Here is a 55,765-nt window from a genome sequence, read left to right as displayed (position 1 = left end):
CAGCGGCGCACCGGCCACGATGATCGGTCCGAACAGTTCGGGCCAGACGGCGGCTGCCATCAGGATCTGCCAGCCTGCCTGGCAATTGCCGATGACCGCAGGCTTGCCGCGGCTGTCGGGGTGCAGCTCGCCGACCTTGCGCACGAAGGCCGCTTCGGCGCGCATGACGTCTTCGACGGTCTGGCCGGGAACGGGATCGGGCAGAAAGCCTACGAAGTAGCAGGGATGGCCAGCCTTGAGGGCCGCGCCGACCTCGCTATCGGGTTTGAAGCCGCCGATGCCTGGGCCGTGGCCCGCGCGTGGATCGACCACCACGAACGGTCGCTTGTGGGGATCGCTCGGCGTGTCGGCTGGCGGCAGGATACGTACGAGGCCATAGTTGACCGGCTGCGGAAGGTCCAGCCCGGACATGATGACCTCAGAGGCGAAGTCGAGTACGTTCGGCGTCTGCTCCTGCAAATGCTCCTGGTACTGGTTGCCGCGTTGGCGGCGAACGTCGGCATACAGAATGGACCGCTGCCAGGCATCCACTGCATACTCGCTTGCCATCGCCGATAGTCGCAACGGGTCCCACAGCAACTGCCCCCAATCGGCCGTTGGTGATGTCGTGGTGTCTCGATTCATGGCGATGGGCACTCCCTCTATGATGAAACTGAAAAATTGAATGGAAAGGGGCCGCAGGCACATCGTCTTGCCGGCCCTTCCTCACTCAGTACATGTGCTGGCCACCATTCATCGACACGTTGCTGCCGGTCATGAACCCCGCAGACTCGCTGGCGATGAATGCAACCAGTGCGGCGATTTCCTCAGGCCGTCCCAGACGACCCACGGGAATACCGGCAATCACCTGCTTGACCACTTCCTCCGACATGCTCGTCACCATCTTCGTATCCAGATACCCCGGCGAGACGGTGTTGACCGTCACACCCTTGCGCGCCACCTCCTGCGCAAGGGCTTTGGTGAAGCCATGCATGCCGGCTTTTGCGGCGGAGTAATTGGTCTGGCCGAACTGCCCCTTGGAGCCGTTGATGGAGGAGATGTTGACGATCCTGCCCCAGCCCTTTTCGAGCATGCCGTCGATGAATGGCCGGGTGACGTTGAAAACGGAGTCGAGATTGACGCGCAGGACCGCATCCCAATCGGCGTAGCTCAGCTTGCGGAACGTAGCATCACGCGTGATGCCCGCGTTGTTGACCAGAATGTCGATGTGGTGACCGTCTGCTTGAATGAGGCCGGCCAGCTCCTGGCAGGAGGCATGGTCGGCCACATCCGCGCCGTAGGCGATGAAGCTGTAACCTTCGCCCGCCTGGGCTTCCAACCACGCGCCGATGCTGGAATTGCCTGGCGAGTGGATGACGAGCACGGTATGCCCAGCATCGTGCAAGGCTCGGGCGATGGCCGCGCCCAGGCCACCGTTGCCGCCCGTGACCAGGGCGGTGCGTTGTTCAGCCGGCATCGCGGCCACCGGTCTTGCCCGGTGCCTCCTTGTCCTGGGCCGAGGCCCACACGGCCCCCCACTGTTTGAACATATCCTGGAACGGGAGTACCGCATCGCCCTGGCCTACGGCCTGCGTGACCGATTTCTGCCAGTCTTGAATGGCTTTTTGCAGGCCTTGGGTGAAGCTTGTCTGGTTTTTGATCGCGACTTGTGTCAGCGCCTGCGCGCCGCCCACGTGGTGCTGAAACTGGCGCCAGAACGCTTGTGCGGGCAGCGTGGCCAGTTCCTGCCAGTTCTGGGCCTTGAGCAGGCTTTCGATTTCCGCGCCGGACTCGGCAATGCCGTCTTTGCCCGCGCGCGTGGCGTTCTCCAACCATTGCTGGCCGTTTTCCTGCACCAGGCGCTGGAGGCGCAACTGCAGTTCCAGGTTCGCCTTGAACAGGTTGAGAGGGATGGTTTCATTGCTCATGGTCAAACTCCTTACTGGGTTGAGTGCCCACTCGGGCGGTCAAACGATCAGGCCATCTGGCCGATCGTTTTGCGAAAGCGTGCTAACGACAGGAAAAACAGCACCGTGCCGATCAGGGCCAGCGCCAGGAAGGGCTGCCATACCGTCTCCAGGCCAGCGCCCCGGTAGAGGATGGCCTGGCTCAGCTCCACGAAATGGGTGGTGGGTGCGATCAGCATGATGTTCTGCACGATCTCGGGCATGCTCTCGCGCGGGGTAGACCCACCCGAAAGCATCTGCAGCGGCATGATGGTGAGCATCATCAACATGCCGAATTGGGGCATGTTGCGCGCCAGGGTGGCGATGAAGATGCCCATCGAGGTGGTGGCGAACAGACTGAGCGCCGCGCCAGCGAAGAACAGCGCAATGGAACCCTCGACGGGAACGCCCAGGACGCCGCGCACCATGAGATTGAGGGACAGGAAGGAGGCGATCAGCACGACCAGGGCCATCGACCAGACCTTGGAGAGCATGATCTGCGCGGGCGTGACCGGCATCACCAGCAGGTGCTCGATGGTGCCGTGCTCGCGCTCCCGGATCAGCGCCGCGCCGGTCAGGATGATGGACAACAGCGTGATGTGGTTGATGATCTGCACCACCGAGCCGAACCAGGCCTTGTCGAGCGCGGGGTTGAAGCGGGCGCGCAATGCCAGATCCACGGGTGGCGCGTCGGTGCCGCGGTAACGCTTGACGAACTCATTGACTTCACCGGTGAAGATCTGCTGGATATAGCCACTGCCGGTGAAGGCCTGGCTCATGCGGGTGGCGTCGACATTGAGCTGCGCGGCGGGCGATCGCCCCGCCAGCACGTCACGCTGGAAGTTGGGCGGAATGACCAGGGCGAAGGTGTACAGCCCCGCATCCATGCCCGGGTCCACGTCCCCATAGTCGATCATGGCCGGTGGCGTGAACTGCGGCGGGTAGAAGGCCGAGGCAATCCGCTGGGACAGCGCCGAATTATCCTCGTCGACGATGGCGATGGGCGCGTTGTGCAGCGTCTCCGGCATGGACGTGGCCGAGGTGTAGACCGACGCGGTGAACACATAGACGATGAGTACGAGCATCATCGGATCACGCCAAAGGCTCCACAGCTCCTTGACACCGAGGTCGTAGATGTTGGCAACGTTTCTTCCGCTCATCTCAGCGCTCCTGCTTCTTGAGTAGCAAAACGGCCGCACCGAGAATCACCGGAACCGACAGCAGCATCGACCACAACGGCCCCGCCAGATCGGCCAGGCCGAGCGCTTTGCTGAACACGCCACGGCTGATGGAGATCATGTGCGTGGCGGGGTAGATCTCGCCGATGAACTTGCTGGAGCCTTCAAGCGAGGACACGGGATCGATCAGGCCGGCGAACTGGGTGGCCGGAATGATGGTGCCGATCATGGCAAAGAACATGGCGGCGATCTGGCTGCGCGTGACGGCCGAGGCCAGCAGCCCCATGCCTGTCGCGGCGAAGGAGAAGATCAGCGCGGCCAGCGACAGGGTGAAGAAGCTGCCCGTGACCGGCACACCGAAGACGGTGACCGCGAGCAGGCTCATCAGCAGGAAGTTCACCATGGCCAGACCGACATAGGGCAGTTGCTTGCCAAGCAGGAACTCGATGCGCGTGACCGGCGTCACGTAGAGATTGGTGATCGAGCCCGTCTCCTTCTCGCGCACCACCGCGAGCGCGGTCAGCATCGCAGGCAGCATGAGCAGCAACAGCGGAATCACCGCCGGCACCATGGCCGGCAGGCTCTTGACATCGGGGTTGTAGCGAAAGCGCGTCTCGACGCTGGCATTGCCGGCTGCGCTGGCGCCGCCACGCTCGCTGGCCTGTACGAGTAGCCAGTGCTGGTGCATGCCTTGAACGTAGCCCTGCACGGTTTCCGCGCGTTGCGGCATGGCGCCGTCGAGCCAGGCGCCGATCTGCACGTTCTGGCCCCGCAACACGTCGCGGCTGAAGCCAGGGGGGATCTCAATGGCCAGCGACAGTTCGCCGCTACGCATCCGCCGGTCGAGATCGTCGTAGTCTATGATCGGCGCGTGCTCGGTGAAGTAGCGCGAGCCGGCCAGGTTCAGCGTGTAGCTCTGGCTGAGCGTGGTCTGGTCGCGATCGAGTACCGCATAGCTCAGGTCCTCGACGTCCATGGTGATGCCGAAGCCGATCACGAACATCAGCAGCAGCGAACCGCCCAGCGCCAGCGTGGCGCGTACCGGGTCCCGCTGCAATTCCAGCGTCTCGCGCCACAGATAGCTGAACATTCGCTGCAGACTGAAACCGCCAGAGCCGTGCCCGCCGTGTTCAGCGGGCGCCGCCGATGGTTGCTCCTCGTGATCGGCGGCCCCGGGCTGGCTGGCCGGCGCCGCCGTGCCGCCCTCGGCTTCGACGAGGTAGCCGATGAAGGCCTCTTCAAGGGTTTTGGCGCCGCGCTTCTCGACCAGTCTGGCGGGCACGTCGCTGTCGAGCACCTTGCCCGCATGCATCATCGACATGCGGTCGCAGCGCTCTGCCTCGTTCATGAAGTGGGTGGAAATGAAGACCGTCACCCGGTCACGCCGCGACAGCTCGATGAGCAGTCGCCAGAACGCATCGCGCGCCACCGGGTCGACGCCCGAAGTCGGTTCGTCCAGAATCAGCAGCTCGGGCTTGTGCACCATGGCAACGGCCAGCGACAGGCGCTGGCGTATGCCCAGCGGCAGACTGGCCGGCAGGCTGTCGATGACGTCCGCCAGCCCAAAGCGCTCCACCATCTCGTCCACGCGGCCCGGAATATCGTTCGGGGACACACTGAACAGCTTGGCGTGCAACTCCAGATTCTGGCGTACCGTGAGTTCACTGTAGAGCGAGAACGCCTGCGACATGTAGCCGACACGGCGGCGGGTGTCCAGGTCATGCGGATCGACTTCGTGGCCGAACAGCCAGGCCCGGCCCTCGCTCGCCGGCAGCAGGCCGGTGAGCATCTTCATGGTCGTGGACTTGCCGCAACCATTGGAGCCGAGGAAGCCGAAGATTTCACCGCGCCGGATACGGAAGGACACGCTATCGACGGCAACGAAGTCGCCAAAGCGCATGGTCAGCCCCTCGGCCTCGATGGCGATATCGTCCGCGCCGCCATCCGACAAGGGGGGAATGACTACCGCTTGGTGTCCGCGCTTTTTCTCTTCCGGGAGCAGGCGGATGAATGCCTCTTCCAGGTTCGGGCTGCCTGTTCTTGCCAGCAATTCCTTCGGCGTGCCGGTGGCGAGGACCTTGCCGTCGTCGATGGCGGCCAGCCAGTCGAAGCGCTGGGCCTCATCCATGTAGGCCGTGGCCACAATCACGCTCATGCCGGGGCGATCGGCGCGGATACGGTCAATCAGATCCCAGAACTGCGCGCGCGCCAGCGGGTCCACGCCAGTCGTCGGCTCATCGAGAATCAGAAAATCCGGGTCATGAATCAGCGCGCAGCACAGGCCGAGTTTTTGCTTCATGCCCCCGGACAGCTTGCCTGCCGGGCGCTCCAGGAATTTGAACAGGCCAGTGGCCTGGGTGAGCTCATCGATCCGCTGGCGGCGCTCTGCGGCGCCATGACCGAACAGGCGCGCGAAGAATTGCAGATTCTCCTCGACCGAGAGCGTCGGATACAGGTTTTTGCCCAGTCCCTGCGGCATGTAGGCGATGCGCGGGCACACTTTATTGCGATGGGCCTTGCTGGCCATGTCGCCACCCAGCACCTCGACCGTGCCCTCCTGGATGATGCGCACACCCGCCAGCAATGAGAGCAGACTGGATTTGCCCACGCCGTCGGGGCCGATCAGGCCGACCATCCGCCCGGCGGGAATGTCCAGGTCGATGCCATCCAGGGCAATGACGTCGCCGTAGCGCAAGCGCACCTGACGGACGCTTGCAACGGTCGTGGGCTGCACACTCGCACTGTGGCTCATACCTTACTCCGGCACGCGAAGGGACAGGTTTTGAGGCCACTCGGCATTGGCGTCGAGCTTGACCCAGGCCACGCCGGGCAAACCGGTCTTGACCTGCTGCAGGTGTTCACGCAGCAGCTCCTGCGAAATCTGCGCGCGCACGCGGAACATCAGCTTCTGCCGCTCGCTGGCGGTTTCGACCGTTTTGGGGGTGAACTGCGCCGCGCTGGCGACGAAGGAAACAGTGGCTGGTATCACATACTCCGGCGCGGCATCCAGAATGATGCGGACCTCGGAACCCAGCGCGACGCGGCCGGCCACGGTCTCGGGCAGGAAGAAGGTGATGTAGACGTCCGACAGGTCGATCAGGTTCAGGACGCGTCCGCCCGATCCCAGCACCTCGCCGGGTTGCGCCACCCGCACCTGCACCCGACCGTCACGCGGCGAGCGCAGTTCGCTGTCGCGTATGTCGGCTTCGATGCGGTTGATGCTGGCCGTGGCAGCGGACACGCTGGACCTCGCGCCTACGAGCTGCGCCTTGGCGGCCTCGACCGCGGCGCGGGCAGCGGCGGTCTGTGCTTTGCTGGCCGCGAGCGTCGCCTGTGCGCCCCGCACGCGCGCCCGGTCATCGTCCAACTCTTGTATCGAGGCGGCGCCTTCTTGGGATAATGTCTGCGAACGTTTCAGTCGCCGTTGCGCGGCATCGAGCTCCGACTCGCGCTGGCCGACGAGTGCCTGCGCCGCAACCACGTCGGCTTCACGCAGCGCCACCTGGGCCTGTGCTGCGGTCACCGAGTGCTCGGCCTGTTCACGCATGGCGAAAGCTTCGTCGCGCTGCGCCTCAAGCGTTTCCAGTTGCATCCTGGCCAGTGGCTGGCCCGCTGAGACGAAATCGCCTTCACGGACCAGAATGTCTTCGATACGTCCGGGCAGCTTGGTGGCGATGTCGATCTCCGTGGCTTCGATGCGGCCATTGCCGTTGACGAATCCTTCGCCGGGGCCGGTATCGGCAAACTTCGTCCAGCCCCACCAGGCCAGCGCGACAACAACCGCTGCAGCGGCAGCGACCAGGAGTTTTTTCTTGAGAGAGGGGGAGACAGTCATGGGTTCGGCGTGCCTTAACGGGTTGATGGGGTGGAAGCGGGCGTCGAGGTCGCACTCTGCGCCTGGCCGGTTGCGGTGAGGGTGCCGCCGCCGAGCGCGGCATACAGTGCCACCTGGCTAGACAGCAGCGCACGGCGCGCCTGCACCAGTTGTTGTCCGGCATCCAGCAGATCGCGTTGGGCGTCCAGCACCTCCAGGAAAGCGGCCGAGCCGTTGTCGTAGCGCAACTGGGCCAGCCGCGCGCGTTCGCTTTGCGCTTCCAGATTGGCCCGCTGGATCGTCAATTGCTCAGCCAGCCAGTACTTGGCGCTCAGTGCATCGGCCACCTCGCGAAAGGCCGTTTGAATGGTCTTCTCGTAGCCGGCAACGGCGATGTCACGACGCACTTCGCTCAGTTCCAGGTTGGCGCGCCGCCGCCCGCCATCGAAGATGGGCAGCGACAGGGTGGGCATGAAGGTCCAGGCGCGGCTGCCGGAATCGAACAGGCCGTCCAGATCGGAACTGGCCGTGCCGAAGCTGCCGGTCAGCGCAATGCGCGGCAAGAACGCCGCGCGGGCGGCCCCGATGTTGGCATCGCCAGCGCGCAATTGGTGTTCGGCGGCAATGATGTCCGGACGACTGACCAGCAGTTCCGAAGGCAGACCGGTCCGAAGTTCGGCCAGCACCGTTGTTTCATCGAAGGGTGCCTTGGTGGGCAGCGGGCCAGGATCGGCACCTACCAGCAGTGCCAGCGCGTGCAGTTGCGTGGCGCGTGCTTGCTCAAGCTGGGTTAGCAGCGCCTGAGCCTGGTTCAGCAAAGTTTGGACTTGAGTGAGGTCCAGCTTCGAGGTCGAGCCGACTTCAACGCGGCGCCGGAAAATGCGATAGGACTCCTCGCGGGTCGCGACGGTTTGACGGGCGATAGCCACGCGTTCGTCTATCTCGCGCAAGCCAAGATAACCGTCGGCCACCTGGGCGATTAGCGCCAGGTGGACGGCCTGGCGGGCCGCGTCGGAAGCCAGCCAGCGTTGCAGAGCGGCGTCTTCCAGGTTGCGGACCCGGCCCCACAGATCCAGCTCCCAGGTGCTCAAACCCACCTCGGCCCGATATTCGCCGCCCACCTGCGACCGGCCCGACATGTTCAGATCGCCAGGGACGCGGGCGCGTCCACCCTGGGCACCCACGCCCACGGCAGGAAATCGATCCGAGCGCTGAATGCGGAATGCGGCGCTGGCTTCCTCGACACGCAGCGCGGCCAGGCGCAGATCGCGGTTGTTCTCCAGCGCGGTCTCGATGAGGCGTTGCAGCAAAGGGTCCGTGAAGTAGGCCTGCCAGGCAAGTTCTCCCGCGTGGGCACCCTCGGTGCTCGATTCAAGATGACCAGGCCAAACCTCGGGTACCGGCAGCGGCGGGGTATCAGGAGCAGGAGCGAGCGACATGCAGCCGGTCAGTACGACGGCGCTCAGTGCCAGCGAGGCAGTGCGCAATTTGAACTCAGACAATAAAGGAAAAGCTGGAGGCATGATCACGTTCCGTACGGGGTTCGGGCTGATAGGGCCTGGTTGTAGAGGAGTAGCCGCCCACGTACAGCGACGCGCAGGCATGTCGGTCACCAACGAACGCTGCAATCGAGCGCGACTTTGATGGCTGTTCACGCCACCTCCCTATTAATGTCTGCACTCTCGCCTCTAGCGACCGGTCGATGGGGCTCTCCTGCTTCATTTTCCGGCGTTCCGGGTTCGTATGCGTCCCTGCGAATAGTGCACGTTATCGCACACTATAAAGAAAACGACTGGACGGTTGTTTGTGATTATACGTTACAATCCCGAAAACGCAATTAGCCGTTCACTAGGCACTGCACACCCGCCAGTTGGAAGTGCTCAGCCTGGGCTGACCATGCGCCCATGGTGGAACCGGTGACCAGCCCATGGGACAATCCAGTCAATTTTTGAACAGGGACCTTTGTATGCCAACCAACAAAGACGACGTACCAGGCAAGCGCCGCTATCTGTCTTCTGTGGCCAGGAGAGAGGAAATATTGGATGCGGCGTTGATCGAGTTTGCGGATCGGACATACAACGCCGTGTCAATGGAGCGCCTGGCGGAATGCGCAGGCTTGTCCAAGGCTGGTATCTACGCCCACTTCAAAAGCAAGGAAGAAATTTTTCATGCCTTGCTCGAACGCACGACAAAGCAGATTTGCGATTTCCAGGGCTGGCTCCCGGATGAAGATCTGACGTTGCCAGAGCTGGTAGATGTCTACCTGGATCGCCTATACGCGACCTTTAGCTCCCCTGCCACGATGTCGATTTACCGGCTGCTTCTGGCCGAAAGCGCCAGAACACCAGAGCTGGTGCAGCGTTGGCACAACGAAGTTGCTCACGGACTGAAAGAGCGGGCGCAGCTCATCATCCAACGCAACATAGAACGGGGCATCATTCGTCCGGGTGTCTTGACCGAGCACTTTTTCCCGCTGGCGCTCGCTCCCGCACTGCTATGGCTGAACTCGTCAATGCTATCCAGGGGAAACCCTTCCATAGAGCTCGTGCAGGTACGAGATGCGCATCGGCAGCTGCTGCTTGAGCTCTTGCAGCCTTGATGAGCAAGGTAAGGCAAAAAGCCAGACACCTCCCTGTGCGACTGGTGACCGGGGTTGCGGTGCTACTGCTGACTGCATGGGGTGCACTGGCTCTATGGCATCAGGTGCCGCAGCCGGCTGTTCGCTGGTTCACCCTCGCGCTGTGGGCGGCCGCGGGACTGTCGATGGTGGCGGCGCTGACAGGTCTGCTCAGCCGCAAGTCATGTAATTTCACGGCAGTGGTATTCGTAAGCGCCGTCGCTATTCTGGCGGCGTGGTGGAGCACCCTGCAGCCCTCGCACCACCGCCTATGGGCTGACGATGTCGCCCAGTTGCTGGAGGCCAGGATCGACGGCGATCATGTTCAACTGAAAAATGTACGCAACTTCGAATGGCGCAGTGAAACCGATTACACGCCGCGTTGGGAGAACCGTACCTACGACCTTACCCGCCTGCGTAGCGCCGATCTGGTACTTTCCTACTGGATGGGGCCGCACATTGCGCACACACTGGTGTCGTTCGGCTTCGACGGTGGCGAGCGGGTGGTGTTCTCACTGGAAATACGCAAGGAGCGCCACGAGTCCTTCTCGGCGATCGGCGGATTCTTCCGTCAGTTCGAGCAGATCCTGGTAGCCGCCGATGAGCGCGACATTGTGCGTACGCGCAGCAATGCGCGAGGCGAGGCCGTTTATCTCTATCGGTTGCAGATGAGTCAGGCGAATGTCCGCGCGTTGTTTCTGGAGTATCTGCACGCGGCCAATGAACTGCGGCGCACACCGCGCTTTTACAACACCTTGACCAGTAACTGCACGACCATCGTATTCGAGCTGGCTCGGCTCATTGCGCCAGCGTTGCCGGCGGACTATCGCCTGCTGCTGTCCGGACACTTTGCGGAATACATCCATGACCTGCACGGATTGACGCCCGGCCATCGCTACGCAGAACTGCAGGCACTGGGGCACATCAACGAACGCGCACTGGCCTCTGACGCATCAGGAGACGACTTCTCGATGTCGATTCGACAAGGTGTGCCCGGCGTGCCGGCCGACGAGGTATCTCCATGAGGTTCCAGCAGTCTTGCCGCATGGCAGTGTGGCTCGTCATTGCCCCGCTGTTGCTGGGGGGCTGCTCGATCCTGCGTGAGTTCGGCCCAGTGGTTGAGGTTCATACACTGGATGCGGGCGAGGCCATCGAACTCAAGCGCGGCGATATCCTGACACGCGGCAAACTCAGCGATGCGACGACCCAGACCATCAGGGTGGCGGCATTGGATGCGCAGGCTTGCGCAAAACCGATCTCAGCGGATTGCGTCGAGGCCCTGGCCGCCGTGACCGGCGTTGCCGCGGATCGACGCCTGGCTGCACTGTCCGAACTGTGGCTGGCGCAGGCTCAGGCCATGAAGCCCGGATCAGAGCAGCAAGCCGCCTGGCTTGAGACCATTCGTTATGCCTATGCCTACCTGTTCTTCGGTGACCATACGCCTGGGGAGCGAGCCTTCGAGGATCGCCAGACGCAAGTGCGGGATTGGTATAACTATGCGGTCGAACGTGCCGCCACCGGGATGTTCGAGGTTCGGCAACAAATGTCTACGCAGTTGTCAGCGCAGACCCGCTGGAACATTGCAGGCTGGGAGCTGCAGCTGGATATGCGCAGCGCGCGCTTGCCGGGCAGTACGGCGGTGCCAGCCGAACTCCTGCCAGCCTCGTCCCTGTCTTTCCGCGGACTGCGCAGCCTCTACCGGCGCGACGGTTTCGGCGCCGAGTTGGTGGCGGTCATGCCGGACGAACCCCTGACTTCCGCCCCCACCCGGGATGGCCATCCAGCGGCCAAACGCAATCAGCAGCCTCTACCCTGGAGCGAGATGCCCGCGCCGTCCATGACGATTCTGCTGCACCCGGACGGAGACGACCTGGACAGCGTGCTGCATACCCGCACTGTCCGTTTGACGGTGCATGACCCCTATGTGGAGTCGGCCATCATGCTGCGCGGGCAGCGCGTACCGCTGGCGGCCAATTTCACCGCCGGCTACGGACTGTGGCTGGCCCGCGCCAACTTCAACCGGCAGTCGCTGCGCAGCCTGCTTGGGCGCGAGGGTGGAATCGACCGTCCGCACGTCTACCTGATGCAGCCCTACGATCCGAACCGACGGATCATCGTCATGCTGCACGGACTGGCCAGTAGCCCGGAAGCCTGGGTGGAACTCGCCAACGAAATCCTGGGCGATGAGGCGCTGCGCCAGCATTACCAAATCTGGCAGGTCTACTACCCGACCAATATGCCGATCGCATTGAACCACGCGATGATTCGCAGAGCGCTCGGGGATACGCTGGCGCATTTCGATCCTTCCGGCCAGGCGCCGGCATCGTCCGACCTTGTACTGGTGGGGCATAGCATGGGCGGGGTCATCGCGCGGTTGATGGTGTCGTCAACCGACCAGTCGCTGGTGCAGCTGGCTGCGGATCGCAGTCGGCTGACGCCGCAGCAGATCAAACGCATAGATCCGATGTTGCGTTTCGAGCCCTTCCCGCATGTCAGCCGCGCCATCTTCATCGCAGCACCGCACCGGGGCACGTCGGTCGCAGGTGGACGCCTGGGGCGCTGGATGGCGGGATTCATTCGCTTCCCCGTTACGGTGCTCGAAGAACTCGCCCACACACTAGCACCCAATGCGGCGGCCAGCAGCCACGAAAGCCTGGGGCATATCCCCAATAGCGTCGACAACCTCGACGAGAACGATCCTTTCGTGCGCGCGGCGGCGGACTTTCCCATCTCTGCCCAGGTGAACTATCACTCGATCGTGGCCCAGGCTAATGCCGAAGAGGCCCTCGTTGATTCTGATGATGGTCTTGTGCCTTACCGCAGCTCCCACCTGCCCGGCGCGCAGTCCGAGAAAGTCATCATTTCGGGGCACAGCGTGCAACAGAGCGCGGTCGCAATATTAGAGATCCAGCGTATTCTGAAAGAGGATATGACGCAGCGGGAAGAGCAGCTCACCCCGCGCTAGGCAGCTGCCGCTGGCTCAGACAAGGCAGTGGACGCACACAAGGATACGGCCGTGTCCGTCGAATTGGTGTGCGTCTGACGCGAATATTCATGTCGCTATGGTCGGCACCAGCGTGGTGCGCTAGACGGCGCCCGCATGGGTGTTTGCCGGACCCTAGCAGGGAATGACGCGCGAGTTGTCGGCGATGATGGCACGCGCAGCTTACCTGAGACAGTCTCACTCTCCTCCATACCTTTGATCCGTATATGACTTTGGCCTGTCCCGGCCGACGACAACTTCTATGGCTGCTCCGGGCATAGCAGAAGGCATCACAGAGCTATTTCTGTGCGTTTTTTTGGCCATTGATGGATCTATGTCAACTCAATGCCATTTAATCCTCTTTCTACAAAAAAAACGACTGGACGGTTGTTTTATGGTCATCTATCTTCAATTGGCAATAATCAGTACCCACTTATCGACTGAACGTCATAACACTCGCTGCGCAATCGCAGCCCTCAATGGGCTCACGGAGAGGAAATCCACAATGGCTGAAGAAAGCGCTTCCGCGCAAAACCTAGAGCAGGATCTGACAAGTCGCTTTCCAACGGCTTACACCATTCTGCTTTTGTTGATCGTCTTGATTGCTGCGCTGACTTGGATCATTCCCGCCGGAAAGTATGAGCGGGTCATGAATGAAGAGGTCGGCCGCGAAGTGGCTGTGCCTGGCACTTACCAAGTGGTCGAGTCCAGCCCCCAGGGGTTTATGGACGTTCTGCTGGCGCCCACTGCGGGTTTTTATGATCCAGACAGCTATGTCGCCAACGCCGTGGATGTAGCGCTGTTCATACTATTTCTCGGTGGTTTTTTGGGCGTAGTGAATGCCACCGGCTCGATCGACACCGGTATTCGCAGCGCAATGCAGCGGTTGGAGGGCCGAGAGATCTGGATGATCCCGATCCTGATGACTTTGTTCGCCCTTGGCGGCACAACCTATGGCATGGCTGAAGAGACCCTGGCGTTCTATGTCATTTTGATCCCGATCATCATCGCCGCCGGCTACGATGCCGTGACGGGGGTGGCTGTGATCCTGATCGGCTCAGGCATCGGTGTATTGGGCTCGACCATCAATCCCTTTGCCACTGTGATCGCCTCCAATGCAGCCCACATTCCTTTTACCGATGGCCTGCTGCTGCGCCTAGTGCTGCTGATTGGCGGTTTGGTGATCTGTGCCGTCTATGTGATGCGCTATGCAAAACGGGTCAAGGCCGACCCTTCGCGTTCCGTCGTGGCCAAACAACGCAATGCCCACCGCACGTTGTTTCTACAGGGGCATGATGATCTGGGTGACGTCAAACTGAGCCTGACCCAGAAACTGGTACTAGTGATCTTCGCCCTGACCTTCGTGGTCATGATCTGGGGTGTTTCCTCCCAGGACTGGTGGATGGACAAGATGGGCGCTCTGTTCCTGGCCGCTGCGATCGTCGTTGGTGTTGTCGCCCGCCTGGGCGAGAAGAGGCTGGCCGGCAGCTTTGTCGATGGCGCCCGTGATCTGCTTGGCGTAGCTCTGGTCGTTGGCCTAGCGCGAGGCATCGTGGTCATCATGGAACAGGGCATGATTGCTGATACGATTTTGCACAGTGCTGAAATGCGCTTGAGCAACATGTCGGAACTGGGTTTCATCAACCTGATGTTCTGGATCGAGACGGGCATGAGCTTCCTCGTGCCTTCGTCATCCGGCCTTGCGGTACTGTCGATGCCCATTCTTGCCCCCCTGGCGGACTTTGCTAATGTCAGCCGCGACTTAGTTGTAACTGCCTATCAATCAGCCAACGGCCTGGTGAATCTGATCAACCCAACCTTCGCAGTGGTGATCGGCGGCCTGGCCATAGGGCGAGTCTCCTATGACCGCTGGCTGGTATTCATCTGGCCCTTGATGGCGATTCTGACCCTGTTTATCACCTTAGTGATCAGCATCGGTGTCTTCCTGTAATTCTCTGATAAATGAGGTTTTCACATGTCTGAACATACTCTTGGCGTTCACTCCGAAACAGGTATTTTGCGGCAGGTCATCGTTTGTCGCCCCGGTCTTGCCCATCGCAGGCTAACGCCCAGTAATTGTGATGCTCTATTGTTTGATGATGTGTTCTGGGTCAAACAGGCGCAAAAGGATCACGATGTATTCGTAAGTCTGATGCGTGCCCGAGGAGTGGAGGTGTTGGATGTCAATCAACTGCTGGCCGAGACCCTGGACATCGCCGAAGCACGAAGCTGGATTCTCGATCATCGGATCAGCTGGAATCATATTGGCGTCGGCATGGTGTCTGATTTGCGGGCCTGGATGGACGAGCTGCCAGGGCACGTCCTGGCAGAGTTCCTGATCGGTGGCTTGCAGGTGAATGATCTGCCGTTCGATCCGAGCGGTCTGTTCGGCAACCACTTGGGGCCTTATGGCTTTATCTTACCGCCTCTGCCGAATTTTCTATTTACCCGAGACAACAGCTCCTGGATCTACGGTGGCGTCACGCTGAATCCCATGTACTGGGCCGCACGCAAGCCGGAAACGCTGCTGACGGCAGCAATCTACCAGTTTCATCCAAAATTTTCCGGCAAGGTCGAGGTGCTCTGGGGAGATCCGCTCAAGGATCACGCACTGGCAACCCTGGAAGGCGGCGACATCATGCCGATCGGCAATCGCACCGTGTTGGTCGGCATGGGCGAGCGTTCGTCCCCCCAAGCGATCGGGCAGCTGGCTAATGCCCTGTTCGAGCACGGCACGGTCGATCGCGTAGTGGCCTGCCAGATTCCCAAAAGCCGGGCGGCCATGCATCTGGATACAGTGTTCACGTTCTGTGGTGGGAATGTCGTTACTGCCTTCACAGAAGTGGCTGATCAGATGGTCTGTTATGACCTGCGGCCCGGCGCGGGCGGCAAGCACCTGACGTTCAACCAGGATCCGCGTCCGATGTTCGACGTGGTTGCGGAGGCGCTCGGTTATCAATCTCTGACCGTGATCCCTACCGGAGGGGACACGCCCGCCGAACGTGAGCGCGAGCAGTGGAATGATGGCAACAACGTACTGGCCCTGAGCCCGGGCGTCGTCATTGGCTATGACCGCAATGACGACACCAACGCTGCTCTGGAATCGGCCGGCATCGAAGTGCTGAAAGTACCAGGCGCAGAGCTAGGCCGGGGGCGCGGCGGTGGACGCTGCATGAGCTGCCCAACCATACGCGACGCAATCTGACACCTTAGGAGCATGGCAATGGCCTTCAATCTGAAAAGCCGACACTTTCTCACGCTGCGGGACTTCAGTCCGCGCGAAATCAGTTACCTGCTGAAACTGGCAGGCGACTTGAAAGCAGCTAAGTATACCGGCACCGAAGTGCCGCAGTTGTGCGGTAAGGAAATCGCTCTGATCTTTGAAAAGGACTCCACTCGCACCCGGGTAGGCTTCGAGGTTGCGGCCTTTGATCAGGGCGCCAAGGTTACCTATCTTGGGCCGACCGGCACCCATATTGGTCACAAAGAATCGGTCAAGGACACCGCCCGAGTGCTGGGGCGCGTCTATGATGCCATCGAATACCGGGGCTTCGGCCAGGCTGTGGTCGAGGAGTTGGCCGAGTATGCTGGCGTGCCCGTCTACAACGGCTTGACGGATGAATTTCATCCTACCCAGATCCTGGCTGACTTCCTGACCATGCAGGAGCACGTGGAAAAGCCACTGCGAGACATGTCCTATGTCTTCATCGGCGATGCCGCCAACAACATGGGTGACAGCCTGCTGATCGGCGGCGCCAAAATGGGCATGGACGTACGCCTATGCGCCCCGAGGGCCTGTTGGCCGCATGATGATATCCAACAGGAAGCCCAGCGAATCGCCAGCACCACTGGCGCCCGGATCACGATCACCGAGGATATCGACAGTGCGGTAGCCGGTGTGGATTTCGTCTATACCGATGTTTGGGTGTCCATGGGCGAGCCCGAGGAAAAATGGGCCGAGCGGATCAAGCTGCTGCTGCCCTATCAGGTCAATAGCGCACTCATGGAAAAAACCGGCAACCCGCGGGTGCACTTCATGCATTGCCTGCCGGCCTTCCACAATACCGAGACCACCGTTGGCAAGGAGATTCAGCAGAAGTTCGGTATCGATGCGATGGAAGTCACCGAGGAGGTCTTCGAAAGCCCCGCCTCGATCGTCTTCGATCAGGCGGAAAACCGTATGCACACCATCAAGGCGGTGCTGGTCGCCACCCTGGGAGCCTGACATGCTGGTAGTCGCAGCCTTGGGCGGCAACGCCCTTTTGAAGCGCGGTGAACCGCTGACCGCGCGTACCCAGCGTGCCAATGTGCGGGTCGCGGCCCAAGGCTTGGCGGCCATCGTGCGCGCTGGCCATGATCTGGTCATTACCCATGGCAATGGACCCCAGGTCGGTCTGCTGGCCTTGCAGGGCGCCGCCTTCAAGCCGGACGAGGTTTATCCCCTGGATGTACTGGGGGCGGAAACCGAAGGCATGATTGGCTACGTCATCGAACAGGAGTTGGAGAATGCGCTGAATCACGACCGGCCAGTAGCCACACTGCTGACCCAGGTCGTGGTGGATCAGCATGACCCGGCGTTCGATAACCCGACCAAGTTCATCGGGCCCGTGTATGAGCGGGCCGAAGCCGAATCCCGGGCCAAAACCGCCGGCTGGCATATTGCCCAAGATGGCAATAAATGGCGCAGGGTGGTGCCGTCACCCAGGCCGCTGGAAATCCCCGACATGCGGGTGATCAAGTTGCTACTGGACCAGGGCGTGGTGGTGATCTGCGCGGGTGGCGGCGGCATCCCGATATTGCGCCGCGAAGACGGTAGTACGGTGGGTATTGAGGCGGTCATCGACAAGGACGCAGCCAGCGCCCTGCTGGCGCAACAGCTCAAGGCCGATGCACTGTTGCTGCTGACCGATGTCGATGCGATCTATCGGGACTTCGGCAAGGACAACGCAGCGGCGATCAGCAGCCTGAGCGTGGAGGAGGGGCGTGCCCTCGATCTGCCGGCCGGTTCGATGGGACCCAAACTGGCCGCTGCCGCCGACTTTGCCCAATACGGAGGGTTCAGCGGCATTGGCAGACTGGAAGATGCACTGGGTATTCTGCAGGGAAGCGCTGGCACCAGAATATCGGCGCGGTGAACCGGAAGTGACGGGCCAGTGTATGCGAATCAATGCGTCGCTGGCGCGGCTTTCGGGGCGGAGGCTGCCAGGTCATGTTTTGCACAGTAAGCACGAGGCCTTATCGGGTGTCTTTTGTAACTCAGTGGCTGCGATAGTCTACAAGAAGAGGAGTGACTTCTGCGAGTCAAATTTGACTAGAACGTCCTGCTTGGATGTCATTCCTGAGCCATGTGTATGGCATAACAAGAGCCATGGCGGTGGATCCTGGCTGGGTCACAATGGAACTAAGCGAGACTTACCTGGACTCGCAGCCCTATCCGAGCGCTGCTCGAGAAGCCCTCAATCATCTGCACCCGCTTGGCCGAGTCGGTCAGTCGGAAGACGTCGGTGACCTTGCCGTTTACCGCGCAAGTGATCAATCAAGGTTCTTGACGGGACAGATCACCGCGCTGGACAGGGGGAGGACGGCAAAGCGTCCGCTGCCCTCATAAAGAAATGTTGGTGGTATCGTCCGATAGCGAGAGATAAGGGTTGTTCGGTGGCGTTTCCGAAAACAACAGGCCAGCATCATCCAGAAGGTACCCATGAAGGCGGCGGGATTTTCTCGGCCCAGTGACCTCGCAGGTCCAGATGTTCAGGCCGCTGGCCTGCTTGCGATGCAGTTGCAGTTTCTCGAAGCGCTTCTGTATCCATTGCCAGTCCTGCACCTTGTCCTGTTTGGCGAGCGCCGCGATGGAAGGGTGCTCCTGGGCGTAACGCTGGAACAAGCCAGGACTGACGAGGTAGGCGGTATCGGCCACGGTATGCACCAGCGCCTTGGCGTCGTTGATGATGAGCCGCCGAGCCTGGATGCCTTGCTGGAGCCAGGCGATGAAATGCTCGCCGGACGGCTCCGTGCTGCCAAGGGCTTCAGGCGCCCGCTTCGGCGGACTGGCGTCGGTGTCCGTGGGTTGTACGGTGGGAGGTATCGACGGGGCGCTGTTGTCTAGGATGGGCTGCTCCCGCTCGCCATCGCTCTCCTGCGCGGGTACCGCGAGCAGGGACAGCAGATCGTCCATCGCGGCGTCGGCAGGCGTAGCTTCGGGAGGCGGCTGTCTGGCGACAGGGTGAGCGCTGTCGGCCTCAGTTCTGATGCTGCTCGGGGCATCATCCGTGCCAGTCGCCGGTTGTTCGAGAGTGTCAGCCTCGGCAGCCGCCTCCACTATCACCGTCCCGGCGAAGGGTTCAGGCCGCTCAGCCGGCTGCCAGATCAGCGCCGGCGACAGCCGCAACAGCGTAAAGCTGTGTGACCAACCGGCCTCGCTGCTGACCGTGGCACGCCAGATGGCCTTGCCATCGGGCGTCGGCTGCAGCATGCCATGTTCCTGCAGGACGTTGAAAACGGCGCTGTTGTTGGAGGGAATGCCGTCGATACCCTGGGACAACAGATGGGCGCGCAGTTTGTCAGAGACTGTCTTGCTGACCAACCACAAGGCATCCTCAGTGAGCCAGCCATCCGAAGCCTGGGGCTGGTTCAGCTTCAACTCTTCCTTCAGCAGGTAACGCAAGCCATCGATCAACTTGCGCTGCAGGGCGTGTTTGGGTGCGGCCATGGCGCGGGCGGGATCTCCTCCCAGTTCCTGGGCCACCGAGGCGCGGTCGGCCTGGATGACGAGCTCTCCCAGGATGCCTGCATGTTCGTACTGACCGGCCAGCACATAGAGCAGTGATGCCCACAGTGCGGGGTAGCCACTGAGCCAGTCGAGAACGTCGCCATCGAGCAGTTGATGGTAGAGCAATCCTGTGGCGGCACCATGCAGGCGGTACTCGCGGTCATCCCGGTAGCGAAAGCGGTATGGGCGTGTCAGTGGCCCATGCCAGGGGTGCCAAACGCCGCCATCCTCATACTCGACGTGAAGGTCGACGGCAATCTTGCCGATATCGTGGAGCAACGCCGCGTAGGCGATAGCCGCCGTCCAAGCTTCTGACTGGGCTGCCTGGTCTTCGGGGGGAGCGCCAGCCGGCAGCAGGTGGGACTGTCGCAGTTTGAGCGCGTAGGCGATGATTTCCAGCCCGTGATCGAGCATGCCGCCGTGGTAAGCATGGTGATGGCTCTCCGAAGCGGGAAACTGCTGGACCAGCTCGGCGTAGTGCTCCAGCGGTGCGCGATACAAAGTGGCGAACTGTTTGCGCGATAGCGATGTGCGCTGCCAGATGTGTTCCAGCAGCTTCTGCCGGCGCGGCGTCGCCAGCAAGGACGCGGCCGGCTCGGGCTGCAGCAGCCCTTTGGGAAGATCGGCGGCGGGTGCCGGCGACGGAGCGGCAGTGACCGAGATCCGTTTTCGCTGGAACAGGGAGAGCATGCGAGTGTCCTGGTGATGGGCCGGCCGGGGGGCCTTTTCGCCTTTTCGAGGTAGGGCCTTTCCCCTTGCACCCCATTCCCTTCCCCTTTTGGCCCCTTGGCCCTTAAGCCTTTGGGTATAGGGCGACGGGCATCGATCGTCCACCGCCAATGCGGGGTGCGGCAAAGCCGGTTTGATGCGGGAAGGCTCGCTGTTCCCGTCCTACGATGGGCCGTATATTGGATTCGGAAGGACACCATGGGCCCCTACATTGACAAGGTAAGGATAATTCCTTACTATACAGGCATCGCTATCGGGAGAGTTGCCATGTCTGTCATTCATGAAGTCGCCACGCTGACCTCCAAAGGCCAGATCACGCTGCCCAAGTCCATCCGGCAAGCCCTGGGTGTGGATACCGGCGGCAAGGTTGCGTTCGACCTGCGTGACGGCGAAGTTGTCGTGACCCGTGCCGACGCCGAGCACGAAGACCCCGCCATAGCCGCGTTCCTGAACCTGCTGGCCCGCGATATTGAAGCTGGCCGGAATGTTCGTGGGCTCCCGGAGGATCTGGCTCGCACGATGCTGGAGCATTCGGGCCACAACGTGGTCCTGGGCGACGATTTTGATGAAGACGTGGCAATCTGATGCAACAGCATGGCTGGACGCTGCTGTTCCACGACAACCTGATCGAGCAGTTGATGAAGCTGCGTGCGGCCGTGCTGCGCGCACAAGAGAACGACCCGGAGGGCTTCGGGTCCAACACCAATGTCAAGTTCTTTCGGGCCCTGGTCCAGTCGATGCAAGACGTGGTGCCGGGCGATCCAGCGCGAGACGAGTACCGCCAGGGCAACACCATGGGGCCGGCTTATCGCCACTGGCGACGGGCCAAGCTCGGCAGGCGGTACCGGCTGTTCTTCCGCTACGACTCGAAGGCGAAGGTCATCGTGTACGCCTGGGTCAACGACGAACAGACCCTGCGGTCATCGGGGAGCAAGTCAGACCCCTATGCGGTGTTCGAGAAGATGCTCGGACGCGGAAACCCGCCCGACGAATGGAACGCATTGGTAAGGGCAAGCAAGCCGGATTGGAGCAAACGGGAATAGCCATCTCACATGTAGCAGGTGACGACCATGAACACGACAACCCGTAGCAGTACCGCAGAACGCCTTGGCCGCTGGCTTGGCCGTGGATGGCGGGGCTATGTGCGTCGTGAGCGGCGGGTGGCCGCGTGGCTGGTGTCGGCTGGTGCGCCGAACGGTGTCGCGACCGCTCTGGTGTGGATCGTCAAGCTCGCTGTGCTAGGGGTGCTGCTCTACGTGGCCTTCTGGCTGACGCTGCTCCTGGTGTTCGCTACCGTGGCTGCTTGGGCCTCGGCAGCGAACACCCCGGACGAAGATGTTTGGCCCTTCACCGACATAGACGAGCTTCGCAATACGCCGGGTTATGACCCCAATCTCTACAACGACAACACCCATGTCGACTACAAGGATGACTGAGGTTCGGGAGCTACTTGAGTTTTCCACCCGTCATGGCACCTGCGCCTTTGCCACCAGCCTGTGCGCCTCCCTTGGTGCCTTCGGCCATGCCTTGAATGGTATGCCCTGCGCGAAAACCGACCCATCCCAGCGCCGCGACCCAGAACCCGGGTAACACCAGGAACATGGCTCCCATCACGAAGTTCAGCAGCATGTCGCCAAACGTGTTGTTCAGCCCAATCAGAGGGTCAAAATTCGTGTGGGGGCGGTTCCATCCCCATCCCCAACCGTAAAGCGCATCGAGGATCGTGCTGTCGATCCAGCGCGCCAGTTGCAGCCAGAAATCGGTGAAGAACAACGCAAACTGGACGACGGTAAGAGTGACGACGGTTTTCAGGTCGTAGGTGCCGATCAGCAATACCATCGGAATACAGATCACCAAAGCCATTTTCAGGAACGCCAGCACCATGGGTAAGGCTTGGCGCACGACGTCCATTGCCGGGAAATAGGCGAGTCCACCAACCGCCATCCCGACGTCACTGGCGGCGCGATTGATGATGTTGGGCAGCGTCTTATCAATCTGCCCGCCATAATCGGTATAGACGCTGCCCTGGTTAAGCTTCTGCTGGCGCGGCGAGGCGATAGTGCGGATCACCGAGTCATCAACCTCGGCACGGCTGAGGAAACCGGCCCAGCCGGCCAGACGGTTGAGCAGGCTGGGATCGACCTGCTCCAGCAGGCGGGCGCGCAGGCCGTTGCCACTGTCGCTCCACCACTGGCGGCAGGTCGGATAGCCGGCACCGCTCGGCACCTGTGCCAGGCCGGCATCGCGGTTGCTGTCGTAGGCCCAGCCGTCGCGCGGCGTCCTGGCCCGGTAGGTGTCGTAGTAGCCCGCATTGTCGAGGAAGTACCGAGACCCGATCCAGGTGACGTCGTGCATCTGCGCCTCGTCGAGATCCGGGCGGCTCATGAACAGCTTGGCGCGTGCAGGGCCATAACAGTCGTGGGTGAAGTCGGCGACTTCCTGTGCCAATACGGGGTCGTCGATGCGTGTGGCATTGACCTCCATGCGGATCTGCCGCAGGTCGGTTCCGCACGGAATGGCGGCGACCGAGGCGCCGGTGATCGCGCGCGACAGCGCGTGCATGAAGGCCCACCACACCGGCACGCGCGCGCTCTGGTTGTTGAGCGTGCTGAACGACTGCGACCAGCCAGTATCGCTGGGCTGGGGAACGCTCACCTGGCACTGCGCCGAGCGTGCCTGGTCGTACTGGATGGTGTTGAGGTCGACGTCGATGAAGGGAATACCGGCGAACATCACCACGACGATCGCCACCCAGACGCGGTTCTCGATGCGTACCGATGACAGTGCGCCTTTATTGCCTTCGTCCGCACCCTCGGCACGCGCCTTGAGCCATTCCTGGATGATGATCGCCACGAAGGGAATGGCGAACACGCCGCTGGAAACGAGAACCGCCCAGATGCCGTTATGGATGATCCAGCCCAGCAGGGTCAGGTAATACTCCAGGTAATCCGTGGTGAACAACGTCATGTCCGGCCTCCCACTACGCCGCATGCATCAGCAGGCTGGCCTCAAGCGCGACGATTCCCGCCACGCCGGCGATTTCGGTGCGCCGGAGGCGGCGCTTCGCCTCTGCGCCGGTTTCGCGCGCCAGCAGGCGCCGGCGCATCCATACCCATCCGTAGCCCGTCGCGCCGTATAGGCACAGCCGCCACAGCAGGAAGTAGCCGGAGGCCTCGGCGAGCCAGCGTTCCCAGCCGCCGACACTGCCGAGGTAGTGGATACCCGCGATGTTGGCTGCCACGGCCGCCGCAAGCAGCAGCATCGTCCACAGCAGCGTCCTCGCCACGCGCCGGTTGAACAGCCAGCGCGGGCGCAGCCAGGTCGGACTCATGGCGTACCTCCCGGGTTGGGCCGCTGCAGCTGGTCGAGGCGGTCGGGTACGGGGTCGCCCTCGTAGATGCCCCGCGAACCGGCGGCCCGGGTGCTGTGGCGCTGGATGATCGCCATCGGCGAGTTGTTGGCGAGCGTGCGGCGCAGCTCCAGTTCAGTCTTGAGGTTCGAGATCTCCCGGTCGAGCGCGCCGCTCTCCTGATCGACGGCAGCCACCGCCAACTGGTTGGCAGCGACGTTGGGCTCCTTCCTGCCGGTCAGCAGGGTGCGCTGCAGCAGCAAGGCTTTCTCCAGCACCGATGCCAAGGCGACTTCCGAGGCAAGACGTTGCGCCAGGACGTGTTGGTCCGGTTCGTCGCGCAGTGCCTCGATGACGCCCCGGGTGATCGGCAGTGACACGCTGCCGGCGTCGCGCAGGTTCTCGAAGGTGGTGTTGCGTGTGCCGTCGATCAGCTCCTGCAGCGTCTGCAGCTTGGTGTCGTACTCTTCCTGGATGAGGGGTGTCAGGCCCACACCCGGAACGGTTTCGGTTTTGGTGCAGGCGTCGCAGGTGCGCTGCTCCTGTTCGCCGAGCACGCGGGTGGCCCAGTCGATCGCTTCTTGCGGGGAGGTCCAGGTCTGGCAGGCCAGGCTGTTGCAGCTCGCCGCATCGATGGCCGAGGCGTCGGTCACGCTGCGGCCATTGACGAGGTTGTAGCCGGCCCTGGTAACGTCGCTCACCACCCTGATCGCCGGCTGACCGGCGCCGCCGGCGTTGTTGCCCCCGACCCACGGCACGCCGTCGTTGCCCCGGCGCGTCTCAGCCTGCTCAATGGCCGACACCGCATCCGTGCTCGACACGGCATCGCGCAGCGCCATGCCTTCCGCCATCTGGCTCCAGCCAAGCTGGCCGCCGGCCATGTCGGCCATGCGTTCAGCCATCGACCTGCAGGTCAACTTGGAGCGATCGAAATCCAGCCTTGCCTGGAGGACGCCATTGGTCAGCAGGTTATACAAACCTGGGTCGGCCCTCTGGATGATCAGAGCCGGAAGCGACGCAACGGCGCTGGTAGCGCTCTGGATCACGTTGCTCATGATGTTTTGAAATCCGTTGGTCAGCCCGTTGAGCTGGTTCTGGATCGTGGTGCTGATGCTCATGTCGCCGCAGATCAGGTTGCTGTTCCAGCCGGCCCCGACCCCGATCGAGCGCATGCCCGCAGCGCCGCTCATGGAAACCGCGTTACCGCCACCGATCGAGTACATGACTTCGTCGCCGATCACGCTGCCGCTGGTCTGGAAGCCGCCGCTCTGAGCCCATGCCCAGCCACTGGCCAACGCGAGCGCGCCGGCCAGTATGGCCGGCCGCCACAAGTGATCTGCAAGCATGGAATGACGGCGACGGTCAGGGCGCTTCATCGTGGTGTCCTCAGTTGAAATCCACACTGCCAAGGAAGGTCTGCCCGCGGCGCTGGCAGCAGCTGTACGGGCGCCACAGCGCCCAGGCGTAGTCGCCCCGTTGTGCCTGGGGCAGCGACCCGGCATGGGGAAACACGGTGCAGCTGTTGGAAAGGCGTGGGGTCAGTTGCTGCCACTTGCCCGTGCTGGCGTCGCTTTCGATCAACGCGCCGGCCGGCCAGTAGCCGTCGCGCGCGTTCGCCAGCAGCGGCTGGTACACATGCAGTTGGCCGCGGCGGGTCACGATGTCGCCAGCACGCTGGGCGACGACCGCCCCGGCCTTGTAGTCGTCGGTCTGGTGCAAGAACCCGCCACGCGGGTACACGGCGCCCCAAAGATTCAGTCCGCTGCGTGTGCCGATCTCGCGCATACCGGGGATCAGCGCCTCGGGGTACACCGCCTCCGGGACGTTGTAGCGCCAGGCCAGGGTGTCGAGCGTGCTGAGCAGGTACGGCATGAAGGCAGTACCGGCGCCTGCGCAGATGTAGCCGGACGCCGAAGCGAACTGGCTGAATACCTCGCCGCCCGGGTGGCCGATGACGTCGGCGTTCTTGAACTTTGCAAGATTGTTTTCGTGATCCTCGTTGGTGGTTCCGTCACCACCGGCCTGCGCCGTGGCATTGGGCTGGCTCATTGCCCGCGCCTCGACCCAGGGATTCTCCCCGGTGTTGCTGTAGCTCGATACCACCGCGTCGGGAACGTAGTGGCGTACCTTGATCGACGTGCGCACGGTGCAGCCCGTCCAGGTGCAATACAGCCAGTAGCAGATCCCGGTGACCCGGTATTCGAGGCAGTCCGGCGACAAGGTCGAGGAGATGATGGTGGCGGTGTTGAGGGCGAAGCTCGACGTGGCACTGCACAGCAGCGCGACGGCGGCCCCGAGCCGCAGGCGACGGGAAATCATGGCTGTCCCTCCCGGTAACGCTCGATGCGGACCAGCGCCTGGCCGAGGTCGCTTTCCCCATACACGACGTAGCGCTGATCGACGATCACCGCCGGAATGCTGGTGATGCCTAAGCTCCAGGCATCGGTCATGCCCTGGTAAGCCTCACGCATGCGCTGTTGCAGCGCTTGGCCACCTTCGTTCAGCCGCCGCTGGACGAGCGCCGCGGCCCGCTGCGGATCGTCCGGCAACCGGGCCGACAGTTCCGCTTCGATGGCCTGCGCCGCGTCGAGCTGGATGATGCGATCCGCCGCCTGGGCACCGGCCACCGGGTGGCGGACGTCCGCCACGATCCAGATCTCCGCTGCGGTCACGTTGCCGGCGACCAGCAGCAGTGCCGGAAGGGCCAGCGTCCGGCTGAGGTGGGCAAGAAAGGTGTGCATGGACTTCGCGTCTCGGGGTGAATGACCCTGGTAGTCGAACCCATGGTGCAGATGCCCACCACGAACAATGCGCACTGTGACAATCCCTGTTTCTTGGGGATCGGATAGCTGTCCCGTGGAGCGGAGAGGCCTTTCAGGGAAGCGAAAAAAAGCATGGACCTGGGCAGGTCCATGCGTTGGATGGGGCTTGGCAGACACGATCAGGTGCTGCTACAGCAAGCCGCTCTCGGCAAAGGAGTACGGTTCGCCCTGGCCGATGATGAAATGATCCAGCACACGGATGTCGATCAGATCCAAGGCATCCCTGAGCCGGCGGGTGATCATGCGATCGGCGGCACTGGGCTCTGAGTTCCCCGAAGGGTGCTGGTGCGCGAAGATGACGGCGGCGGCATTGGCCGCCAGCGCACGCTGGACGACTACCCGGGGATAGACTGATGTCTGGTTGATCGTGCCGCGGAACAGCGGCTCGTAGGCCAGCACCTGGTGGCGCGTGTCGAGGAACAGTGCGGCGAAGATTTCATTGGGTTCGCCGACGAGCATCAGACGCAGAAAGTCACACGCGTCGTTCGGCTTCTTCAAGGCGTTGCCGGCTCTGAAGATGCGTTGCTCCAGCAGCGCGATGGCCTGTTGAATGATCCGGTCTTCGTGCTCGTCGACGGCGACGGGATCGTGGTTCAACTCGATACAGGAGTCGTCGGGGGAAAGTACAGCAGTCATGGAAACCTCCAATGGATGAGCGGAGGTACCCCATGGAGGCAGAACCTCCAGGGGAATGACGGAAGGAAGAACACACATCCACCAGCGTGGGAACGCTGGCCGTTCGCCTCGGGATGCGTTGCGAACGAAGGTCAGCGCAGCAGCGCTGCGCCGTAGCCTTGAAGACCCCGGCTACCTGGGCATGTCGCCATCGTCGATGGCGGACAAACCTGCGGCGCGAGCCGGAGCGGCATCCGGCACGTCACCCATCAGAAGATCCATGGCGGACAGCAGCGCATCGCCTTCGACCGGCCCTTGCAGGAGTAGCGATCGCTCGGTCTGGCGGTCCTCCAGGCGCAGGCTGGGAGTGGCGGTGATGCCGCCGTGCGCGCCTTGCTCGGCCTGATCGCGCACGATGAGCTGGGGACGCTCGCTATCCAGGCAGCGCTGGAGCACCGGTGTCAGCCCTGGGTAGCGAAGCCCCCCGGGCAGCCCCTGGCCGCCGCCGCGCGTGTGCTGGTACAGCCAGCCGACGGCATCGAAGAAGGCCCCGTGCCCGCCGGTCTCGCCCGCACACTCGGCCACACGTGCCAGTTCCGAGGCGGCCGGCTCGTGTATCGCCAGCGGCAGGTGATGCCATTGCAGACTGACGTCGGCATGCTGGTCGATCCAGCTCTTCAGGCTCGGGTAGTAGGCCTTGCAGAATGGGCATTCCAGGTCTGCAAACAACGTCAGCACGAAACGGGCGTCGGCCTGGCCGTGGCGCCACGGCGGACCGCCCGGGTGGTGCTGAGTGGTCGGGGTCGGTGCGGCATCGGGACTGTCGCGCAGCACCACGGCGAGCAGCGCGAACAGCAGCACCGCAAGCAGGCCGACGGCACATAGCAACAGGTGCAGACAACGCCGACGACGTACAGCCGGTGGCGGGTTCGTTGAGCGATGGAGAGGCATGGCGTGCTCCGGCCGTCAGGAGAGCAGATCGGCGTATGGCAACGGCTCGATGCCGCGCGCGCGGTCGATGTTCTCGGATACCTTGAGCGCGGCTTCCAGCTCGTTGATGCCGAACTGTTGCATGAGCCGGTATCGTTCGGCTTTCTCTTCGGGTTCGGTCTGGGCCAGTGCGAGATACAAGCTCGGTGGTACGGCCCTGAACAGCACCTCCATGCTCTTGGAGAGAATGACGCCCTCGCTGAACTTCCCGGATTCCTTCCTGGCCGAGAGCATCAGTGCCTTCTGCGCTGGCGACAACTCGCGGAACCTGGCAATTTTTTCGACTTCGTCCGGTGGCATCGACAAGCACAACCACCACTCGATCATATTGAGCATCGGCTCCGCCGCCCTGGGCAGATCGTCGATGTTCTGCGTTGCCAACCAATACCAGGCGCCCAATTTTCTCCACATCTTGGTGATCTTCACCACGTACGGAGACAACAAGGGATTGCGCGTGATGATGTGGCCTTCATCGGTCACGTTGAGGATTGGCCGACCGAGAAACTGGTCGCGTTCCGCAATGTTGTTGACGGTATTGATCAGGGAGATGTAGGCGATCGAGAGCTGGGCGTTGTAGCCCTCCCTGGCATAGGTGGCGAGATCGACGACCGTGATGTCGGCTTCTGGCCAGGGCGTGCCGGGGCGGTCGAACATTTCGCCGTCTGAGCCTTGCGTGAAGATGTCCATAGCGTCAGCCATCTCCAACAACCGCGTGCGACGGGTTTCGGGCAGGGTCGAATCGCGGCCGCGCTCGCGTAGGGCGTCGCGCACGTCGCGCGTGAGCACATCCCGGTCTTGCGCGACGCAGTGGCGGGCGGCGTCCAGGATGCACTGGCGGATCAAGGAGCGGTCGGCCCGCGTCATGCGGGATTCCTCTTTATCTTCGCCGCCCGTGATCATCAAGCGTGCGGTGATCTCAAGCTCGCCGAGCACATCGCGCTGCTCGTCCGTATCGACGGCGGCCGGGTCGACAGGCTGTTCCTCATCCAGCGCATCGGCGTCCAGCGTCTGCACATCACTGGGGGATTCGATCAACCGGCGGGCATCGGCGAACGGCGCGAGGCTCACGCCCGAACCGGGCGCGAGCTTGACCCGGTTCACCGACAGGCCCAGCCGTGCGGCGAAATCAGCCAGCAAGCCAAAGGAATTACCGGCCTCCACGATGAACATGCGCGGGCGGTAGATCGCGGCGACCTGGTTGAGGATGTTGTTAAGCGTGGCCGACTTGCCCGAACCCGTTGGCCCAAACAAAAACAAATGGGCATTCATTTGCCGATCCAATCTGCTGAACGGGTCGAACGTCAGTACTCCGCCACCGCGATTGAACAGCGTGATGCCGGGCCTGCCCGTACCCTGGCTGCGTCCCCATGCCGGCGACAGATTGGCGGCATGCTGAGCGAACATCAGTTGCGTGTACCACTGCTTGCGGTCCGCGCCGGGGTTGTAGACGCAAGGCAGCCAGCGCAGATAGCTGTTGAGCGGCGCGACTTCGTCTTCTTCGCGGACTGGCTGCAGCCCGGCGTTGAGCATCACGTTGGCGAGCTGCAGGCCGCGCCGGTCCAGTTCGTCTTCGTCGTCGCCGGAGAGGTAGAACGCCAGCGAGCCGCGATACAGCTTGTGAGAGCTGCCGATCAGCGAACGCGCCTCCTGCACGTCCTGGAGCGCCTGCTCGGACGCCAGGGTTTCTCCGACTGACTTCTTCGCCAGTTGGTTGAGGTGCGCTTCCAGGATGTCCTGCGGCGTCGCAACCAGCGTCAGGCACATCACGGTGCCTTCGGGCAGCTGGTCGAACAGCGTGTTGATCGCGTCGCCCTTACGCGTTTCGCCGGTGAGATGGCCGGTGGCCGGCGGCATGCGCAGGCGGTCGGTGACCATGACCCGGTGCGGCAGGCTATCGAAGTACCACAACCCCAGCTCGGCGTCGGAGCGCGGCTGGCCGAAGAACAACCTCTGCGAGAAATCCTTGCCGCTGGCGAGTTCGATCTCATCAGATTCCGGTGCCTCCGGATAGGCCGCCAGCCGGTAGAAGCGTTCGCGATCCTGCGCCGTCGGCCCGAGCATGGTGGGCCGGGGATTGAACCAACGCAGCAGCCAGTCATGGATCTGCGGCGCATCCAGCCGGCGCGTCTGGATACCCGCGTTGGACAGGCCGCCAATCAGGCGGTCGCACACGACGTTCAGCGCCTGCTCGGGTGTCTGGCCGCGGCGGCCGGTCTGGCCCGCAGCGCGGCGATAGACCACCATCCGCACGCGCCGGCTCTGACCGCGCCACGGCAGGCGTGTGACAGCCGTGTCCTCGAACAGCCCGCCGGATTTGGCAACGGCGCGGAGATGGTGGGCGAACGAGGTCAGGTAGAACTCCGTGAAGCGGCTACCCTCGGCACGCGGCTGAACGTAGCCGCGCAGCGTGTCCAGGTACTGGTCAAAGTTGGCCTCGTCCTGGGCGTAGAGCTGGAGCACCCATGGATTCGCATCGAGCTCGTCGAAGCTGTCCTGCAAGGCGTTTTCCAACGCATCGCGTGCCCGTGCCAGCCAGGCGGCCTCGCGACCTTCAGTGCCCAGCGGCGTCAGCTCGAAAAAGGCGGCAACCGAGACGCCATCCTCAAGCAGCATGCACTGCGAATCCGGCAGGTACTCAACCCACGGCAGCAGCGCGACGAATGACGGTGCCGCATCGTACAGTGCCTGCTCATCGGCCACCGTGGCCGGGCGGCTGGGCGCGACCGCCTCGCCGGGTTCGGGAATGCCGGCCTCGCGCAGCGCGCGTACATGGCGCGTCCAGCCATCCTGCCGGTCATCGATCTGCGCCGCATCGTTAGGTGCCCGCCGGCGCCAGGGCAACGACCAGGCCATCAGTACGCCTCCGTGCGTTCGCCCGGCATCGCGTACTGGACGCGCTGATACAAGGGGAAAACAGTCGAATAGCCTGGCACCGGCACGGGATCGGTGCCGGCCAGATGCGGATACACATACATCACCAGGTCTGGATTCAGCAGCCTCGGGAACTGGTGATGGATTTCGTTCGCGGCCGTACGCGTGTAGCGCATCTGCTCGGCGGGCGCGGCCTGTACATCCGCATCCGTCAGCGGCCGGCGCAGGCTCTGGCGCGCGTCCAGCAGTTGGCGGCGAGCCACCTGACCGCTGCCGCCGTCGCCGGCCGCCTGGTGCCAGATGTCCTGCATCGTGCGGCCGCCATGCGGCATCAATTCTTCCTTGCTGGTGGCGCAGCCGGCCAGCGCCGCCACGGCCGCCGCCAGCAGCAGCGGTTTAATCCAGTTCGAGTGCATGAGCTTCTCCTGCGCGATGGTCGACGCGGCGGCCTTCGGGGTCGTAGTCAATCTCAAGGGGTTTTTCGAGATGAACGGCGACCTGTGCGCCGGGCTGGACATAGACCGCCGCGAAGGCTTGGCCGTAGAGCCGGTTCACCCACTGCGACATGTCCTGCACGCCGCCGGCGAGGATGCGTCCGACCGCCTCGTTGGTGCTGATGCCGACCGTGCCGATCGAGCCATCGGCACCGACATAGGACATCTGGCCGCTGTCGGAGTCGATCAGCGAAGCGACGCCCGCGCCCGCGGCGGTGATCAAGGCCTGGGTACCGAGATACTGCTGCGCATTACTGCGGCGTTCGCCACTGACACAAGGAATCCCATACGGATCGCTGATCCAGCCCAGGCCATCCTGCTGGTTGTTCTGCTGGCTGCTGCGCTCGCTGTCTTCGGGAATCGTGCGCACAGTCCCGTCATGGAACACGAACGTGATGCTACGTACCTGCCCCCTGACGCAGGACAAGGTCCAGTCGCCGCTGGCAGTGCCACTGAACACCGCGCCAGCCACATCCGGGATGTCGATGCCGTTGGCGGTCAAATTGTCCGGCCCGACGAGGACTTTGAACGGGAACGGGTCGTTGACGGTGCCATCGACCGGGACACGGCCGATCAATGCGGTCATCGCGACCGATCCCATCAGGGTGGAGTTCGTCGGTACGGTGTAGACCGCCTGGGCCGTCTTGACGCCGGCAGCCCTGGCACCGGCATCGGCAACATGCCCGACGGTGGCCTCCAGCGTTTTCTGTGCCGGTCCGAAGCTGGTCGGGAAGCTCAGGCTTGTACCCGCGCCGCCGCGTCCGTCGGTCTGCCTGGCGTCATCCGGCTCCACCCAGCGGATACCGCCTTCGCCAGCGAAACCATCGCCGTCACCTTCGCGCAAACCCAATCCGACCGGCAGATCGGCATGACCGCCGCCACCGATGTTCTCCAACCGGCGCTGCAGATCCTGCAACAGACCTTCGGTCTGCCGGCGCTCGCCGGCCAGTTGCTCCTGGTCGCGACGCAATGCGGTGCGCTCGGCTTCCAGCGCCGTGCCGATACGCTGGTCGATCGCGCTTTCGCGCTGGCGCAGGCGTTGGTTTTCCTCGCGCTGGGTGCGGTTGTCCGCCGTGGCCGTCTGCAATTCGGTGCGCAACTGCCGCACCTGCGCCACCAGGGTGGCGACCGTATCGCGGGGCGTATCGCCCTCGATGCCGAGCGCCTGCATTTCTTCGGCGGTGAGCTGCGGTTCGGCATCGACGCTGGTGGGGGGCTGGTCGCCGCCGCCGGAGAACAGGCGGATGCCAAAGAACAGCACCAGCAAGGCGACCGGAAGCACTAGCCATTTGAGCAAGCCGTTACTGCGCATCGCCGGACTCCTTGAGGTCGTGACCAGGAGCGACCTGGGGCAACAGTGCGGCCGGGTCGAAGCGGTGGATGGCCGGCAGCAGCGACTGCGGCAGGCCGCGACCGCGCGTGACCAGATACAGCACCGTGGTGTCCTCCGGCGTGCCGCGCGGACCGAGCGTCGGATGCTGGAAGGTGGCGGTGAGAAAGTCCCCTTGCAGCGCGCGCGGATCGAGATCGATCCAGCCGCCGCCGGTATGGGTCAGCCGCACGGCGGTCACCCACTGATCCTCCAGCCGCCATGCCGCCAGCGCCTCGGCGCGTACAGGCAGGGTCGGCAGCAAGGTATCGAGCGGCAGGTCGCGGCGCAGATTCACGCGCATGACGCCGGGCACGGGCTCCACGGTGCGCAGCGGGGCGTACAGGTTCTGGGCCGCATAGCGGGTCAGCACCACTGCCACCGGGGTTTCGCGCCGGGGCGGACGGGCTTGATCTGGGGATGGTGCAGCGGTGCCGGATTCCTGTGCCTGGCCGTAGCGCTGCGGCGTGGCGTTGCCCTCGACGATGCGCACTGGCTCCAACGGCGGCTCGCCGTCCTTGGCCGGCTCGGCAGCGATGTCCAGCAGGATCAGCGCGCCGCTGTCAGCATCCTGCAATTGCAGTCGCGTGGGCTCGATCGGTTCGCTGGCGCGCAGATAGACCGCGCCGCCGGCACTCTGCACGCGCAGCCGGTCGCCGACGCTGGCCGGAACGCCGACGCGTACATTGCGATCCACGAACACGATGCGTTCCTCTCCGACCTGCAGCGGCACGGCCAGAGGCAGGCGCTCCCAGCGCAGGATTTCCACGGCATGGGCCATGGGCACGAGCGCGCAGGCCAGCATGCCCAGCCAGACGAGAAGGCGGGTCTTCATGGGGAGTCTCCTTGCTGGCCCAGGCCGCCGCGAGCAGGTGGCTCCGGTTCGGGCGTAGCGATGCGCTGCGGCGCACCGTCGTAGCAGTCGAGAACCAGGCCGAAGGGGTTGCGCGCGGGATCAACGTCCGACCGCGCGACTTTGAGCGGGTAGCGCACCAGCGCGCGCTTGACCTGCTCCGGCCCGTGGTACTCGTCCGCGCTGAGATCGAGCGTCACCACCCAGTTGCGATCGGAGACCGTGCGCACGCGCGCGGTCGGGTTGTCGCCGTAGCCGCGCCCGGGGATCTCATACACGCCACGCACCCGCTGGCGCAGCTCTCCCGTAGAACGGCGGTAGTCATAGTCGGCCTGCAGAAAGGCGCGGCAGGCGGGGGTGAAGTACGGCGATAGCGCATGCAGGTTGCGCGCGTAGTCCTCTTCGCCATTCGTGGGCCAGCGGTGCAGTTGCTGCCACACATAAAAAGTGAATGAATAGACGCTCTCCGGCGGCACGTCCCACCAGGGCCGGGTGCTGCCCGAGCGCAGATCGGGCGGAACGTGAATGGTCAGGTCGCGGGGCGCGCTCCACCAGCCGCCGCCCATCACCAGCGCGATCAGCAGCAGCGCAACAGCGCCCAGGCGCAGGGTTTTGATGTGCGCTTGCAGGTGCGCGACTTCGTTCCGGAAGCGGCTCATCGCGCTACCCTCCGGTTCGACCAGCGGCCCGAACGCGTGATCAGTGCATGCCCGCCGATCCAGCCGGCCATCAACGGATAGCGGGTCGCGATGCGCCATTGCAGTTGGCGGTACAACCAGGTGTCGGGTCTGCCGCGTTTCTGACGGCGCAGGATGCCTCCGCCGATGAACACGCCGAAGGCGATACCCAGCACGATGAAGGTGGGCGCGATCGCGATGGTCGAGAACAGCCAGGACAGGGGCGCGCCGACCAGCAATCCGGCTGCGCCGGACAGGCCGCAGCAGATCCACAGCTCGTCCGCCGTCAGGCCGCGCACCACCACGGGATGCCGGTTGAGCCGGTGCGGAAGGAACATCACGGTGCCGTCCGCACGGATGTGCTGATGCTCGGACATGGGCGCGGCCTCAGAGAATCCCGGTCGCTTCGGTGAGCAGCCAGATACCGATGACCAACAGCACCGCGCCGATGGCTACCGTGAGTCCGAACTGGCCCCAGGTCTTCCTGCCCGTGTGGATTTCCGCGTAGGTGCCGTAGGCGTGGTAGCACACGCCAATGAACATCGACGCCACGACCAGCAGTGCGACCAGGAGCACGATGTCGTAGCCGTAGTTGCGAATGGTCTCCATGATCCCGCCGCCGGTGCCGCGCGACGGATTCTCCAGTTGCGGCAGGCCCTGTGCGAACGACAGCGCGGGCAGCGTGGTGAGGCTCAGTGCCAGCGCGGCGCGCCGGGCGAGACAGATGCGGGGGAAATGAGCGGTTTTCATGGTCTGACCCTTGTGGTTAGGAGAGGAGGAAAAAAGTCAGCACCAGGTACATCGCGAGAAAACGCACGACGACGCCGAGGAACTGACGCTGGTTGAGCTGGTTTTCCGCCCAGCCGACGTAGGCGGTGCGAATGGCCCAGGCCCCCCACAGCAGCAGCACCGCGAACACGAGGCCGACGATCACCGTCGCCATCGCGGCGGGTGCGATGCTGCTGTTGGCCTGGAAGGCGCTGATCTGCGCGGAGGTCATGGCTGGGCCTCCGGTGCCGAGAAAACGTCGGGGGCGGACTCGTTGCGGTAATCGCCGCTCAGTACGGCGGGGTCGCGTGGCTGGGCGCGAGACGGCGCGAGGTGGAACTGGATGCCGGCGCGCACGCGCGCGAGGTCATCGAGTAGACGTGGGTAGTCGAAGTGGTAGCGCTCGCCCGCTGTGATCGGGGTATTCGCCGCACTCTGTGCGACGAAGCGTTCCAGCGCGTCGAGCTGGCGCAGGGCCGCAGCCAGCTCCTGGCGTTGGGCTGGCGTGCCGGCATGGGCCGCCAGCGGCGGGCTCGCCGTCAGCGCCATCAGCAGCAGGGCGGCCACGCCGCGATGCGCGGCGTGGCGTGGAAACGAAAACACCATCGCGCCATTCCTCGGTTCGATCAGCAATGGCTCGATCGTGGCGAGGCAGGCGCTTCAAGACCGCAAACAATGGGTACTGCGAACTGACCGGATTGATGGATGCCAATACCGTTGGTGCCAGCTTGCGATATCCTGCGATCAGCATTAGATCAAGGGAAAATGTATGGGGTTAAAGGCCGAGCTGAAAGCTCTCGTAGATGAGTTAGATCAAATACACAAGGGGGCCACGCCATGGTCCGAAGAACCTGGAATTCCTGATTTCGTCACTGCTGAGAATGGTATGCAGCGGTTCTTCACAAGGAAGGCAAGAGAGGCACTTGGGCAATTCTCCAGCACCCTCCATCAGAATCGGCCCCAGAAGTCAGTGAAGATTGAGTCTGAGGCCTATCAAAAGGTAGTCCGTCAGACCGTTGCCGACTTGCATGCTGCGGGTGAGCTCTTAGGATTTGATGAATGCGATCAGGGCGGGCTTCTTCCAAAACTGAAGTTACTCATTGAGGAACGACTCGCAAGCATCGCCAACGAGCACACGCACTATTTTCCTGCCTGGACCCTGGGCATGGAGAGGGTTTCTCCTTTCTCCCTCGGCCCGGTGACATTCTTGAATAGATCCGACTGGATAGATTCGGTCGACTTCCCTCAGTACGGAAAGGATCACTATCTGAACCAACCAGAGGCGAACCACCGCTGGAAGGAAATTCTCAAGGATGCCTTGCAGAATCCCAATGATGGCTCCTCCATCGAAGGGCTGGCCAACGCCGTCTACAGTGCGATCGTCGGATGTCCGGCCTTGGTCAAGGTAACAGTCCGTGGCTATGAGCGTGAATTCTCACGCAAGTTGGCGAGGTTGGTTGCCAAGACAGCGCTTGACGCTATCTCTCTTGGCTTTGGGGCCCCCGAGTGCTTCTTGCAACAGGCGCTTCAAGACGAGCGTCTACCGCCTGCCGGTAGCGATCGCCTGGTCGAAACCAAAGGATTTCTGTGGTTGCCCGGAAGCTCGCTTGGGAAGCGTATTACTTCGCAACCTCCCGAGCGAGTAAGGCAAGCGTTGGATGACATGACGTCTATTATTCCGGCATTCGCGGCGATCCTTGATGGGTTGCTTGATCCATCGAGTCACCCGCATCCCAAGCTTGCCAATCGATGGGCTACTGCGCTGGATTGGTTCGGCGAAGGCAATCGTGAATCAAGTGATGCCATAGCGCTGGCGAAGCTCGGAACCTGCCTAGATGTACTGTGCTGCGGTGGCAAGAACGATGGTATCCGTGAAATGGTCATCCATTTAACTGGTACGAGTAGCGAAACTCAGGTAGTACGGGGCAACCGTCCTCGCACACTGAAGCAGTTGGTCAAGGACATCTATGACCACGGTCGATCGCAGATACTGCATGGCACACACTACGACAGGCTGGAATCATTCGCCGCAGAGCGCCAGTATGCCACCTACCTCGCACGGATCGTGTTGATTGAGTGCGCAGTGCGGTTACAGCACTATGGTGGTTCAGATGAAGACAAGGCGTTCAGAACAATATAGCTACAGGTACTTTTTGAAGCTCCCCGCAGTCAGAGATACAGCCAGTCCCAGTAAGGCGGCGCTGGGTAACAGAATCAGCAGTGGATGCACCGAGACCGGCATCGCCAAGTAGATCACCCAGGGCAGTATCGCCAGTGGCAGTAGCGAGGCTTTCGCGCGATGGTAGACGAAGCCCGATTCCCGGCCGGCGCCGAACTTGCGCACGTCGCGGCGCACCAGTCCATCGACCAGACCGACGAACACTGCCGTGAGCACCAGCGGCAGTGTCAATACCAGAACCAGCAGGCGCACCATAAAGGTCAAGGTGATGAAAGCGGCGGCAATCAGATAGCGCTCGGCCCAGACATAGACTTGGCTGATGAAGTAGCGGAAATCACGGGATTGTCCTTGGCCCGGCGCGCGGGCGCGTTCTGCGGTATCGTTCATCTTGTCGAGCAGCCCGGTCTTGACGAACACCCACTCGTAACCCGTCTCCACCAGACGGTGCGCGGTGCGCCCTGGCTCCTGCACGATGGCGCTGCGCGTGAAGTGATTCGACAGATGCCCCAGCTCGTACTGCAGCATCGATTGCGCATGGCGCCAGCCCTGGTCCTTCCAGAACAGGTGCATGCCCACGCACTCGATCAGGATCGACAGCATCAGCGAGGCGATCAGTACCCCGAACAGGCGCAGCGGCAAGGAGATCGCAGTGGCGATCAGGCCCTGCCGGCGCTGTTGCTGCCGCTGCGCAGTGGATGCCGGGTCGCTCATGGCGTGTGCTCATCCAGGCCCGTGTCGCCCGTGACGTTCGCGGGAGGGTCGCTCGCAATGGGCGCTTCGTCGAGCAAGTCGTCGGGCAAGGGGCCATCCTGCAGCATCGGCGACCCCAGGTTCTCCCACCAGTGCGCAGCCTCGGTGTAGTGCTGGCGCATGTACCCCGCGAGCTGCTGCAGATCCTCCGGCATGGCCTCATCAGGGTCGGCCGCCGGCAGCGGCATCCTGACCTTCCACAGCTGTCCGCCCTGCATCAGGGCGAAGCATTGACCCTTCGGCAACGCTACGACATGAGAGGGCTCGATCATCGGCACGCTGGACATGCTGATGCGGTCTTGCGTGTTGCTGGTGAAATCGGTTGAACCGCGGATCTCCGAACTATCGGTCGCACCGCTGACGATGGTCGTGGTGTAGACCTCCACCTTCGGCAACTGCCTGGTCAGCAGTTCGGCGGTGGCGGTTTCGCGCACCCTCAACATGAACACATTGTTGAAATTCCCGACGACCTGACCGGCTTTGGCCCTATTGCCGATGCGCGCCTCGATGTCGCTCAGGGTCTGCGTGTAAGCGGTGATCTGGAGCCCGGCGCCGCCCCCCTTGTTGATCATCGGAATGAACTCGTCGCCCATCAACTCATTGAATTCATCCGCGTGAACATTGATCGGCACCTTGGTGTTCGCGGAGGCCCACGGCAGACCATCGTCGATACCGTGTTTATAAATGTGGCCTGCGACGGAAACCAAGTCACTGAACATCGAATTGCCGACCGCCGCAGCGACTTCGGCATCAGAAAGCGCATCCAGGCCGACATAGACAATGGCGCGCTTCCGGATCACCTGCATCCAATCGAAAATAGGACGGGGATCACCGAGGTCCGAGTAGTTCGGGGCCAGCAACTGGGCGACCTTGCCGCTGGTGAGCTTTTCCAACAGAGGCAGCAGCGAGGCGACGATCTTGTCGAAATACGTCTTGTCGTACCGGACCGCCGAGCGCAGGCCGTCGAGCACCGGATCGTAGTTGCGCGCCTGGCTGAGGTACTGCTCCAGGGCCACGACACGCTTCTCGCGTCCGATCATGTTCCTGGGGATGTTCTTCTCGTTGAGCTTGGCCTCGATCTGGACGATGACTTCCCAGGCCTTCGGCTCGGTGCGGGCGAAGAAATGCGCGGCGTACTCGATGAACAGCGCATCGATGTTGATCACATGACGCTGGATCAACAGATAGTCCGGACGTTGCCCCAGCTCGATCAGCGCCCTGGCAATGACATTGACGAATCTCCAGGCAAATTCGCGAAAGGCCGCGCTGTTGCCTTCGCCAGAAAGCTGGCCGGCGATGCGCGTTGCGACCTCGCTGATGCGGCCAAACCGTCCCACGGCGTTATAGCGCGCGCTGATATCGGGCCAGCCGAGATGAAAGATATACAGCTCGTTCTCGCGGCCGGCGCGCTTGGCCTCGACGTACACCCGCTTCAGGAGATCGGCATCACCCTTGGGGTCGATGACGATGACGACTTCATGCTCGCCCGCAGCGTTTTGCCGCCGGATGTCCTGGGTCACGAACAGCTCGGCGAGCCGCGTCTTGCCCACGCGTGTCGTGCCCAGCACCAGAGAGTGTCCGACGCGTTCGCCCAGCGGCAGGCTGACGTCGACTTCCTCGGGTTCGATGCCGTGCAGGCGCGGCAGGCCGCCTACTGGCGGCAAGGGGCGCACGGGGTTGAGCGGCATGTCCCAGCTGGTGAGGCTCGACAGGCGCGAAAGTGGAAACGGCGCGAACTCCAACCGTTCCTCCAGGCGCCGCGCCAACTGGTAGGCCGGTGTCGGTTCAACGTAGCGCCTGAACTCGGGCCGGTACGTCTGCATCAGCCTGTGCGTGTGCTTCTGTTCCCAGCGAAAGCCTTTGCCGATGAATAACCGCTGCTGGCTGACCGGCACGTCGCGGCTTGTCATGACGTAGCGCGGCAACCTGCGGATGTTGCGGCGATAACGCAGAATCACCTGCGCGTCGCGCCAGCGGATCGCACCGAAGGTGGCGAACGCCAGCGCACTGCCGATACCCATGGCCGGGCTCAGCGCGAGCGACCACGGTGCCACCAGGCACAGAAACGCGGCGCCGGCGCAGACCGCCACGGTGTACAGCTCCACCGCGGGGCGCAGCAGAACTTCGACGGGCTGCGTCTGCGACATGGCGTCATTGCTCGATGCCGGTGGCCGTGACCAGCACCGGGTAATGCCGCAGGCCCAGGCGTTCGGCCAGATCGTCGGCGGACATCGGCGACAGATTCAGGCCGGGCGCGATTGCACGCAGTTGTGCCAGCGCCTGGGCCGTCTCGACATTGACCACCAGGCCCCAGGCGTTGCGTTGGCGCAGCGTGTCGGCGTGCTGACGCAACCAGGCTTGAGAGGTCGCATCGTCACCGACCAGGAAGAATGGTTGCAGTCCGGGGGCCTCGATGACACGGCGGGCAACCGTTCCCGGCGTGAGCCTGGCACTGCGCACCGGCAGCATGGCCGTCTCATCGACAGCGGCGGTTGGTGCCTCGGGAATGACGATGGAGGGGAGTGGCTGACTCGTGGCGCGCGGCTGCAGGTCGAGCGCTTCGTAGTACGGCAGCGCGGAAGCGCCGCCCCGGTCTTCCACCACGATCAGGGGCGGCGTGGCACGCACCGCGCTCATCGGCACGGTGGCGAGCATTACGACAAGAAGGCCGTGCGTGGCCCGGATGGATGAGGTCATCGGCTGTTCTCCTGGCGGGGCGCGTGTGCGGCGGTCTGTTGCGGGCCGAGCACGCGCTGGAGGTATTGTGAAACGCTGCGCCGGTAACGCGCCGCGGGCGCGCCGCCAGCCGGTCGGTGGTAACGCCCGACCGCCAGCAGCCAGTCTTCGCCGGGGGTGTGCTGCTCTTTCAGGATGTCGGCGGCGATGCGCAGGTTGTCGTAGGGGTCGAGCAGATCGCAGGGCTGGCGGTAGCGGTGCTGCTGGTAGCCGAGGTTGATCTGGCCCAAGCCCACGTCGATGCGCGTGGGGGGCACCTCGCGCAGCGCCTGGCGCACGCCCGCACAAGCCTGCGCGCGCGTGGCGTAGCGGCGCGACTGGCCGGCGACATTGAGCGACCAGGGCCACGGCACGATGCGATCGTCCCGGCGCACGCCGCTTTCCTGCAGCGCCACGGCATAGAGCACCGTCGAAGGAATGCCGGCGCGCTGGGCCGCCAACTGGTAGGCGGGCGGCGGAATTTCCTGGGCCTGGACTGGCCCGGTCGCCAGCGCGGCGGCCAGCAGCACGCGCAGCGGCCACGTCGGCATCAGGGCTGGCGCTGCCATTGGCCGTTCACCTGACGCACCACCGCGGGCAGTTCACCGGGCAAACCCAGCGCCAGCCAGCGGCCACCGTCGTGGTTGAGCGTGATCGAGCCGCTGCGCACGCGCGCCGGATCGATCTGCGCGCGCTGGGCCCACTCGCGGATGCGCGCGTCGTCCTGGCGGCTGCCGACCATGTACAGGTCGAACTCGGCGTTCGCCGTCTGCAGACGCTGCACGACCTGGGCACACGGCGCGCAGCCGTCCCGGACGAACACGGCGGTACGACCGCTGCCGGTCATCGCACTGCCGCCCGGCAGCGCATCGGGCAGATTCACCCGCTGGGCGTCGGGATGCAGGCGTTGCCAGGCTTCGTCGTAGGCTCGTTGATACGCCAGCAACTTTTCCACGCGGCGCGCTTCGACCTGCACTTGCAGTTCGGCATAGCGCCGTCGCTCCTCGTCGGAGCGGGCTTCGATGCCGAGTGCGGTCAGCGGGTCGAGGTTGGGTGAATGGATGCCCAGCGGCCCTTCCATCAGTTCGCGGTAGCGTCCCCATTCGTCGCCGCGCAGCCCCCAGTCCCGCGCCAGGCGTTCATCGCGTGCCTGATCGATCTGGCTCGGCGTGACACGGGAAGACTGTGCGGGTGTGCTCTGGGTGGCGGGCTGCTGCGCGAAGGCCGGTGCGTTCAGCGCGGCCAACAGGAACAGCATGGAAAGTGCGCGACGTTGCATGGCGCCTCCCGATCAAGGAATCGCCAGCCGGCGCGTCTGGTCACCGGCCTGGAACACGGCGGTGTTGCCGTCGATGGTCTGCAACTGCCAGCGCCCGGCATGCTCGCCGGGAAGCAGCACCTGGATCTGCCCGGCCGAGAGCGGGTCGGTGGCGGGGGCGATGGAAACGGCGCGCTGCCCGGCGCGCAGTTCCGCACCGATCAAGCGGAAGGGAAACGGCACCTGTGCCGGTGCCGTCGTCGTCGCCCTGGCGGGACGCGGCGCTGCGGGCGTGCGCGCGGCGGTCTGGCGCTGTGCCTTGAGCTGCTCGACCTCGCTGTGCAGTGTCTGCAGGGCCGCCTCGGTGGCGTAGCCGGCCAGCGACTGTTCGAGACGGGCGATGTCGGCTTCGAGGCGCTGGCGGGTGTCCTGCAAAGCTTCCTGCAAAGCTGCCGTGGTCGCCGCTTCGGGGCGGGCTTGCAGCGTCTGTACGTCGTCGGCGAATTCGGCGAGCCGGCCTTCGAGCACCTGCAGTTGGCGTAAGGCCGAATCAACTTGACTCTGACCGGCCAGGTCGCCCGCAACGCGGAAGTTGACGAGCACCAGTGCGCTGAGTCCGACCATCCAGGCCCACAGCAGCAGGTACAGCACGAAGGCCGCGCGCGAACGCGACGCATGGGCCACTGCGCTCATGGCTGGCCTCCGTCGACGATGGGAAAGGTCTGCACCGGCGCGGCCAGTGGCGTGTCGGTCTCGGGATCTGCGGAGGGCTCGCCGGCAGGAACGAAGCAGATCTGGCGCGCCCTGTCATCGACCTGTACATCCCAGGCCGGCCCGGCGAGCGTGAGCAGTGCGTCGCGCAGCGTCATCGGCCCCAGATACAGGTGCGCCGCCGGCAGCGGCAGCGAATACAGCTCGATCACCGCATGGGCGTTCTCGCAAAGCTGGTAGCCGCTGCGCTGGAGTGCGTGGCGCAGGCCGTCGCCCACCGTCGCTCTGGCATCCGCTGGCATCGCCACGTCGATGACCTGCAGCAGCAGGTCACGCTGGGCCGCGGTGGGAACAAGCTCCACGAGCGTGTAGCGGCCATAGCGCACCACCGGAATCAGTTCAGGTGACTGCGGCGCTGTGTCGGCTTCCTCGACAAGAGGATCAACGGGCGGTGCGGCGGTGGTGGCGCAGCCGCCGCTCAACACAGCGGTGATCAGCAGGCCGCTGCCGGTCAGGCGCCGTAGAAGTTGGGTTGCTGGCATGGTTCGGCTCTCGATGGCGATGAGCCGATACCTTCGCCGGGCAGACCGAATCGTTCAGCAAAGAATACGAAAGAGTCTTGGATCGCTTTGTTCGCGGGTGTAGGTTGGAAGTATGAGTCTTCGGAGGTTGAGTCAGCGCAGGCTTGTAGGGAAGGCGGTGAATAACTAACGGTGTTGCCGACGATGGGCTGATATTATTCGTAAGACATATTGCAGGGGGTGTGCATGCGGATCTCACGCGTTAGGCTGATCAATTTCGCCAATTTTTCGGATGTTGATATAAAGACTGGCGATAGCATCGTTATCGTTGGTGAGAATAAAGTCGGAAAAAGTAACTTCATTCGTGGATTACAGCTGATTCTCGACCCAGGATTGTCCGAGCGTGACCGGCAATTGAGCATAGAGCACTTCTGGGATGGCCTGGTTGAAGACAAGATCGGTAAAATCATCGAAGTCTCGGTGGACTTGACCGACTTCACTGATAACCCGCGGTTGATGGCTCATCTCAACGATTGTGTGATTGATCCAGGCCCACCCATGACGGCCCGTCTCACCTATCGCTTCCAGCCCAAAGCCGGACTGGGACGCGCTCCGGAATCGTTGAAAGACTATGAGTATGTGATCTTTGGTGGTAACGACCCCGAAATGCACGTCGGTAGTGCGTTTCGCCGCATGTTGCCAATAGACGTCCAGGTGGCACTGCGTGATGCTGAGAAGGATCTCGCGAGTTGGCGCAATTCACCATTGAGACCCCTCATCGAAGATCTTGCCGAGTCGTTGGACGAAGACGCCCGTGAGGAGATTCAAAATCAGGTTGACGACGCACAGCGGGAACTAGCTGGCCACGCCCAAGTGGTTGCGACGGCGAACCGGATCAGCGAGCGGTTGATCTCCATTGCTGGTGAGCAGCATGCTGTGCCTGTGTCGCTTGGACTCGCTCCAACTCGGGTGGATGCGCTGCTTCGCAGCTTGCGATTGTTAATTGACAATGGAATTCGCGGCGTCGGTGACGCTAGTCTGGGAACCGCGAACCTGATCTTCCTGGCATTGAAGAGCCTCGAACTCGACCGCCTCGTGTCTGACGGAGAACGTGACCATACATTCTTTGTGGTTGAGGAGCCCGAAGCGCACCTGCACCCGCACGTTCAGCGCCTTGTCTATCGTTATTTCCTTGGCACCGGAGGGGATGAAAACGAGGAAGATGCTCCGCTAACAACGATCCTTACAACTCACTCCCCACACATTGCAAGCGTTACGCCGATTAGATCCATCGTTCTGCTACGTCATGACGTGGGGGCAGGCAAGACTGTCGCCGTTTCAACTGCGAATGCGCCGTTCACACAGAGGGATGAAGAAGATCTACAGCGCTACATTGATGTCACGCGTGGCGAGATTTTCTTTTCTCGGGGGGTCATTCTGGTCGAAGGCGACGCAGAGCGTTTCCTGGTCCCCGCGTTCGCTGAGGCGCTTGATATCCACCTCGATATGCTTGGGATTACCGTGTGCTCGGTTGGCGGAACTAACTTCACGCCGTATGTGAAGCTCCTAGGCCCTGAAGGACTGGATATTCCTCATGTCATCCTGACGGACTATGATCCGGTCAATGGCAAGGCTCCGCTGGTTCGCCGGCGACTGATCAATCTTCTTGACGTGGTTGAAGACGAGTACGACCACTCGGAGATGGAGACAGATGACGTAATTGAGCTTGCCGAGGAGTTCGGATACTTCGTGAACGAGAACACACTGGAAACGGAGTTGTTCGCCGGTGGGTTGGCTGAGTCGATGCGGGATGTAATTCAGCAGGAATTGCCGCAACTGAGGCAAGCAACCCGAGAAGCATTGCAGCAGTGGGTGGATGACTTAGACCAGGTCGATGAAGAACGGCTGCTGAAGCTTATCGAAAGAATCGGAAAGGGACGATTCGCTCAGGCCCTTGCACGCTCAGTGTCCGAGGATACTTGCCCGCACTACATCCGTTCCGCGCTGGAGCATATCCGCAATGCCGTCGCGTAGTTTCAGCACAGCCTACCTGGCCCAGGCTGCCGAGCTGGCCGGAAATCCTGGTCAGTTGGCGGCGTACAACTCCCAGGGACATTGCGTGGTGCTCGCCGGCCCTGGAAGCGGAAAAACCAAGACGCTTGTGCTGAAGCTGGCTCGCATCTTGGCCGAAGACGTGCAGGCACCGCGTGGTGCTGCGTGCATCACCTACAGTCAAGAGTGCGCACGCGAATTAACCCGTCGGCTTGAAATGTTGGGGCTGCGGGAGGCGCCAAACCTGTTCATCGGCACCGTCCACGGATTCTGCCTACGCCATCTGTTGATGCCATATGGACGCTTAGCTGATCTACCGATTCAGTTTCCCCTCTCAGTGGCATCCCAGCGAGTGAGTGATCGTTTGATCAGGCAGTCCGGAGACGAGCTCTTTGGGGCCAACCATCCTTACAAAGCTATCGATCTTGGACGGCATCGCCGATCCGTACTGAACCGAAACAGCGTTGCCTGGCGTAGCGAGGAAGAACTTGCCGCCTGGGCCGAAGCCTACGAGGCGGCACTGCGCCAAGGGGGGCTGATCGACTACGACGACATGGTGGTCTATGGCCAGCGCCTGATCGCTGAGCATGATTGGGTACTGCCTCTGGTGCAGGCGAAATTTCCGGTGCTGGCGGTAGATGAATATCAGGATTTGGGGGTTGCACTCCATCGCATCGTCAAGCGCCTGGCTTTTGATGGTGGCGTGCGCTTGTTCGCAGTCGGTGATGCAGACCAGTCGATCTACGGTTTCACAGGGGCCGATGGCGCGTTGCTCATGGAGCTAGCTGAGCGTGAAGACATCGAGCCGGTCAGACTTCAATTGAATTATCGCTCAGGGGCAGGCATTGTCAGCGCTTCAGAAATGGCGTTGGGTGAGGATCGTGGCTATCGGGCGAACGACCCGACCCGTCAGGCGACTATCGAGTTTGTGCTGTGCCCTGATGGGCTCGCAGATCAGGCCGCACACGCCGTCGCGCAGATCATTCCGGTGGCCTTGGACTCCAAGCCAGGACGAACGCTGGGCGATATCGCAATCTTGTATACGGACTATCGCGCAGGCGATATTGTGGCCAAGGCCGTGGCAGCCGGCGGTTTCGATTATATCCGCGTGGACACCGCCGCGCCTTACCGTAAAGTTGCCTTGACGAGTTGGGTAGAAGACTGCGCCGCATGGTGTGCGGGTGGCTGGCGTATCGCGCGTCCGCAACTGCGTGGATTGATCGACCGTTATCTCGCATTTCATCGAGCGAACTTGGACGATGCGCAGGCTCGACGCGAGGGGCAGGAGCTAACCGCTCTGTTGTGGGCGTTGCGCGCCGATCAGCAGTCCGCACGTGATTTTGTCGCATCACTGCGCAACGGCATCTTGGATCGTCTGTTGGTTGCTGAATCGTCGCTTGCCGATCAGAAGGAACAACTGGATCGCATGACGGCGGCGCTTGCCGAAGGTGGCGCGCTGGCTACGCTGGACATTGCGAGTCTGGGCGGACGTGATGGTTCGCCGGATCACCTGAACCTGCTGACACTTCATTCCGCTAAGGGATGCGAGTACGACGTGGTCATTATGGTCGGTCTCGACTATGGGAGTTTGCCATGGCGAAAACTGAGTCCAGAGAAGTTGCGCGAGAGTCGCCGGCTGTTCTATGTGGGACTCACACGCGCCCGCGACGAGGTTCACATGCTGTACTCGGGATTCGTTGAAGGGCGCTATGGTCCGATGCGCCATGGGCGCTCACCATTCCTGGATGAATTAGAGGCACGAATGCGTGCTGCGAACCTCTGAGCGACTATATAAGGGTTGGGGCTGTATCCGAATCGCATGGGCTCCGGATGAGTTAATACCGGTTCTTAACTAAATATCTGCCGCGCGCTGGGCTGCGGCACGTTCGCGCGCAAGTTGGGCGGCACGAGACATCGCATCTAGGTTGTCGATGCACCAAAGACCATCTACGCAAAGAAAGCGATCACTAAGCACTGCTTCGAGTAAATCCGGAAGACTGGCGGTGAAAAATCCAGCACCTGTGATCGTGGTGGTCGGCTCCAACTCGAGCATTGCTATAGGCACATCTGCGAGACATGGGCCGAAGTGCCCGGCTGGAGGGAATTTTCCTCCGAACTCGGTCCGCAGTCGCTCCTTGCTCATGCTCCTCGTGAGAGTGCTGTATCTCTCTTGTCTTAGCAACCAAAGCGCCTTGATGCCCTCGGCCCGATATTTCTTTTGCCGGGTACGGTAGTCACGCAGCGACTGATATGACCTTTGGATCTCGATAGCCAACTTGGCCTCGCCACGCTCGCCCCAGACATCGGCTTTCCAGCGGCTGGTTTCGCTGCTCCCTGGAACCTCAACCGAGGCTCGGCAACCAAGATCCTCCAAAACGCTGCGCACCAGTATCTTGGCCGCGAGGTGCCACTGGCTTTCTTCGGAAGTGCTGCAGGCACCGCTTAGATGCGCGAAGAAAGGATGGCCATTGGCACTGATCTTGGGGACGGCTGGAGCATTGCAGCATGGCATTAGCAGATCGCCGACGTGATAGTTCCGTTGCAGCCCCAGCCACTGGGCCTGCGACATGCGCAGTGCATTCGCGACGCCAGTGCCATTCGCGTAGGCTGCTTCGATCACCATGACCATCATGCCCCTCGAGATCTGCGTATGTCCGCCCAGTTTAACGACCCCGACGCTGGGCGTCATGGCGACGATTGAAGGTACTGTGCAGGAATAAAAAAAGCCGGCGCCCAGAGGGACGCCGGCATGAACGAGAGTATCAGGCCGCGACGAGTTGCCGGGCCAGGGCGACCTCGATCGAATCGCCGTCCTGGTTGAGCACATCCAGCCCCGATTCCGGGACGTCGCCGGAGGTGCTCTGCGATACCAGGATCTTCTTCGCCATCAGGGCCAAGCACGTCATCTGCGACGTGGCCGCATACCCCAGGTAGATCACCTTCACATGCTGCTTCTGGCCGATCCGCCATGACCGGCGCGCGGCTTGTTGCAACGTGTAGATGTTCCACCCCGACTGCATGAACACAATCGTGGGGAACTCCAGCAAATCCAGGCCGGTTTTCACCAGTTCCGGATTCGTGATGAGGACGTCGATCCCGCGATCGAGCTGCTCGGCAATCCAGTCTTCGCGGCGAGAGGCATCCACGCTTGCGCGCAGTACCGCCACCCGAAAACCCTCTTGCTCCAGCAACATCTTCAAACGGCTGGTGGTATCGCGCGTGCCGGTGTAGACGGAGTACACCAGGGTCTTACGACCCGCGGCTTTCTCCTCGCGGCAGATGTCGATCAGCTCACGCTCTTTCGGCATGATCTCCAGCTCGTTGAACTGGGCCGGTGTGAAGGCCAGGACCTGGCGCGTACGCGGGTGGCGCACGGTTTCTGCCCGGAAGCAGCAGTCGGACCACGCCAACAGCACATTGAGGACTACGCCCAGCAAGGTGGTATCCCGCTTGCGCAGGGCCTCCTTGAGTTCCGCCGTCAGGCTGGCGGCCAGATTGCGGTAGGCGTCGGCCTGCCCGGCATCCATGGCGACCTCCCGGAACTCTTCGTCATACGGCGGCAGCACGCCGCCGATGTCTCTGAGCTTGAGGAAGATCGTGTACGGCAGCACGCAGCGCAGTACGCCTTTCGGCCCGAACCCGGGTGCCTTGACCGTTCTGACGGTGATCTTCGAGCCTTTGGCGGTCTTGTGGGCCGGCCCGTTGCTCTCGGAATAGATGTCCTTGAGGACACCATGGTCCCTCATAAACGCCATGGCAGCGGCATTCATGCTGCCGCTGGCGCTCGGGCGGTAACCATCTTCGATCATCCTCGCGGGCAAGGCCCGGAACAGCAAATGAAAGAGATCGTCTGCATAGCCCCCCATGAGGGTACCGGTTAGCAGTACGGTCTTGCGTGCCTTGGCTGCGATGACGCCCATCGCCTGGCCCTGCGCCGATCCACCCGTTTTGTATTCATGGGCTTCATCTGCGATGAGCAAGTCGAAGGTGCTTTGCGGCAGATACCGCTTCACATATTCCGAGGGCTGATAGCCGCCTTCTCCGAAGCCGAACTCCATTGAGGACATGGCGCGTTCCATGCGCTGCGCCTGCCGGTCGGAAAACACCAACTCCCCGCGCTCGTCCATCAGGTTGATGAAGTTGTGCAGGTTGTCGCCGAGCATCGACGCCAGGAACGAATCGCCGAAGGTCTTCATCAGCTTGTTGGCCGTGGCCTCGCCGATGGTCGGGATTCTCTTCAGCGCACGCAGCACCGCCGAGGACTGATCACTGCCCGACAGGCTGCGCGGCCGCATCAGCGTCCAGAGTGCGCCGTCGCAGACATTGCACTTGCGGCGGATTTCTTCCGCCTCCAGCTCCAGAGCATTGACCGGCTCGCCGTCGAGATCAGTGACCACCGTCCCGCAGTGCGGGCAGGCGCCGACCATGCCGTAACGGGTGTGTTTGCGGACGAAGGCGGGCTTCCAGTGGAATCCCATCCGCATTCTGACCCTGCCGATGATGAAGAACTCCTGCCCTTCGGCCGGCACGTTCAACTGCTCGCGCAGCTTGATCAACTTGAGCAATGTGTCCGGGCCGTTGAGCACCCAGACTTTCGCACCGGCGACGGTTTCGAGGATCTCGCGCCGCCATTTGTAGACAAGATGGGGCGGGCTGAGGACGAGCGTGCGGCGATAGCCTTCCGCGTTGAGCACCGCCCCTAGCGCGATGCCGACGGTGGTTTTCCCCGTCCCCATCTCGCCATTGACGATGGCCGCGCGCTCGCCCTGATTGACGAGCAGTTCGGCGGCCGCATGGACGACCTCGGCCTGGGCGGGGAACAGCTGCCGCTTGAGGCTGGCGAGGACGAGCTGGCGGTTGGCGCGCGGCACACCGTTGTAAACGGGCGGGTTGGCCCGGTTGAGGGAGTCGAGTAACTCATCCCCAAACTCGGTGACGAAATCCTGCAGGCTGAAAGACAGATCGCTTTCGCTGTCCGCAGGCTTGAACAGATCGCCCGTGGCGGGCATGGAAGGTGCGGCGGGGGCCGCTTCGAGTTGCATGGTCATGGTGATGCTCCAAAAAAATGGGGCATGCACCGCCCCCAGGGGCGATGGATGCCCCTGGGGGTGAAGGTGAGTGGACGGCGCGCAGCCGCCCGGAAATCAATACTCGCTGGGTAACAACAGCGTCGTGACGCTGCGGTCCCACTCAGTGATGATCCAGAGTTTCAGATCGGGATCGACCTGGTACGAAGAGAGCAACCGGGCCTCGCCCGATGCCAGCGCGGCATCGTTCGATCGCCGATCGTCCTCGTCGAGGTCGCCCCAGTCGCCGCTGAGGTGGCGGCGAAGGTACGGGCTCGGGTTGAGCCGTCCCTGTTCGACCAGATTGGCCACGCCGACGGTCATGACCGTCGCGCCCGGCGAGAAGCGCAGATTGGGGGCCGTGCTGATGGACATTACAGTTGCCATGGTGATAGCTCCTTCGATGAAAGAAAGGGTCATGGCGTCCCCATCGGGGCGACATGACCCCGGTGGGTGGATGAAATGGGCTGGTGCTAGATCGAGGACTGCTCTTCGGGCAGTTGGACCACGGTGGTGCGGTGATCCTCGCTGGTCATCACGATCAGCAGCAGCTGCGGCGTGATCCTGTAGCGAGAGATCATGGGATTGTCCTGGTCGAGTGCCACATCATTGACCTGGCGGGTGGTCTCGTCGACATCGCCCCAATCGCCGCGCACATGGCGCTGCACATAAGGCAAGGGATCAATGAGGCCTTTGCTGGCCAACCAGTGCACCTTCTCGCTCAGCCTCAGCGAACCGAGGGCGAACAACGGACGGGCTTGCGGCTCGCGCCGCGCGAACAAACGCGAAAGCATGGGAGTTCTCCTTCTGGTGGATGAATGAAGCAAGGCGGCGAGCCGCCCGATGCGATCAGTGGATGGTGAGAATCCGGTCGAGGGTGGCCGAGTCCGGGGACAAGTCCCAGGCACGAATCACGGGGACAAACTTGTCGGTGAGGATGCGTGTCTCTGCGATTGAACCGTCATCGCGCTCGCGATATTCGGTGGTCGTCGCCTTCTGCTTGTAGGTGTCGCCTTTCACGGCCAGGGTGCGGCCGTTCTTCGACTGCACGACACCGGAGATCGCGCCGGCCGCGAGGGCCAGTGCCAGGTGCCACTGGGACAATGCGCGCGCCGGGCGGCGCAAGGACTGCTGGGCGGCGCCCAGATGGGTCTCGAACGACGGCCACAGGCCATGCAGGCGCTGCACTTCGTCGGCGAACTGCGCCGGCTCCATGCTCAGACGGTAGAAGTGCTCCGGCTCGTGCTGGGCGACGGGGACCACGTACGGAAGCGACGGCCACGTGGGTGGCAGTTCCTCCGCTTCCAGGTCGCCTTGCCCGATCTGCAACAGGCGGGCACGGGCGTTCTTGACCTCATCGCCCACCAGCTCGCGCTGGCGGGCCCGGCGACCGAACACGACGACTTGCTTGAACTGCGTATCCACCGCACGGTAGATGCGCAGATCGGCGAAGTGCCGCGTGAGCCAGCCGACCAACTCCTGGTCGAGCACGTAGTGCGGGACGATGAAAACCAGGATGCCGTCGTACTGCAGCAGTTGCAGCGTCCGCTGGTAGAACAACTTTTCCAGCCGTGCGCGGCCCTTGCCGTCGTAGCCGATGTTGCCGTTCGCATCTTTGGACAGATCCCCGTATGGCGGGTTGAGCCACAGCAAACCGAAGCTCTGGCGTGCGATCAGGGTGTCCATGAGGTCGCCCTGGATGCAGTGATCGACGAGCAGACGCGCATGGTTGGCGCGCTCCGGGTCGAACTCCACCGCATAGGCGGTGACCTGGTCACGCCCGAGGGCATGCGCAGCCTCCGCGATGGCGACGCCTTCGCCTGCACAAGGATCGAGGATGCACATCGGCCCGTCGCCGGACGCCAGTGCGCTGAGCGCTCTTTCGAGCGTGGGTTCGTCGGTCGGAAAGTAGCCGGCCTTGACGAAATTGCGGGCGAGCCGCGGGAACATGAGTGCCATAAGAAATCTCCTGTAGCGGGGATGAAGGAAAGCGGGTGCGCGCCGGTCGCACGCACCTGCCGTGGGTCAGGCCACCGCTTCCAGCGACCCTTGGGTGGTCGCCGGCTGCGGGAGCGGATGGGCGGTCAGTACGCCCTGGCGGATCAGGCTGCTCAGTGCTTCGGTGAGCGCTGGCACATCCAGCCCCAGACGAAATCCACGCAGCGGCCCGAGGGCCGTCGGCAGGTCGCGGAGCATGTCGCGGTCTCGCAGCAGTGCCAGCACCGTCCCTTGCCAGTGATCCAGCAAGGGCAGCGGGCACGTCTCCTTGACGAGCAGCCAGAGGCGCGACGTAGGATCGGCCGCCGCGCGCGGCAACAGTGCGAGCGCGCTGGTGGTGGCCTTGTCCGGCCGGATGCAGCGCCGATCGAACAGCCAGAGATTGACGAGCGACCCGAACAGGGTGCGGCGATAGCTGCGGGTCAAGCGCTTTTCCAGACGCTCGACCGAGGGAACGAACACGGGCACGGAGCCGCCCTGGTCGGTGACGAGATGGAACTGGTCCAGTCCATCCTCGTCGCGGCCCAAGGTGAGCCGGGCGAGAAACTGCTGGATCGCGGTGTCCCGCGCCCAGACCGATAGAAAGACCAGATCGCCGTCTTCGCCGCAGACGCAAGCATCGGCCATCACGTCGCCGCATTCGTCGATGCGGTACAGCAACTGTGGGGATGAAGGTGCAGACATGGTGGAGTCCTCAATGAAGTCAGGGGCACCACCACCCGCAGGGGCAGTGAATGCCCCGTTAGGGATGAAAGAACGCGGACTACTCAGAGTTCACGTTCGGTGAACGAACCGTCGGCCTGATGCTTGACTACGCGGTTGCCGACATTTCTCTCAGCGTCGTGCTGGACCTCGATGAACAGGCTTTCCGGCACAAGGATCTGAAAATGACGTAAGACCTCACGGTAGTAGTCCAGGTCATGGTTGAACGGATCGCTCTCGTGCAGATTGCTGTACAAGAAGTCGTCGCTCTCGACCTTCATGGTGTCGTCGATCAACTCGGTTGGCTTCTCGATGACCAAGAAGAAGTAGTTCATCGGCCGATCCCAGCCGAGTAGTACGGTGACGGGAAATCCTTTGTGGAATGTGTCGAAGTAGTGCCGACTCATGGTGAAGCTCCTCGATTGAAATAGCCGGGAACCTCCCCATCGGGGTCGCCCCGGCGGGTGGATGAAATGCCGCGGATGCGGCAGGACGATCAGGCAGCCTGCGGTTCGGGTGCGAGTTGCAGGTTCCATTGCTGGGCCGTGGCGTCGAAGGCATAGCCCAACTGGTTGAGCCGCGCGATCTGCAGACGTAGGGTGCGGCGATCGATGGTCGAGTCGAGTTTCACCGACTCTTCCAACGGCCAGAGAATGCCGAACAGCGCCGCGTCGTCGCTCTCGGGACCACCCGAAGCGGCCACGGTGGCGGACGGCGTATCGACGCCGAATGGCGTGGTATCGACCAGCGGGTCTTTCGATGCCTGCACGGGCGCGGGCTCCGGCTTGGACCGGGACTTGGATTTCTCGGCTGCTGCCGGCGTTGTCGCCGGTGGCGTGCCCAGCTCTTCATCGAGCGGATCGACGTCCTGTGCGGCGAAGGCGCGAGCCTCGGCCTTGCTCAGCTTGTCGATGCCCGACAGGGTCATGCCGTCCAGGTTGGCGCGGATTTCAAAGCGCATGCCATCGCCAACCGGATAGGCCTTCGGATAGATGTAGCGGATGACGAACTCACCCTCGTACTTCCCTTCGGGGTACTGCTCCAGTTCCGGGTCTTTCACATGGAACAGTCCAAGGCGGGTCGTGAGGCGACCGACCGTGAACCGTCCGTTGCGGCCCGGGATGGTGCGGATGGCGAGTTGGCCGCGGACGATGAGGGGCGGATCGGATTGAACGGCTGCTGTAGCCATGGCGTATCTCCTTGTGATGAATGGAACCGTCTTGCGCGGCGCGCAACGGGTCAGGAAGAAAATGGACCCGCCCTGACGGGCGAGGTCCGAGTAGTGGCTCAGGACTTCAACTGGCGCATGCCTTCGGCGAGCATCCAGAGGGCGCGGTTCAGGCGCAGGTTCTGATCGATACCCTGTACAGGGCGGGTACGCTGGCGGCGGCCGTTCGCAGTGCGTCCGGTCAGCCCTCCCTTGACGAGGTTTTCCTGGACGCGGTTGAAGATCGACCAGAGGTCGCTCTTGCGATCGTCCCAGCGTCTGGGAACCAACAACTGACTCTCCGTGACAGGCGCGGGCTTGTCCGGATCGTCGTACTTGAGCGCCAGGGCCGAACGGGCGAAAACGTCGTCCTCCCCAGCCTCCAGCGTGATCGCGCGCATGCTCTCGCGCGCTTCCTGCACCCGCTCGAAGCCTTTCAGGACTTCGTAGGCACCTTCGATGACCTGGCCCGCGACATCGCCCTTGTGAGGCACGCGGATGTCCGCGAACGTGTCGCCGCAGACCAGCCCGTTCTGGCAGACGAATCGAAACTGACCTGCCAGCATCTGATAGCTGCTGGTGCCATCGTGCGAGTTCAACAAGATGATCTCGTTGGCTTCGTCGCCATTGATCTGGCTGGCGTGGCGAAGGCGGATCAGGTGTTTGGTGTACTCGCGGCGGTCCTCGTTGCGGACACGTGTTTGGCACACCATGAAGGGCAGGAATCCCTCCTGACGAAGTTCCGACAGCACGGTGGCCGTCGGGATGTAGCTGTACCGCTGGGAACGGCTTTCGTGCGGTGTTTCCGCAAAGATCGACGGCACCACGGCGCGAATCTGGTCGTCCAACAGAGGACGGTCCGAGCGCAGTACCGGTGAGCGCGGTGCGAAACGGGATGCGAGAGACATGGCATTCTCCTGGGATTGTTATGCAGCCGAATCCGCACGGTGCGGAACGGACTGCGGGGATGAAAAGACGAACGCCCACGCGCCACGTCAGTGGCCTGCAGGCAGGTTGGGGATAAGAAGCAAGACCCCGGAATGGGGCCTTGCGGGGGTGGATCAGAAGGAAGCCGCGAGTGCGGGTTCCTCGGCCTCGGGTGCCGGCACGGGTTCGTCCTGAACGGACTCGGCGGTCGGCGCCTCGACGGTGCCATCGGCGGTATCCGCATCCTCGGTCGCCGCAGCGTCCTCGGAAACGGGCGCCGGTGCGGCGGCCGGAAAGACCTGCTGGCCATCGATCTTGATCAGGCCGATGTGGATCAGCTTGGATTCCAGGCTCGCCGCCGGTTCGCCGGCACGCTCGCCCTTGGTGCGGAGGTACGCATCGGCCTTCATGTCGTTGAGACGGAAGGCGATCAGCACCTTGCGCTCGGCCTCGATGGCCTGTACGCAGCGGCGCACCAGATGCTGGGCGTCCGCAGTGGCGACGATGGTGTTGATGTACCGGTAATCCGGCTCATCGACCGGGCCGGCCAGCGCCCCGATGGAGCACGACAGGAACGGATCGCCATCCTTCGGCGTAACCTCGCGCGGACGGTTGAGATAACCGATACCCCGGGTGATCAGCTCGTACTGCTTGATCTGCGCCAGTTCGGCACGATCGATCAGTTCGGCTTTCAACAGTCGGCCCTTGAGACTGGCTGCCGGATCGCCCTTGCGGTCACCACTGGTACGGATGAAAGCATCGGCCCAGAGATCGCCGAGCCGGAACTTGACCAGCGGACGCTGCCTCGGGTCATCGACGCCGATGTAACCCTCGACCAATTTCTTGGCGTCGGCAC

At 62.7% G+C, this 55,765-nt stretch carries 55 protein-coding genes (2 of these 55 running past the window's edge); 14 read left to right on the top strand and 41 right to left on the bottom strand.

The window, feature by feature from the left end; translation table 11 throughout:
- From TOLA_RS12565 to TOLA_RS12535, 7 genes are all read right to left on the bottom strand, one after another.
- Positions 1-624, bottom strand: partial view of a DUF3141 domain-containing protein gene (locus tag TOLA_RS12565; RefSeq protein ID WP_015879518.1) — the 5' end (the start) only. It extends 1,881 nt beyond the left edge of the window; only the first 624 of its 2,505 coding nucleotides appear in the window; it begins with the start codon at positions 622-624; its stop codon lies beyond the left edge, outside the window.
- An 85-nt stretch (positions 625-709) separates the two neighbouring features.
- Complete coding sequence (gene phbB, locus TOLA_RS12560) at positions 710-1,456, bottom strand: acetoacetyl-CoA reductase (protein ID WP_015879517.1); 747 nt, start codon at positions 1,454-1,456, stop codon at positions 710-712.
- Positions 1,446-1,907: a phasin family protein gene (locus TOLA_RS12555; protein WP_015879516.1), complete on the bottom strand. Its 462-nt coding sequence runs from the start codon at positions 1,905-1,907 to the stop codon at positions 1,446-1,448. Before TOLA_RS12555 ends, phbB begins: the two co-directional genes overlap by 11 nt.
- Positions 1,908-1,954: 47 nt before the next feature.
- Positions 1,955-3,085 (bottom strand): ABC transporter permease, encoded by a 1,131-nt coding sequence (locus tag TOLA_RS12550; RefSeq protein WP_003296525.1) that lies wholly within the window; start codon positions 3,083-3,085, stop codon positions 1,955-1,957.
- A 1-nt stretch (position 3,086) separates the two neighbouring features.
- Positions 3,087-5,855 carry a ribosome-associated ATPase/putative transporter RbbA gene (rbbA, locus tag TOLA_RS12545; protein ID WP_015879515.1) on the bottom strand — a complete coding sequence of 923 codons (2,769 nt, stop codon included), beginning with the start codon at positions 5,853-5,855 and terminating at the stop codon, positions 3,087-3,089.
- 3 nt (positions 5,856-5,858) lie between these two features.
- Positions 5,859-6,938 (bottom strand): HlyD family secretion protein, encoded by a 1,080-nt coding sequence (locus TOLA_RS12540; protein ID WP_015879514.1) that lies wholly within the window; start codon positions 6,936-6,938, stop codon positions 5,859-5,861.
- Between the two features lie 14 nt (positions 6,939-6,952).
- Positions 6,953-8,440, bottom strand: coding sequence for an efflux transporter outer membrane subunit (locus tag TOLA_RS12535; RefSeq protein WP_015879513.1), 1,488 nt, complete (start codon positions 8,438-8,440; stop codon positions 6,953-6,955).
- A gap of 443 nt (positions 8,441-8,883) precedes the next feature.
- On the opposite strand from TOLA_RS12535, the gene TOLA_RS12530 reads away from it, so the two are divergent.
- From TOLA_RS12530 to TOLA_RS17090, 8 genes are all read left to right on the top strand, one after another.
- Complete coding sequence (locus TOLA_RS12530; RefSeq protein WP_015879512.1) at positions 8,884-9,516, top strand: TetR/AcrR family transcriptional regulator; 633 nt, start codon at positions 8,884-8,886, stop codon at positions 9,514-9,516.
- A gap of 59 nt (positions 9,517-9,575) precedes the next feature.
- The gene (locus tag TOLA_RS12525) at positions 9,576-10,559 is read left to right on the top strand and encodes an Lnb N-terminal periplasmic domain-containing protein (protein WP_245534214.1); all 984 of its coding nucleotides are present in this window, start codon (positions 9,576-9,578) and stop codon (positions 10,557-10,559) included.
- Between the two features lie 20 nt (positions 10,560-10,579).
- Complete coding sequence (locus tag TOLA_RS12520) at positions 10,580-12,499, top strand: esterase/lipase family protein (protein ID WP_245534213.1); 1,920 nt, start codon at positions 10,580-10,582, stop codon at positions 12,497-12,499.
- 523 nt (positions 12,500-13,022) lie between these two features.
- Positions 13,023-14,468 carry a YfcC family protein gene (locus tag TOLA_RS12515; protein WP_015879509.1) on the top strand — a complete coding sequence of 482 codons (1,446 nt, stop codon included), beginning with the start codon at positions 13,023-13,025 and terminating at the stop codon, positions 14,466-14,468.
- 24 nt (positions 14,469-14,492) lie between these two features.
- Positions 14,493-15,722, top strand: coding sequence for an arginine deiminase (locus TOLA_RS12510; protein ID WP_015879508.1), 1,230 nt, complete (start codon positions 14,493-14,495; stop codon positions 15,720-15,722).
- An 18-nt stretch (positions 15,723-15,740) separates the two neighbouring features.
- A complete protein-coding gene (locus TOLA_RS12505; RefSeq protein ID WP_015879507.1) occupies positions 15,741-16,742 on the top strand; it encodes an ornithine carbamoyltransferase in 1,002 nt (333 codons plus the stop codon).
- 1 nt (position 16,743) lies between these two features.
- Complete coding sequence (gene arcC / locus TOLA_RS12500; RefSeq protein WP_015879506.1) at positions 16,744-17,652, top strand: carbamate kinase; 909 nt, start codon at positions 16,744-16,746, stop codon at positions 17,650-17,652.
- A 194-nt stretch (positions 17,653-17,846) separates the two neighbouring features.
- Positions 17,847-18,125 carry an SDR family oxidoreductase gene (locus TOLA_RS17090; RefSeq protein ID WP_083757768.1) on the top strand — a complete coding sequence of 93 codons (279 nt, stop codon included), beginning with the start codon at positions 17,847-17,849 and terminating at the stop codon, positions 18,123-18,125.
- Here TOLA_RS17090 and mobH read toward each other — a convergent pair.
- Positions 18,120-19,976, bottom strand: coding sequence for a MobH family relaxase (gene mobH / locus TOLA_RS12490; protein ID WP_015879505.1), 1,857 nt, complete (start codon positions 19,974-19,976; stop codon positions 18,120-18,122). The two genes, TOLA_RS17090 and mobH, sit on opposite strands and share 6 nt — an antisense overlap.
- Before the next feature lie 306 nt (positions 19,977-20,282).
- Between mobH and TOLA_RS12485 the strand changes: the two genes are divergently transcribed.
- From TOLA_RS12485 to TOLA_RS12475, 3 genes are read left to right on the top strand one after another with little or no spacing between them, the layout of a single operon-like run.
- Positions 20,283-20,600: a type II toxin-antitoxin system PrlF family antitoxin gene (locus TOLA_RS12485; RefSeq protein ID WP_015879504.1), complete on the top strand. Its 318-nt coding sequence runs from the start codon at positions 20,283-20,285 to the stop codon at positions 20,598-20,600.
- Positions 20,600-21,058, top strand: coding sequence for a type II toxin-antitoxin system YhaV family toxin (locus TOLA_RS12480; RefSeq protein ID WP_015879503.1), 459 nt, complete (start codon positions 20,600-20,602; stop codon positions 21,056-21,058). Before TOLA_RS12485 ends, TOLA_RS12480 begins: the two co-directional genes overlap by 1 nt.
- A gap of 27 nt (positions 21,059-21,085) precedes the next feature.
- A complete protein-coding gene (locus TOLA_RS12475) occupies positions 21,086-21,451 on the top strand; it encodes a DUF3742 family protein (RefSeq protein WP_015879502.1) in 366 nt (121 codons plus the stop codon).
- A 10-nt stretch (positions 21,452-21,461) separates the two neighbouring features.
- Here the strand turns inward: TOLA_RS12475 and TOLA_RS12470 are convergent, their stop codons facing one another.
- From TOLA_RS12470 to TOLA_RS12395, 16 genes are all read right to left on the bottom strand, one after another.
- Positions 21,462-22,982: a conjugal transfer protein TraG N-terminal domain-containing protein gene (locus TOLA_RS12470; RefSeq protein ID WP_015879501.1), complete on the bottom strand. Its 1,521-nt coding sequence runs from the start codon at positions 22,980-22,982 to the stop codon at positions 21,462-21,464.
- Between the two features lie 13 nt (positions 22,983-22,995).
- Positions 22,996-23,346: a hypothetical protein gene (locus tag TOLA_RS12465; protein WP_015879500.1), complete on the bottom strand. Its 351-nt coding sequence runs from the start codon at positions 23,344-23,346 to the stop codon at positions 22,996-22,998.
- Positions 23,343-24,740 (bottom strand): integrating conjugative element protein, encoded by a 1,398-nt coding sequence (locus tag TOLA_RS12460; protein ID WP_015879499.1) that lies wholly within the window; start codon positions 24,738-24,740, stop codon positions 23,343-23,345. The genes TOLA_RS12465 and TOLA_RS12460 overlap by 4 nt, the downstream gene beginning before the upstream one ends.
- A 10-nt stretch (positions 24,741-24,750) precedes the next feature.
- Positions 24,751-25,683 carry a TIGR03756 family integrating conjugative element protein gene (locus TOLA_RS12455; RefSeq protein WP_003296502.1) on the bottom strand — a complete coding sequence of 311 codons (933 nt, stop codon included), beginning with the start codon at positions 25,681-25,683 and terminating at the stop codon, positions 24,751-24,753.
- On the bottom strand, positions 25,680-26,180 hold the full coding sequence (locus tag TOLA_RS12450) for a TIGR03757 family integrating conjugative element protein (protein ID WP_015879498.1): 501 nt from the start codon (positions 26,178-26,180) through the stop codon (positions 25,680-25,682). Before TOLA_RS12450 ends, TOLA_RS12455 begins: the two co-directional genes overlap by 4 nt.
- 135 nt (positions 26,181-26,315) lie before the next feature.
- The gene (gene radC, locus TOLA_RS12445) at positions 26,316-26,822 is read right to left on the bottom strand and encodes a RadC family protein (protein ID WP_015879497.1); all 507 of its coding nucleotides are present in this window, start codon (positions 26,820-26,822) and stop codon (positions 26,316-26,318) included.
- 171 nt (positions 26,823-26,993) lie between these two features.
- On the bottom strand, positions 26,994-27,752 hold the full coding sequence (locus tag TOLA_RS12440) for a DsbA family protein (RefSeq protein WP_015879496.1): 759 nt from the start codon (positions 27,750-27,752) through the stop codon (positions 26,994-26,996).
- A 15-nt stretch (positions 27,753-27,767) separates the two neighbouring features.
- Positions 27,768-30,644: a conjugative transfer ATPase gene (locus TOLA_RS12435; RefSeq protein WP_015879495.1), complete on the bottom strand. Its 2,877-nt coding sequence runs from the start codon at positions 30,642-30,644 to the stop codon at positions 27,768-27,770.
- Positions 30,644-31,078, bottom strand: a complete 435-nt coding sequence (locus tag TOLA_RS12430) for a TIGR03751 family conjugal transfer lipoprotein (RefSeq protein WP_015879494.1) — start codon at positions 31,076-31,078, stop codon at positions 30,644-30,646. Before TOLA_RS12430 ends, TOLA_RS12435 begins: the two co-directional genes overlap by 1 nt.
- Positions 31,059-32,468, bottom strand: coding sequence for a TIGR03752 family integrating conjugative element protein (locus tag TOLA_RS12425; protein WP_015879493.1), 1,410 nt, complete (start codon positions 32,466-32,468; stop codon positions 31,059-31,061). The genes TOLA_RS12430 and TOLA_RS12425 overlap by 20 nt, the downstream gene beginning before the upstream one ends.
- Positions 32,458-33,360, bottom strand: a complete 903-nt coding sequence (locus TOLA_RS12420) for a TIGR03749 family integrating conjugative element protein (protein ID WP_003296493.1) — start codon at positions 33,358-33,360, stop codon at positions 32,458-32,460. Before TOLA_RS12420 ends, TOLA_RS12425 begins: the two co-directional genes overlap by 11 nt.
- Positions 33,357-34,037 (bottom strand): PFL_4703 family integrating conjugative element protein, encoded by a 681-nt coding sequence (locus TOLA_RS12415; protein WP_015879492.1) that lies wholly within the window; start codon positions 34,035-34,037, stop codon positions 33,357-33,359. Before TOLA_RS12415 ends, TOLA_RS12420 begins: the two co-directional genes overlap by 4 nt.
- Positions 34,034-34,432 carry a TIGR03750 family conjugal transfer protein gene (locus TOLA_RS12410; RefSeq protein WP_015879491.1) on the bottom strand — a complete coding sequence of 133 codons (399 nt, stop codon included), beginning with the start codon at positions 34,430-34,432 and terminating at the stop codon, positions 34,034-34,036. Before TOLA_RS12410 ends, TOLA_RS12415 begins: the two co-directional genes overlap by 4 nt.
- A 10-nt stretch (positions 34,433-34,442) precedes the next feature.
- Positions 34,443-34,805, bottom strand: a complete 363-nt coding sequence (locus tag TOLA_RS12405; protein ID WP_015879490.1) for a TIGR03745 family integrating conjugative element membrane protein — start codon at positions 34,803-34,805, stop codon at positions 34,443-34,445.
- 16 nt (positions 34,806-34,821) lie between these two features.
- Positions 34,822-35,055, bottom strand: a complete 234-nt coding sequence (locus TOLA_RS12400) for a TIGR03758 family integrating conjugative element protein (protein WP_003296490.1) — start codon at positions 35,053-35,055, stop codon at positions 34,822-34,824.
- A complete protein-coding gene (locus TOLA_RS12395) occupies positions 35,052-35,429 on the bottom strand; it encodes an integrative conjugative element protein, RAQPRD family (protein WP_015879489.1) in 378 nt (125 codons plus the stop codon). Before TOLA_RS12395 ends, TOLA_RS12400 begins: the two co-directional genes overlap by 4 nt.
- 163 nt (positions 35,430-35,592) lie before the next feature.
- Here TOLA_RS12395 and TOLA_RS12390 point away from each other — a divergent pair, with 163 nt between their 5' ends.
- Positions 35,593-36,963: a HEPN domain-containing protein gene (locus TOLA_RS12390; protein WP_015879488.1), complete on the top strand. Its 1,371-nt coding sequence runs from the start codon at positions 35,593-35,595 to the stop codon at positions 36,961-36,963.
- Here TOLA_RS12390 and TOLA_RS12385 read toward each other — a convergent pair whose 3' ends face one another.
- Genes TOLA_RS12385 through pilL2 form a run of 7 tightly spaced genes read right to left on the bottom strand, consistent with a single transcriptional unit; the run spans position 36,964 to position 42,978 of the window.
- Complete coding sequence (locus TOLA_RS12385) at positions 36,964-37,713, bottom strand: TIGR03747 family integrating conjugative element membrane protein (protein WP_015879487.1); 750 nt, start codon at positions 37,711-37,713, stop codon at positions 36,964-36,966. It abuts the gene before it with no gap.
- A complete protein-coding gene (gene traD, locus TOLA_RS12380) occupies positions 37,710-39,899 on the bottom strand; it encodes a type IV conjugative transfer system coupling protein TraD (protein WP_015879486.1) in 2,190 nt (729 codons plus the stop codon). The genes TOLA_RS12385 and traD overlap by 4 nt, the downstream gene beginning before the upstream one ends.
- A gap of 4 nt (positions 39,900-39,903) precedes the next feature.
- Positions 39,904-40,449 (bottom strand): integrating conjugative element protein, encoded by a 546-nt coding sequence (locus tag TOLA_RS12375; protein ID WP_015879485.1) that lies wholly within the window; start codon positions 40,447-40,449, stop codon positions 39,904-39,906.
- Positions 40,446-41,036, bottom strand: a complete 591-nt coding sequence (locus TOLA_RS12370) for a transglycosylase SLT domain-containing protein (RefSeq protein WP_015879484.1) — start codon at positions 41,034-41,036, stop codon at positions 40,446-40,448. Before TOLA_RS12370 ends, TOLA_RS12375 begins: the two co-directional genes overlap by 4 nt.
- Positions 41,018-41,746, bottom strand: a complete 729-nt coding sequence (locus TOLA_RS12365; protein WP_015879483.1) for a TIGR03759 family integrating conjugative element protein — start codon at positions 41,744-41,746, stop codon at positions 41,018-41,020. The genes TOLA_RS12370 and TOLA_RS12365 overlap by 19 nt, the downstream gene beginning before the upstream one ends.
- Before the next feature lie 12 nt (positions 41,747-41,758).
- Positions 41,759-42,418 carry a hypothetical protein gene (locus tag TOLA_RS12360; protein ID WP_015879482.1) on the bottom strand — a complete coding sequence of 220 codons (660 nt, stop codon included), beginning with the start codon at positions 42,416-42,418 and terminating at the stop codon, positions 41,759-41,761.
- Positions 42,415-42,978 (bottom strand): PFGI-1 class ICE element type IV pilus protein PilL2, encoded by a 564-nt coding sequence (gene pilL2, locus TOLA_RS12355; RefSeq protein WP_015879481.1) that lies wholly within the window; start codon positions 42,976-42,978, stop codon positions 42,415-42,417. Before pilL2 ends, TOLA_RS12360 begins: the two co-directional genes overlap by 4 nt.
- Positions 42,979-43,203: 225 nt before the next feature.
- Here pilL2 and TOLA_RS12350 point away from each other — a divergent pair, with 225 nt between their 5' ends.
- A complete protein-coding gene (locus TOLA_RS12350; protein ID WP_015879480.1) occupies positions 43,204-44,991 on the top strand; it encodes an ATP-dependent nuclease in 1,788 nt (595 codons plus the stop codon).
- Positions 44,978-46,792, top strand: a complete 1,815-nt coding sequence (locus TOLA_RS12345) for an ATP-dependent helicase (protein WP_015879479.1) — start codon at positions 44,978-44,980, stop codon at positions 46,790-46,792. Before TOLA_RS12350 ends, TOLA_RS12345 begins: the two co-directional genes overlap by 14 nt.
- Positions 46,793-46,861: 69 nt before the next feature.
- On the opposite strand, the gene TOLA_RS12340 is transcribed toward TOLA_RS12345, so the two are convergent.
- The 10 genes from TOLA_RS12340 to TOLA_RS12295 form a co-directional block, all read right to left on the bottom strand.
- Positions 46,862-47,632, bottom strand: a complete 771-nt coding sequence (locus tag TOLA_RS12340) for a competence protein CoiA (protein ID WP_041609888.1) — start codon at positions 47,630-47,632, stop codon at positions 46,862-46,864.
- 139 nt (positions 47,633-47,771) lie between these two features.
- Positions 47,772-50,057, bottom strand: coding sequence for a helicase-related protein (locus tag TOLA_RS12335; protein WP_015879477.1), 2,286 nt, complete (start codon positions 50,055-50,057; stop codon positions 47,772-47,774).
- A 96-nt stretch (positions 50,058-50,153) separates the two neighbouring features.
- Positions 50,154-50,462 carry a hypothetical protein gene (locus TOLA_RS12330; protein WP_015879476.1) on the bottom strand — a complete coding sequence of 103 codons (309 nt, stop codon included), beginning with the start codon at positions 50,460-50,462 and terminating at the stop codon, positions 50,154-50,156.
- Between the two features lie 86 nt (positions 50,463-50,548).
- Positions 50,549-50,869, bottom strand: a complete 321-nt coding sequence (locus TOLA_RS12325) for a hypothetical protein (protein WP_015879475.1) — start codon at positions 50,867-50,869, stop codon at positions 50,549-50,551.
- 55 nt (positions 50,870-50,924) lie between these two features.
- Positions 50,925-52,034: a DUF6094 domain-containing protein gene (locus TOLA_RS12320; RefSeq protein ID WP_015879474.1), complete on the bottom strand. Its 1,110-nt coding sequence runs from the start codon at positions 52,032-52,034 to the stop codon at positions 50,925-50,927.
- Between the two features lie 66 nt (positions 52,035-52,100).
- On the bottom strand, positions 52,101-52,757 hold the full coding sequence (locus TOLA_RS12315; RefSeq protein WP_003296477.1) for a hypothetical protein: 657 nt from the start codon (positions 52,755-52,757) through the stop codon (positions 52,101-52,103).
- 83 nt (positions 52,758-52,840) lie between these two features.
- Entirely contained in the window at positions 52,841-53,182 is a 342-nt protein-coding gene (locus TOLA_RS12310; protein ID WP_003296476.1) for a hypothetical protein, read from the bottom strand.
- Positions 53,183-53,271: 89 nt separating this feature from the next.
- Complete coding sequence (locus tag TOLA_RS12305; protein WP_003296475.1) at positions 53,272-53,964, bottom strand: DUF3275 family protein; 693 nt, start codon at positions 53,962-53,964, stop codon at positions 53,272-53,274.
- A 98-nt stretch (positions 53,965-54,062) separates the two neighbouring features.
- Positions 54,063-54,890, bottom strand: a complete 828-nt coding sequence (locus TOLA_RS12300) for a DUF932 domain-containing protein (RefSeq protein WP_003296474.1) — start codon at positions 54,888-54,890, stop codon at positions 54,063-54,065.
- A 153-nt stretch (positions 54,891-55,043) separates the two neighbouring features.
- Positions 55,044-55,765 carry the 3' portion of a DUF3577 domain-containing protein gene (locus TOLA_RS12295; protein WP_015879473.1) on the bottom strand. The gene runs 193 nt beyond the window's last position, so 722 of the gene's 915 nt are visible here — the last part of the coding sequence; the start codon falls outside the window, past its right edge; it ends in the stop codon at positions 55,044-55,046.

Source organism: Tolumonas auensis DSM 9187, from assembly GCF_000023065.1.
Classification (GTDB): domain Bacteria; phylum Pseudomonadota; class Gammaproteobacteria; order Enterobacterales; family Aeromonadaceae; genus Tolumonas; species Tolumonas auensis.
Note: the sequence above shows the minus strand (reverse complement) of the source record. Positions and strands in the feature narration are given on the sequence as shown.

What these genes read in the sequence shown, in the direction of transcription:
- phbB (WP_015879517.1), bottom strand. Translation starts at nt 1,456, where the DNA reads ATGCCGGCTGAACAACGCACCGCCCTGGTCACGGGCGGCAACGGTGGC.
- TOLA_RS12555 (WP_015879516.1), bottom strand. Translation starts at nt 1,907, where the DNA reads ATGAGCAATGAAACCATCCCTCTCAACCTGTTCAAGGCGAACCTGGAA.
- TOLA_RS12550 (WP_003296525.1), bottom strand. Translation starts at nt 3,085, where the DNA reads ATGAGCGGAAGAAACGTTGCCAACATCTACGACCTCGGTGTCAAGGAG.
- rbbA (WP_015879515.1), bottom strand. Translation starts at nt 5,855, where the DNA reads ATGAGCCACAGTGCGAGTGTGCAGCCCACGACCGTTGCAAGCGTCCGT.
- TOLA_RS12540 (WP_015879514.1), bottom strand. Translation starts at nt 6,938, where the DNA reads ATGACTGTCTCCCCCTCTCTCAAGAAAAAACTCCTGGTCGCTGCCGCT.
- TOLA_RS12535 (WP_015879513.1), bottom strand. Translation starts at nt 8,440, where the DNA reads ATGCCTCCAGCTTTTCCTTTATTGTCTGAGTTCAAATTGCGCACTGCC.
- TOLA_RS12530 (WP_015879512.1), top strand. Translation starts at nt 8,884, where the DNA reads ATGCCAACCAACAAAGACGACGTACCAGGCAAGCGCCGCTATCTGTCT.
- TOLA_RS12520 (WP_245534213.1), top strand. Translation starts at nt 10,580, where the DNA reads ATGGCAGTGTGGCTCGTCATTGCCCCGCTGTTGCTGGGGGGCTGCTCG.
- TOLA_RS12515 (WP_015879509.1), top strand. Translation starts at nt 13,023, where the DNA reads ATGGCTGAAGAAAGCGCTTCCGCGCAAAACCTAGAGCAGGATCTGACA.
- TOLA_RS12510 (WP_015879508.1), top strand. Translation starts at nt 14,493, where the DNA reads ATGTCTGAACATACTCTTGGCGTTCACTCCGAAACAGGTATTTTGCGG.
- TOLA_RS12505 (WP_015879507.1), top strand. Translation starts at nt 15,741, where the DNA reads ATGGCCTTCAATCTGAAAAGCCGACACTTTCTCACGCTGCGGGACTTC.
- arcC (WP_015879506.1), top strand. Translation starts at nt 16,744, where the DNA reads ATGCTGGTAGTCGCAGCCTTGGGCGGCAACGCCCTTTTGAAGCGCGGT.
- TOLA_RS17090 (WP_083757768.1), top strand. Translation starts at nt 17,847, where the DNA reads ATGTCATTCCTGAGCCATGTGTATGGCATAACAAGAGCCATGGCGGTG.
- mobH (WP_015879505.1), bottom strand. Translation starts at nt 19,976, where the DNA reads ATGCTCTCCCTGTTCCAGCGAAAACGGATCTCGGTCACTGCCGCTCCG.
- TOLA_RS12485 (WP_015879504.1), top strand. Translation starts at nt 20,283, where the DNA reads ATGTCTGTCATTCATGAAGTCGCCACGCTGACCTCCAAAGGCCAGATC.
- TOLA_RS12480 (WP_015879503.1), top strand. Translation starts at nt 20,600, where the DNA reads ATGCAACAGCATGGCTGGACGCTGCTGTTCCACGACAACCTGATCGAG.
- TOLA_RS12475 (WP_015879502.1), top strand. Translation starts at nt 21,086, where the DNA reads ATGAACACGACAACCCGTAGCAGTACCGCAGAACGCCTTGGCCGCTGG.
- TOLA_RS12470 (WP_015879501.1), bottom strand. Translation starts at nt 22,982, where the DNA reads ATGACGTTGTTCACCACGGATTACCTGGAGTATTACCTGACCCTGCTG.
- TOLA_RS12465 (WP_015879500.1), bottom strand. Translation starts at nt 23,346, where the DNA reads ATGAGTCCGACCTGGCTGCGCCCGCGCTGGCTGTTCAACCGGCGCGTG.
- TOLA_RS12460 (WP_015879499.1), bottom strand. Translation starts at nt 24,740, where the DNA reads ATGAAGCGCCCTGACCGTCGCCGTCATTCCATGCTTGCAGATCACTTG.
- TOLA_RS12455 (WP_003296502.1), bottom strand. Translation starts at nt 25,683, where the DNA reads ATGATTTCCCGTCGCCTGCGGCTCGGGGCCGCCGTCGCGCTGCTGTGC.
- radC (WP_015879497.1), bottom strand. Translation starts at nt 26,822, where the DNA reads ATGACTGCTGTACTTTCCCCCGACGACTCCTGTATCGAGTTGAACCAC.
- TOLA_RS12440 (WP_015879496.1), bottom strand. Translation starts at nt 27,752, where the DNA reads ATGCCTCTCCATCGCTCAACGAACCCGCCACCGGCTGTACGTCGTCGG.
- TOLA_RS12435 (WP_015879495.1), bottom strand. Translation starts at nt 30,644, where the DNA reads ATGGCCTGGTCGTTGCCCTGGCGCCGGCGGGCACCTAACGATGCGGCG.
- TOLA_RS12430 (WP_015879494.1), bottom strand. Translation starts at nt 31,078, where the DNA reads ATGCACTCGAACTGGATTAAACCGCTGCTGCTGGCGGCGGCCGTGGCG.
- TOLA_RS12425 (WP_015879493.1), bottom strand. Translation starts at nt 32,468, where the DNA reads ATGCGCAGTAACGGCTTGCTCAAATGGCTAGTGCTTCCGGTCGCCTTG.
- TOLA_RS12420 (WP_003296493.1), bottom strand. Translation starts at nt 33,360, where the DNA reads ATGAAGACCCGCCTTCTCGTCTGGCTGGGCATGCTGGCCTGCGCGCTC.
- TOLA_RS12415 (WP_015879492.1), bottom strand. Translation starts at nt 34,037, where the DNA reads ATGAGCCGCTTCCGGAACGAAGTCGCGCACCTGCAAGCGCACATCAAA.
- TOLA_RS12410 (WP_015879491.1), bottom strand. Translation starts at nt 34,432, where the DNA reads ATGTCCGAGCATCAGCACATCCGTGCGGACGGCACCGTGATGTTCCTT.
- TOLA_RS12405 (WP_015879490.1), bottom strand. Translation starts at nt 34,805, where the DNA reads ATGAAAACCGCTCATTTCCCCCGCATCTGTCTCGCCCGGCGCGCCGCG.
- TOLA_RS12400 (WP_003296490.1), bottom strand. Translation starts at nt 35,055, where the DNA reads ATGACCTCCGCGCAGATCAGCGCCTTCCAGGCCAACAGCAGCATCGCA.
- TOLA_RS12395 (WP_015879489.1), bottom strand. Translation starts at nt 35,429, where the DNA reads ATGGTGTTTTCGTTTCCACGCCACGCCGCGCATCGCGGCGTGGCCGCC.
- TOLA_RS12390 (WP_015879488.1), top strand. Translation starts at nt 35,593, where the DNA reads ATGGGGTTAAAGGCCGAGCTGAAAGCTCTCGTAGATGAGTTAGATCAA.
- TOLA_RS12385 (WP_015879487.1), bottom strand. Translation starts at nt 37,713, where the DNA reads ATGAGCGACCCGGCATCCACTGCGCAGCGGCAGCAACAGCGCCGGCAG.
- traD (WP_015879486.1), bottom strand. Translation starts at nt 39,899, where the DNA reads ATGTCGCAGACGCAGCCCGTCGAAGTTCTGCTGCGCCCCGCGGTGGAG.
- TOLA_RS12375 (WP_015879485.1), bottom strand. Translation starts at nt 40,449, where the DNA reads ATGACCTCATCCATCCGGGCCACGCACGGCCTTCTTGTCGTAATGCTC.
- TOLA_RS12370 (WP_015879484.1), bottom strand. Translation starts at nt 41,036, where the DNA reads ATGGCAGCGCCAGCCCTGATGCCGACGTGGCCGCTGCGCGTGCTGCTG.
- TOLA_RS12365 (WP_015879483.1), bottom strand. Translation starts at nt 41,746, where the DNA reads ATGCAACGTCGCGCACTTTCCATGCTGTTCCTGTTGGCCGCGCTGAAC.
- TOLA_RS12360 (WP_015879482.1), bottom strand. Translation starts at nt 42,418, where the DNA reads ATGAGCGCAGTGGCCCATGCGTCGCGTTCGCGCGCGGCCTTCGTGCTG.
- pilL2 (WP_015879481.1), bottom strand. Translation starts at nt 42,978, where the DNA reads ATGCCAGCAACCCAACTTCTACGGCGCCTGACCGGCAGCGGCCTGCTG.
- TOLA_RS12350 (WP_015879480.1), top strand. Translation starts at nt 43,204, where the DNA reads ATGCGGATCTCACGCGTTAGGCTGATCAATTTCGCCAATTTTTCGGAT.
- TOLA_RS12345 (WP_015879479.1), top strand. Translation starts at nt 44,978, where the DNA reads ATGCCGTCGCGTAGTTTCAGCACAGCCTACCTGGCCCAGGCTGCCGAG.
- TOLA_RS12340 (WP_041609888.1), bottom strand. Translation starts at nt 47,632, where the DNA reads ATGGTGATCGAAGCAGCCTACGCGAATGGCACTGGCGTCGCGAATGCA.
- TOLA_RS12335 (WP_015879477.1), bottom strand. Translation starts at nt 50,057, where the DNA reads ATGACCATGCAACTCGAAGCGGCCCCCGCCGCACCTTCCATGCCCGCC.
- TOLA_RS12330 (WP_015879476.1), bottom strand. Translation starts at nt 50,462, where the DNA reads ATGGCAACTGTAATGTCCATCAGCACGGCCCCCAATCTGCGCTTCTCG.
- TOLA_RS12325 (WP_015879475.1), bottom strand. Translation starts at nt 50,869, where the DNA reads ATGCTTTCGCGTTTGTTCGCGCGGCGCGAGCCGCAAGCCCGTCCGTTG.
- TOLA_RS12320 (WP_015879474.1), bottom strand. Translation starts at nt 52,034, where the DNA reads ATGGCACTCATGTTCCCGCGGCTCGCCCGCAATTTCGTCAAGGCCGGC.
- TOLA_RS12315 (WP_003296477.1), bottom strand. Translation starts at nt 52,757, where the DNA reads ATGTCTGCACCTTCATCCCCACAGTTGCTGTACCGCATCGACGAATGC.
- TOLA_RS12310 (WP_003296476.1), bottom strand. Translation starts at nt 53,182, where the DNA reads ATGAGTCGGCACTACTTCGACACATTCCACAAAGGATTTCCCGTCACC.
- TOLA_RS12305 (WP_003296475.1), bottom strand. Translation starts at nt 53,964, where the DNA reads ATGGCTACAGCAGCCGTTCAATCCGATCCGCCCCTCATCGTCCGCGGC.
- TOLA_RS12300 (WP_003296474.1), bottom strand. Translation starts at nt 54,890, where the DNA reads ATGTCTCTCGCATCCCGTTTCGCACCGCGCTCACCGGTACTGCGCTCG.